At 67.6% G+C, this 49,689-nt stretch carries 85 protein-coding genes (2 of these 85 running past the window's edge); 17 read left to right on the top strand and 68 right to left on the bottom strand.

What is annotated here, in order from left to right:
* From DEJ19_RS19360 to DEJ19_RS19380, 5 genes are all read left to right on the top strand, one after another.
* Positions 1–571: the 3' portion of a MazG-like family protein gene (locus tag DEJ19_RS19360; protein ID WP_111232141.1), read on the top strand. 92 nt of this gene lie to the left of the window's left edge; 571 of the gene's 663 nt are visible here — the last part of the coding sequence; the start codon falls outside the window, past its left edge; the stop codon is at positions 569–571.
* 91 nt (positions 572–662) lie between these two features.
* Positions 663–1,154 (top strand): hypothetical protein, encoded by a 492-nt coding sequence (locus DEJ19_RS19365; protein ID WP_146250527.1) that lies wholly within the window; start codon positions 663–665, stop codon positions 1,152–1,154.
* Positions 1,155–1,226: 72 nt separating this feature from the next.
* Positions 1,227–1,934 (top strand): hypothetical protein, encoded by a 708-nt coding sequence (locus DEJ19_RS19370; RefSeq protein WP_146250525.1) that lies wholly within the window; start codon positions 1,227–1,229, stop codon positions 1,932–1,934.
* A 27-nt stretch (positions 1,935–1,961) separates the two neighbouring features.
* Entirely contained in the window at positions 1,962–2,537 is a 576-nt protein-coding gene (locus DEJ19_RS19375; RefSeq protein WP_111232138.1) for a hypothetical protein, read from the top strand.
* 8 nt (positions 2,538–2,545) lie between these two features.
* Positions 2,546–3,109 carry a hypothetical protein gene (locus DEJ19_RS19380; RefSeq protein WP_111232137.1) on the top strand — a complete coding sequence of 188 codons (564 nt, stop codon included), beginning with the start codon at positions 2,546–2,548 and terminating at the stop codon, positions 3,107–3,109.
* Between the two features lie 15 nt (positions 3,110–3,124).
* Here DEJ19_RS19380 and DEJ19_RS19385 read toward each other — a convergent pair whose 3' ends face one another.
* On the bottom strand, positions 3,125–4,066 hold the full coding sequence (locus tag DEJ19_RS19385) for a DUF723 domain-containing protein (protein WP_111232136.1): 942 nt from the start codon (positions 4,064–4,066) through the stop codon (positions 3,125–3,127).
* A gap of 126 nt (positions 4,067–4,192) precedes the next feature.
* Here DEJ19_RS19385 and DEJ19_RS19390 point away from each other — a divergent pair, with 126 nt between their 5' ends.
* On the top strand, positions 4,193–4,384 hold the full coding sequence (locus tag DEJ19_RS19390) for a hypothetical protein (protein ID WP_111232135.1): 192 nt from the start codon (positions 4,193–4,195) through the stop codon (positions 4,382–4,384).
* 24 nt (positions 4,385–4,408) lie between these two features.
* Here the strand turns inward: DEJ19_RS19390 and DEJ19_RS19395 are convergent, their stop codons facing one another.
* The 50 genes from DEJ19_RS19395 to DEJ19_RS19640 all read right to left on the bottom strand — a co-directional run bounded on the left by DEJ19_RS19395 (position 4,409) and on the right by DEJ19_RS19640 (position 30,631).
* Positions 4,409–5,686: a HipA domain-containing protein gene (locus DEJ19_RS19395; protein ID WP_111232134.1), complete on the bottom strand. Its 1,278-nt coding sequence runs from the start codon at positions 5,684–5,686 to the stop codon at positions 4,409–4,411.
* A 100-nt stretch (positions 5,687–5,786) separates the two neighbouring features.
* A complete protein-coding gene (locus DEJ19_RS19400; RefSeq protein ID WP_146250523.1) occupies positions 5,787–6,251 on the bottom strand; it encodes a hypothetical protein in 465 nt (154 codons plus the stop codon).
* Between the two features lie 55 nt (positions 6,252–6,306).
* Complete coding sequence (locus DEJ19_RS19405; protein WP_111232132.1) at positions 6,307–6,678, bottom strand: hypothetical protein; 372 nt, start codon at positions 6,676–6,678, stop codon at positions 6,307–6,309.
* Positions 6,679–6,730: 52 nt separating this feature from the next.
* Positions 6,731–6,994, bottom strand: coding sequence for a hypothetical protein (locus DEJ19_RS19410; protein ID WP_146250521.1), 264 nt, complete (start codon positions 6,992–6,994; stop codon positions 6,731–6,733).
* Entirely contained in the window at positions 6,991–7,512 is a 522-nt protein-coding gene (locus tag DEJ19_RS19415; RefSeq protein ID WP_111232130.1) for a hypothetical protein, read from the bottom strand. Before DEJ19_RS19415 ends, DEJ19_RS19410 begins: the two co-directional genes overlap by 4 nt.
* Positions 7,513–7,600: 88 nt before the next feature.
* Positions 7,601–7,879 carry a hypothetical protein gene (locus DEJ19_RS19420; protein WP_111232129.1) on the bottom strand — a complete coding sequence of 93 codons (279 nt, stop codon included), beginning with the start codon at positions 7,877–7,879 and terminating at the stop codon, positions 7,601–7,603.
* Positions 7,880–7,929: 50 nt separating this feature from the next.
* Entirely contained in the window at positions 7,930–8,226 is a 297-nt protein-coding gene (locus DEJ19_RS19425; RefSeq protein WP_111232128.1) for a hypothetical protein, read from the bottom strand.
* Positions 8,227–8,424: 198 nt separating this feature from the next.
* Positions 8,425–8,871 carry a hypothetical protein gene (locus tag DEJ19_RS19430; RefSeq protein WP_111232127.1) on the bottom strand — a complete coding sequence of 149 codons (447 nt, stop codon included), beginning with the start codon at positions 8,869–8,871 and terminating at the stop codon, positions 8,425–8,427.
* Positions 8,872–8,906: 35 nt separating this feature from the next.
* Positions 8,907–9,317: a hypothetical protein gene (locus tag DEJ19_RS19435; RefSeq protein ID WP_111232126.1), complete on the bottom strand. Its 411-nt coding sequence runs from the start codon at positions 9,315–9,317 to the stop codon at positions 8,907–8,909.
* Positions 9,318–9,518: 201 nt separating this feature from the next.
* Positions 9,519–9,854, bottom strand: a complete 336-nt coding sequence (locus tag DEJ19_RS19440) for a hypothetical protein (protein ID WP_111232125.1) — start codon at positions 9,852–9,854, stop codon at positions 9,519–9,521.
* On the bottom strand, positions 9,851–10,324 hold the full coding sequence (smpB, locus tag DEJ19_RS19445) for an SsrA-binding protein SmpB (protein WP_111232124.1): 474 nt from the start codon (positions 10,322–10,324) through the stop codon (positions 9,851–9,853). The genes DEJ19_RS19440 and smpB overlap by 4 nt, the downstream gene beginning before the upstream one ends.
* 24 nt (positions 10,325–10,348) lie before the next feature.
* The gene (locus tag DEJ19_RS19450; protein WP_111232123.1) at positions 10,349–10,705 is read right to left on the bottom strand and encodes a hypothetical protein; all 357 of its coding nucleotides are present in this window, start codon (positions 10,703–10,705) and stop codon (positions 10,349–10,351) included.
* 24 nt (positions 10,706–10,729) lie between these two features.
* The gene (locus DEJ19_RS19455; protein ID WP_111232122.1) at positions 10,730–11,245 is read right to left on the bottom strand and encodes a DUF6998 domain-containing protein; all 516 of its coding nucleotides are present in this window, start codon (positions 11,243–11,245) and stop codon (positions 10,730–10,732) included.
* 21 nt (positions 11,246–11,266) lie between these two features.
* Positions 11,267–11,662 (bottom strand): hypothetical protein, encoded by a 396-nt coding sequence (locus DEJ19_RS19460; protein ID WP_111232121.1) that lies wholly within the window; start codon positions 11,660–11,662, stop codon positions 11,267–11,269.
* Between the two features lie 97 nt (positions 11,663–11,759).
* A complete protein-coding gene (locus DEJ19_RS19465) occupies positions 11,760–12,269 on the bottom strand; it encodes a hypothetical protein (protein ID WP_111232120.1) in 510 nt (169 codons plus the stop codon).
* A 41-nt stretch (positions 12,270–12,310) separates the two neighbouring features.
* Positions 12,311–12,676 (bottom strand): hypothetical protein, encoded by a 366-nt coding sequence (locus DEJ19_RS19470; RefSeq protein ID WP_146250519.1) that lies wholly within the window; start codon positions 12,674–12,676, stop codon positions 12,311–12,313.
* Complete coding sequence (locus DEJ19_RS19475) at positions 12,673–12,825, bottom strand: hypothetical protein (RefSeq protein ID WP_181441438.1); 153 nt, start codon at positions 12,823–12,825, stop codon at positions 12,673–12,675. The genes DEJ19_RS19470 and DEJ19_RS19475 overlap by 4 nt, the downstream gene beginning before the upstream one ends.
* Complete coding sequence (locus DEJ19_RS19480; RefSeq protein ID WP_111232118.1) at positions 12,825–13,166, bottom strand: hypothetical protein; 342 nt, start codon at positions 13,164–13,166, stop codon at positions 12,825–12,827. Before DEJ19_RS19480 ends, DEJ19_RS19475 begins: the two co-directional genes overlap by 1 nt.
* Entirely contained in the window at positions 13,166–13,711 is a 546-nt protein-coding gene (locus DEJ19_RS19485) for a hypothetical protein (protein ID WP_111232117.1), read from the bottom strand. Before DEJ19_RS19485 ends, DEJ19_RS19480 begins: the two co-directional genes overlap by 1 nt.
* Before the next feature lie 228 nt (positions 13,712–13,939).
* Positions 13,940–14,134, bottom strand: coding sequence for a hypothetical protein (locus tag DEJ19_RS19490; RefSeq protein ID WP_111232116.1), 195 nt, complete (start codon positions 14,132–14,134; stop codon positions 13,940–13,942).
* Positions 14,131–14,982, bottom strand: a complete 852-nt coding sequence (locus tag DEJ19_RS19495; RefSeq protein ID WP_111232115.1) for a hypothetical protein — start codon at positions 14,980–14,982, stop codon at positions 14,131–14,133. Before DEJ19_RS19495 ends, DEJ19_RS19490 begins: the two co-directional genes overlap by 4 nt.
* A gap of 261 nt (positions 14,983–15,243) precedes the next feature.
* Complete coding sequence (locus tag DEJ19_RS19500; protein WP_146250517.1) at positions 15,244–16,644, bottom strand: NHL repeat-containing protein; 1,401 nt, start codon at positions 16,642–16,644, stop codon at positions 15,244–15,246.
* Between the two features lie 77 nt (positions 16,645–16,721).
* Positions 16,722–17,051 carry a hypothetical protein gene (locus tag DEJ19_RS19505; RefSeq protein WP_111232113.1) on the bottom strand — a complete coding sequence of 110 codons (330 nt, stop codon included), beginning with the start codon at positions 17,049–17,051 and terminating at the stop codon, positions 16,722–16,724.
* A gap of 72 nt (positions 17,052–17,123) precedes the next feature.
* Positions 17,124–17,627, bottom strand: coding sequence for a hypothetical protein (locus DEJ19_RS19510; protein WP_111232112.1), 504 nt, complete (start codon positions 17,625–17,627; stop codon positions 17,124–17,126).
* Between the two features lie 121 nt (positions 17,628–17,748).
* Positions 17,749–18,078: a hypothetical protein gene (locus DEJ19_RS19515; protein WP_111232111.1), complete on the bottom strand. Its 330-nt coding sequence runs from the start codon at positions 18,076–18,078 to the stop codon at positions 17,749–17,751.
* Positions 18,079–18,156: 78 nt separating this feature from the next.
* Positions 18,157–18,621: a GNAT family N-acetyltransferase gene (locus tag DEJ19_RS19520; protein WP_181441437.1), complete on the bottom strand. Its 465-nt coding sequence runs from the start codon at positions 18,619–18,621 to the stop codon at positions 18,157–18,159.
* Positions 18,597–19,412 (bottom strand): hypothetical protein, encoded by an 816-nt coding sequence (locus DEJ19_RS19525; protein ID WP_146250515.1) that lies wholly within the window; start codon positions 19,410–19,412, stop codon positions 18,597–18,599. The genes DEJ19_RS19520 and DEJ19_RS19525 overlap by 25 nt, the downstream gene beginning before the upstream one ends.
* Complete coding sequence (locus tag DEJ19_RS19530; RefSeq protein WP_111232108.1) at positions 19,409–20,020, bottom strand: DUF3885 domain-containing protein; 612 nt, start codon at positions 20,018–20,020, stop codon at positions 19,409–19,411. The genes DEJ19_RS19525 and DEJ19_RS19530 overlap by 4 nt, the downstream gene beginning before the upstream one ends.
* A complete protein-coding gene (locus tag DEJ19_RS19535) occupies positions 20,017–20,280 on the bottom strand; it encodes a hypothetical protein (protein ID WP_146250513.1) in 264 nt (87 codons plus the stop codon). The genes DEJ19_RS19530 and DEJ19_RS19535 overlap by 4 nt, the downstream gene beginning before the upstream one ends.
* Positions 20,277–20,927 (bottom strand): RNase H family protein, encoded by a 651-nt coding sequence (locus DEJ19_RS19540; protein WP_181441436.1) that lies wholly within the window; start codon positions 20,925–20,927, stop codon positions 20,277–20,279. The genes DEJ19_RS19535 and DEJ19_RS19540 overlap by 4 nt, the downstream gene beginning before the upstream one ends.
* Entirely contained in the window at positions 20,924–21,244 is a 321-nt protein-coding gene (locus tag DEJ19_RS19545) for a hypothetical protein (protein WP_181441435.1), read from the bottom strand. The genes DEJ19_RS19540 and DEJ19_RS19545 overlap by 4 nt, the downstream gene beginning before the upstream one ends.
* A 537-nt stretch (positions 21,245–21,781) precedes the next feature.
* Positions 21,782–22,240 (bottom strand): hypothetical protein, encoded by a 459-nt coding sequence (locus DEJ19_RS19550; protein WP_111232106.1) that lies wholly within the window; start codon positions 22,238–22,240, stop codon positions 21,782–21,784.
* A 16-nt stretch (positions 22,241–22,256) separates the two neighbouring features.
* Entirely contained in the window at positions 22,257–22,415 is a 159-nt protein-coding gene (locus tag DEJ19_RS19555; protein ID WP_181441434.1) for a hypothetical protein, read from the bottom strand.
* Positions 22,412–23,521 carry a phospholipase D-like domain-containing protein gene (locus DEJ19_RS19560; RefSeq protein ID WP_111232105.1) on the bottom strand — a complete coding sequence of 370 codons (1,110 nt, stop codon included), beginning with the start codon at positions 23,519–23,521 and terminating at the stop codon, positions 22,412–22,414. Before DEJ19_RS19560 ends, DEJ19_RS19555 begins: the two co-directional genes overlap by 4 nt.
* A gap of 210 nt (positions 23,522–23,731) precedes the next feature.
* Complete coding sequence (locus DEJ19_RS19565) at positions 23,732–24,157, bottom strand: hypothetical protein (protein ID WP_146250511.1); 426 nt, start codon at positions 24,155–24,157, stop codon at positions 23,732–23,734.
* Positions 24,158–24,238: 81 nt separating this feature from the next.
* A complete protein-coding gene (locus tag DEJ19_RS19570; protein WP_111232103.1) occupies positions 24,239–24,448 on the bottom strand; it encodes a hypothetical protein in 210 nt (69 codons plus the stop codon).
* A 52-nt stretch (positions 24,449–24,500) separates the two neighbouring features.
* A complete protein-coding gene (locus DEJ19_RS19575; RefSeq protein ID WP_111232102.1) occupies positions 24,501–24,887 on the bottom strand; it encodes a hypothetical protein in 387 nt (128 codons plus the stop codon).
* A gap of 64 nt (positions 24,888–24,951) precedes the next feature.
* Positions 24,952–25,455, bottom strand: a complete 504-nt coding sequence (locus DEJ19_RS19580; protein ID WP_111232101.1) for a hypothetical protein — start codon at positions 25,453–25,455, stop codon at positions 24,952–24,954.
* A 52-nt stretch (positions 25,456–25,507) separates the two neighbouring features.
* On the bottom strand, positions 25,508–25,825 hold the full coding sequence (locus DEJ19_RS19585; protein WP_111232100.1) for a hypothetical protein: 318 nt from the start codon (positions 25,823–25,825) through the stop codon (positions 25,508–25,510).
* A complete protein-coding gene (locus tag DEJ19_RS19590; RefSeq protein ID WP_146250509.1) occupies positions 25,791–26,015 on the bottom strand; it encodes a hypothetical protein in 225 nt (74 codons plus the stop codon). The genes DEJ19_RS19585 and DEJ19_RS19590 overlap by 35 nt, the downstream gene beginning before the upstream one ends.
* Positions 26,015–26,473 carry a hypothetical protein gene (locus DEJ19_RS19595; RefSeq protein ID WP_111232099.1) on the bottom strand — a complete coding sequence of 153 codons (459 nt, stop codon included), beginning with the start codon at positions 26,471–26,473 and terminating at the stop codon, positions 26,015–26,017. The genes DEJ19_RS19590 and DEJ19_RS19595 overlap by 1 nt, the downstream gene beginning before the upstream one ends.
* A gap of 42 nt (positions 26,474–26,515) precedes the next feature.
* Entirely contained in the window at positions 26,516–26,980 is a 465-nt protein-coding gene (locus tag DEJ19_RS19600) for a hypothetical protein (protein ID WP_111232098.1), read from the bottom strand.
* 131 nt (positions 26,981–27,111) lie between these two features.
* Positions 27,112–27,546: a hypothetical protein gene (locus DEJ19_RS19605; RefSeq protein ID WP_111232097.1), complete on the bottom strand. Its 435-nt coding sequence runs from the start codon at positions 27,544–27,546 to the stop codon at positions 27,112–27,114.
* Positions 27,547–27,669: 123 nt separating this feature from the next.
* Entirely contained in the window at positions 27,670–27,957 is a 288-nt protein-coding gene (locus tag DEJ19_RS19610; RefSeq protein WP_111232096.1) for a DUF4258 domain-containing protein, read from the bottom strand.
* Positions 27,958–27,994: 37 nt separating this feature from the next.
* On the bottom strand, positions 27,995–28,207 hold the full coding sequence (locus DEJ19_RS19615; RefSeq protein WP_284176619.1) for a hypothetical protein: 213 nt from the start codon (positions 28,205–28,207) through the stop codon (positions 27,995–27,997).
* Positions 28,208–28,334: 127 nt separating this feature from the next.
* Positions 28,335–28,745 (bottom strand): hypothetical protein, encoded by a 411-nt coding sequence (locus DEJ19_RS19620; protein ID WP_111232094.1) that lies wholly within the window; start codon positions 28,743–28,745, stop codon positions 28,335–28,337.
* Positions 28,746–28,765: 20 nt separating this feature from the next.
* Positions 28,766–29,242 (bottom strand): hypothetical protein, encoded by a 477-nt coding sequence (locus DEJ19_RS19625; protein WP_111232093.1) that lies wholly within the window; start codon positions 29,240–29,242, stop codon positions 28,766–28,768.
* A gap of 121 nt (positions 29,243–29,363) precedes the next feature.
* Entirely contained in the window at positions 29,364–29,846 is a 483-nt protein-coding gene (locus DEJ19_RS19630; RefSeq protein WP_111232092.1) for a hypothetical protein, read from the bottom strand.
* Between the two features lie 117 nt (positions 29,847–29,963).
* Positions 29,964–30,395 (bottom strand): hypothetical protein, encoded by a 432-nt coding sequence (locus DEJ19_RS19635; protein ID WP_111232091.1) that lies wholly within the window; start codon positions 30,393–30,395, stop codon positions 29,964–29,966.
* Entirely contained in the window at positions 30,392–30,631 is a 240-nt protein-coding gene (locus tag DEJ19_RS19640; protein WP_111232090.1) for a hypothetical protein, read from the bottom strand. The genes DEJ19_RS19635 and DEJ19_RS19640 overlap by 4 nt, the downstream gene beginning before the upstream one ends.
* 42 nt (positions 30,632–30,673) lie before the next feature.
* Between DEJ19_RS19640 and DEJ19_RS19645 the strand changes: the two genes are divergently transcribed.
* From DEJ19_RS19645 to DEJ19_RS19655, 3 genes are all read left to right on the top strand, one after another.
* Positions 30,674–31,198, top strand: a complete 525-nt coding sequence (locus DEJ19_RS19645) for a hypothetical protein (protein ID WP_111232089.1) — start codon at positions 30,674–30,676, stop codon at positions 31,196–31,198.
* 364 nt (positions 31,199–31,562) lie between these two features.
* Positions 31,563–32,309 carry a hypothetical protein gene (locus DEJ19_RS19650; RefSeq protein WP_111232088.1) on the top strand — a complete coding sequence of 249 codons (747 nt, stop codon included), beginning with the start codon at positions 31,563–31,565 and terminating at the stop codon, positions 32,307–32,309.
* 3 nt (positions 32,310–32,312) lie between these two features.
* On the top strand, positions 32,313–32,573 hold the full coding sequence (locus DEJ19_RS19655) for a hypothetical protein (RefSeq protein WP_111232087.1): 261 nt from the start codon (positions 32,313–32,315) through the stop codon (positions 32,571–32,573).
* A 200-nt stretch (positions 32,574–32,773) separates the two neighbouring features.
* On the opposite strand, the gene DEJ19_RS19660 is transcribed toward DEJ19_RS19655, so the two are convergent.
* A complete protein-coding gene (locus DEJ19_RS19660) occupies positions 32,774–33,316 on the bottom strand; it encodes a hypothetical protein (RefSeq protein WP_181441433.1) in 543 nt (180 codons plus the stop codon).
* Between the two features lie 335 nt (positions 33,317–33,651).
* Here DEJ19_RS19660 and DEJ19_RS19665 point away from each other — a divergent pair, with 335 nt between their 5' ends.
* Positions 33,652–33,813, top strand: a complete 162-nt coding sequence (locus DEJ19_RS19665) for a hypothetical protein (RefSeq protein ID WP_181441432.1) — start codon at positions 33,652–33,654, stop codon at positions 33,811–33,813.
* A 4-nt stretch (positions 33,814–33,817) separates the two neighbouring features.
* On the opposite strand, the gene DEJ19_RS19670 is transcribed toward DEJ19_RS19665, so the two are convergent.
* The gene (locus DEJ19_RS19670; protein ID WP_146250507.1) at positions 33,818–34,045 is read right to left on the bottom strand and encodes a hypothetical protein; all 228 of its coding nucleotides are present in this window, start codon (positions 34,043–34,045) and stop codon (positions 33,818–33,820) included.
* Positions 34,046–34,163: 118 nt separating this feature from the next.
* Here DEJ19_RS19670 and DEJ19_RS19675 point away from each other — a divergent pair, with 118 nt between their 5' ends.
* Positions 34,164–34,979 carry a thioredoxin domain-containing protein gene (locus DEJ19_RS19675; protein WP_181441431.1) on the top strand — a complete coding sequence of 272 codons (816 nt, stop codon included), beginning with the start codon at positions 34,164–34,166 and terminating at the stop codon, positions 34,977–34,979.
* On the opposite strand, the gene DEJ19_RS19680 is transcribed toward DEJ19_RS19675, so the two are convergent.
* The 11 genes from DEJ19_RS19680 to DEJ19_RS19730 all read right to left on the bottom strand — a co-directional run bounded on the left by DEJ19_RS19680 (position 34,976) and on the right by DEJ19_RS19730 (position 41,330).
* The gene (locus DEJ19_RS19680; protein ID WP_111232084.1) at positions 34,976–35,194 is read right to left on the bottom strand and encodes a DUF4190 domain-containing protein; all 219 of its coding nucleotides are present in this window, start codon (positions 35,192–35,194) and stop codon (positions 34,976–34,978) included. The genes DEJ19_RS19675 and DEJ19_RS19680 overlap by 4 nt on opposite strands.
* A complete protein-coding gene (locus DEJ19_RS19685; protein ID WP_146250504.1) occupies positions 35,191–35,424 on the bottom strand; it encodes a hypothetical protein in 234 nt (77 codons plus the stop codon). The genes DEJ19_RS19680 and DEJ19_RS19685 overlap by 4 nt, the downstream gene beginning before the upstream one ends.
* Positions 35,425–35,530: 106 nt before the next feature.
* The gene (locus DEJ19_RS19690) at positions 35,531–36,109 is read right to left on the bottom strand and encodes a hypothetical protein (RefSeq protein WP_111232083.1); all 579 of its coding nucleotides are present in this window, start codon (positions 36,107–36,109) and stop codon (positions 35,531–35,533) included.
* 76 nt (positions 36,110–36,185) lie between these two features.
* The gene (locus DEJ19_RS19695) at positions 36,186–36,566 is read right to left on the bottom strand and encodes a hypothetical protein (RefSeq protein WP_111232082.1); all 381 of its coding nucleotides are present in this window, start codon (positions 36,564–36,566) and stop codon (positions 36,186–36,188) included.
* 49 nt (positions 36,567–36,615) lie between these two features.
* Positions 36,616–36,948 carry a hypothetical protein gene (locus DEJ19_RS19700; protein WP_146250502.1) on the bottom strand — a complete coding sequence of 111 codons (333 nt, stop codon included), beginning with the start codon at positions 36,946–36,948 and terminating at the stop codon, positions 36,616–36,618.
* Positions 36,949–37,009: 61 nt separating this feature from the next.
* Positions 37,010–37,708, bottom strand: coding sequence for a hypothetical protein (locus DEJ19_RS19705; RefSeq protein WP_111232080.1), 699 nt, complete (start codon positions 37,706–37,708; stop codon positions 37,010–37,012).
* 64 nt (positions 37,709–37,772) lie between these two features.
* A complete protein-coding gene (locus DEJ19_RS19710; RefSeq protein ID WP_111232079.1) occupies positions 37,773–38,459 on the bottom strand; it encodes a hypothetical protein in 687 nt (228 codons plus the stop codon).
* Between the two features lie 23 nt (positions 38,460–38,482).
* Positions 38,483–39,187, bottom strand: coding sequence for an alpha/beta fold hydrolase (locus DEJ19_RS19715; RefSeq protein WP_111232078.1), 705 nt, complete (start codon positions 39,185–39,187; stop codon positions 38,483–38,485).
* 2 nt (positions 39,188–39,189) lie between these two features.
* Positions 39,190–39,672, bottom strand: a complete 483-nt coding sequence (locus DEJ19_RS19720; RefSeq protein WP_111232077.1) for a hypothetical protein — start codon at positions 39,670–39,672, stop codon at positions 39,190–39,192.
* Between the two features lie 607 nt (positions 39,673–40,279).
* The gene (locus DEJ19_RS19725) at positions 40,280–40,855 is read right to left on the bottom strand and encodes a hypothetical protein (RefSeq protein ID WP_146250500.1); all 576 of its coding nucleotides are present in this window, start codon (positions 40,853–40,855) and stop codon (positions 40,280–40,282) included.
* Between the two features lie 247 nt (positions 40,856–41,102).
* Positions 41,103–41,330, bottom strand: a complete 228-nt coding sequence (locus tag DEJ19_RS19730) for a hypothetical protein (RefSeq protein WP_111232075.1) — start codon at positions 41,328–41,330, stop codon at positions 41,103–41,105.
* A gap of 47 nt (positions 41,331–41,377) precedes the next feature.
* On the opposite strand from DEJ19_RS19730, the gene DEJ19_RS19735 reads away from it, so the two are divergent.
* Positions 41,378–42,145, top strand: a complete 768-nt coding sequence (locus DEJ19_RS19735; protein WP_111232074.1) for a hypothetical protein — start codon at positions 41,378–41,380, stop codon at positions 42,143–42,145.
* A 267-nt stretch (positions 42,146–42,412) separates the two neighbouring features.
* Here the strand turns inward: DEJ19_RS19735 and DEJ19_RS19740 are convergent, their stop codons facing one another.
* Positions 42,413–42,730, bottom strand: a complete 318-nt coding sequence (locus tag DEJ19_RS19740) for a hypothetical protein (RefSeq protein WP_146250498.1) — start codon at positions 42,728–42,730, stop codon at positions 42,413–42,415.
* Positions 42,731–42,815: 85 nt separating this feature from the next.
* Between DEJ19_RS19740 and DEJ19_RS19745 the strand changes: the two genes are divergently transcribed.
* Positions 42,816–44,234, top strand: coding sequence for a hypothetical protein (locus DEJ19_RS19745; RefSeq protein WP_111232072.1), 1,419 nt, complete (start codon positions 42,816–42,818; stop codon positions 44,232–44,234).
* Positions 44,235–44,252: 18 nt separating this feature from the next.
* Here DEJ19_RS19745 and DEJ19_RS19750 read toward each other — a convergent pair whose 3' ends face one another.
* Both DEJ19_RS19750 and DEJ19_RS19755 read right to left on the bottom strand, forming a co-directional pair.
* The gene (locus tag DEJ19_RS19750; RefSeq protein WP_111232071.1) at positions 44,253–45,080 is read right to left on the bottom strand and encodes a hypothetical protein; all 828 of its coding nucleotides are present in this window, start codon (positions 45,078–45,080) and stop codon (positions 44,253–44,255) included.
* Between the two features lie 315 nt (positions 45,081–45,395).
* Complete coding sequence (locus DEJ19_RS19755) at positions 45,396–46,781, bottom strand: hypothetical protein (RefSeq protein ID WP_146250496.1); 1,386 nt, start codon at positions 46,779–46,781, stop codon at positions 45,396–45,398.
* Between the two features lie 66 nt (positions 46,782–46,847).
* Here DEJ19_RS19755 and DEJ19_RS19760 point away from each other — a divergent pair, with 66 nt between their 5' ends.
* The 4 genes from DEJ19_RS19760 (at position 46,848) to DEJ19_RS19775 (ending at position 48,889) form a co-directional block, all read left to right on the top strand.
* On the top strand, positions 46,848–46,988 hold the full coding sequence (locus DEJ19_RS19760) for a hypothetical protein (protein ID WP_181433567.1): 141 nt from the start codon (positions 46,848–46,850) through the stop codon (positions 46,986–46,988).
* Entirely contained in the window at positions 46,979–47,398 is a 420-nt protein-coding gene (locus DEJ19_RS19765; RefSeq protein ID WP_146250494.1) for a hypothetical protein, read from the top strand. Before DEJ19_RS19760 ends, DEJ19_RS19765 begins: the two co-directional genes overlap by 10 nt.
* Positions 47,399–47,665: 267 nt before the next feature.
* Positions 47,666–48,379 carry a hypothetical protein gene (locus tag DEJ19_RS19770; RefSeq protein WP_146250492.1) on the top strand — a complete coding sequence of 238 codons (714 nt, stop codon included), beginning with the start codon at positions 47,666–47,668 and terminating at the stop codon, positions 48,377–48,379.
* Between the two features lie 30 nt (positions 48,380–48,409).
* A complete protein-coding gene (locus tag DEJ19_RS19775) occupies positions 48,410–48,889 on the top strand; it encodes an HD domain-containing protein (RefSeq protein WP_111232067.1) in 480 nt (159 codons plus the stop codon).
* Between the two features lie 2 nt (positions 48,890–48,891).
* Here the strand turns inward: DEJ19_RS19775 and DEJ19_RS19780 are convergent, their stop codons facing one another.
* Positions 48,892–49,689 carry the 3' portion of a hypothetical protein gene (locus DEJ19_RS19780; RefSeq protein WP_111232066.1) on the bottom strand. 66 nt of this gene lie beyond the right edge of the window, so the window shows 798 of its 864 coding nt (coding positions 67–864); its start codon lies beyond the right edge, outside the window; its stop codon occupies positions 48,892–48,894.

Consider the following 49,689-nt stretch of genomic DNA (forward strand, 5'->3'; position numbering starts at 1 on the left):
CCTCGTCACCCACCGCCGCGTCGGGAAGCTCGTCGAGGAGGTCGGTGAAGTCACCGCTGCTATCGGCGGGTACTTCGGGGAGAACCCGCGGAAGGGCACCACGCACACCCTTGACGACCTGCAAGGGGAACTCCTCGACGTGGCCTTCGCAGCGCTCGGCGCGTGGGAGCACCTCGACGGGAACACCGGACGTGCCGGTACGGCGCTGCTCGCACACACGCACCGCGACGACCAGACGTACCCACTCACCGCCGGCGTCTCCGACCTGCAGCACCTCAACGCCTGCATCGTCCTCTACAACCTCACCAGGTACCCCAGCAGCGGCGCCGAACCCGTCGAGCTGACGCTCCGCCGCCGAGCCGCCTCCCTCAGCGTGAGCGCCGGCGCAGTCGCGGCAGCGCTCACGTTCACCGATGGGCGCATCGGCTCCCTCCAACGACGGCTTTTGGACGTCGCAGTGCTCGCGCTCGCCATCCACGACAAGACCGCAGCGGAAGGCACCGTCGGCGAAGCGCTCGCTGAGAAGGTCGCCGGGGTCCTGACCCGCGTCGGCCTCCCCACGACGGAGTAGACCGAGCGGTCTCGCGTACCCTTGATGGGCTAGCAGGAAGGCCCAACGCAGGATGCACACCCTGGACGAGACGAAAGCGGTTCTCGCTGACATGACCGAGACGCAGACCCTCATCGACAGCATCGCGTCCCGCATCCACACCGCCGGCCAAGGGTGGCCACTGCGCACCCGCGGTGCCACCTTCCACCAGACGTGGCCGAACAAGGTCACCGAACCGTTCCCCGGGGACCTGAACCGGCAGGTCATCGCGCTCCTGCCGAAGGTGCAACGCTCCCGCCGGGAAGCAGCGACCACCATGCGGTCCGCAGCGCCGGAGTTCGCCGAAGAGGTCGCCCGGAACCTCATCCGTTCCGCTGAAGAAGCAGCCGATGCTGCCGACGCCGTCCCAGGCCTCCTCGCCACCATCAACGCGCCTCAGCCGACACAGCGGCGCCTGTTCGGACTGCTGCCGCCAGCGAAGCCGAAGTGGCACATGCTGACCGCTGGGGAACGCGAAGCGGTCGTCCAAGCGCTGACCATCATCCGAAGCCAGCACGAAACGGACCTCCTCGACAAGCTCGAGGACGCAACCGACGCCGCCTGACCTCGCGGGAGCCGCCTCACGGCAGCGCTTCCGTTGTGTGCAGGACCGGTGTCCGTCCGTAAGCTGCGAAGCATGGGGGTACGAACACGGGTAGGGGCCGGCGTCATCGTTGTGCTCGTCGCTGCACTGCTGACCGGCTGCGTCGGACCGATCACGTACGGCAAGAACACCGTCCCACGTGACAAGTACGGCGTGAGCCACCACGGGCCGCAGCCGACGGCACGTACCCAGGACGGCGACGTCGAGGTGTGGGACCTGACGGGCGTACCGTCGGCGAAGAAGTACGGCATCGACGCCGGCACCACGAAGCACACGCACGTTGGGGCGTACAGCTCAGGTGAGCCCCGGAAGGTGCGGCTCATGCTCGCCGACGGCAAGGCTGTCACGATGCACGCCCGGGACCTCATCTTCGACTACTGGGATGCGGACACAACGTCAACGGACTCGAAGACCGGCGAGGTCCTCATCCCCGCAGGCCGGCACTTCCAGCTGCAGGTCAGCGGCTGGGTCACCGAAGATCCCGACGAAGCGGTTCGCCGGCATCGGTCCGTCATCACCCAACTCGGCCTCAGCCAGGACAGTGTGACGAAGCTGCAGCACAGCATCGCCAGCACGTTCGACCCGCTCGACGCGAAGTCCGCCGGCGGGTCGGACGCGTTCACCACATCCGACGACACTGTCGTCAGCGTCTCCACCAACTTCCGCACCGCCATCGAGCAGAAGTACCGCACGTTCCACACGGACGCGCATGTCTACTGGCACGAGCAGCCGCTTCCCTAACCGGCGCTGTGCCGCATAGAACAAGGCGTGAGCCTCGACACCATCCGCGCAGCCCTGACCGTCATCGCCGAGCACCAGACGTTCATCGAGAAGGCGAGGACCGCGTTCCCGCCGGATGGCGATGATGACGCCGAGCCGGTCGGGTACATCAACCTCCGACACTTCGGGGTGCAGTTCAGCAAGCACACCGGCCCGAAGGCCCGACCCGTTGACACGCAACGCACATGGTTCACCGCATGGGAGTCCGCCCGCATCGCCGACGCGCTCCGCACGGTGCAGGACAACCAGGGCCGCGCTGCCGCGGCCGCCGATGAGGCAACAACCGCGGCCCGGGACGTCGAAGGGGCACAGGCCGCCACCGCGGATGCTACGTCAGCCCGGAACATCGCAGCCGGCGCCCGTCGTCTCCGCCATCAGCGTCGCTTCGCGTGGCTGCGGTCCATCGACTCGCAGCTCTCGGGTCTGAGCCCGCAGCGGGTGCTGAACCGGGCTGAGAGTGACGCACTCCGTCTCGCCGTCCAACTCGCCGGCGACGCGGCCGCCACCGCCAAGACCCAGCTCGAAGCAGACTTCAACGCCTCCGTCACAGGCGACGCCGCATAGGCACCAACATGGACCACACCATCGACACCATCCGTGCCGCCTTCGCCGACATCGACATCCAGCAGGAGAACGCTTTCGAGTTCGGCCGCGTCGCCGCTGAACTCCGTCGCGGCACCGCGGTCATCATCGGCAGGCAAGTCGGCGCCGGTGTTCGCGGTCGCAGCGGTGCGCGCCTCAACGCAGGGCCGCCGCTGTCGAAGGAACTCACCGCGGTCGCCGCAGCAGAGCTCGCCAGCTACGCCGAGACGAACCAGAACGTCGCGGTGACGACGAACGCCGCCATCGCCTACGGAGCGTCGGTCAGCGCGACCCGGTCCCTCATCGCCGCAGCTGACCACGCCACCGGGCAGGCCAACCTCGCCGCGGTGCTACTCCGACACCTCCGCCCGACGTTCACCGACCGGGTCCTCGCCGTCGTACTGCCCGGCCGTCGCCGGTACCGGGCCACCGACGCGGAGACGAAGGTCATGCAACACGTGCTCGAGACGCTGGCGCACCGGCACCGGGACGCAGCGGCAGCCGCCGCCGAAGCGCTCGGCCCGGCCGAGGAGCTCCGACCGGCCCGCAGCTGACGGACGGAGCGCCGGTTAATCCTCGTCGTCGTAGGTCGGGTACTGCTCAGGGGCGTCGCCAACCGAGTCGATGACGACCCCGGTGGCGAGGTCGTCGTAGCCGAGCTTGCTCGCTGAGACTCCTGCGGCGACCACCGTGCAGGTGTGGGTCCAGTCGTCGCCGAAGTCGTACCGGTAGGTGAACTGCTCGTGCTGGTCGAGGATGCTGACGGGCGCTTCCGCTTCGTCAATGTAGCGGCCGCGGCCGTCGATGTTGTTCGGTGCGATGGTGACGCCGTCGTCCGCCATCGTGAACTCGTGCAGGTGCTCGTCGTCGCGGTCGAATGCTGCTTCGATGAGGTCGGACAGGGTTTTGAACGTCGCTCGCCCGCTGATGAGGATGTCGCGTCGCGGACGGTACCGTGCCGGCCACTGCACTCCGCGACCCGAGACGAGTGCGACGCGGACGACGATGTCGCCGCCGCCAGCAGCCGCCTCGAACCGCTTCGGGAGGACGGCGGAGCGTCCTCGTGCCGCCTGCGCGGTCGCGGAGACGCTGTTCGCGCGGGCCGCGTCAGCGCACTTGCGGCAGCCGGACTCGGAGGCCAGGTGATTCGTGGGGCGCATCGTGAACTCGCCGTGCGTCTTGCAGATGAGGGTCACGTTCGTCCGCTGGTCGATGAACACCACCTTCGAGTAGTCGAACCGGTCGCCGAACTTGGCCTTCGACTGGCTGATGAACAGGTCGGCCCGGGAGGCGTTCGTCGCACCGCGGCGACCGGAGCACTGCGGGCAGCGCTGCCCCTTCTTGTGGTCCGCCGGCGCCTGGTTGAACTTCCCGTGCTTCGGGCAGCCGATGGTGACCTTCGTCCCGGCGTTGACGTACTCGACGTGCGAGTAATCGTAGAAGCCGTTGTGCTTCTCCGTCGCCGCGGCGATGAAGTTCGCCTCGTGCTTGTCGCTGTTGTGGTCTGCCATGGCACCCTCCCTTGTTCCAGTGTCGGTGAACGACGGCCCCTATGCCGGCAACGAAACGGTCGACGGGAGTGCGGCGTTCGGGAGGGGTATGCGCGGGCGAAGACCGCGCCGGATACGCTGCCCACCATGGCGACAGACGACCCGTCCCTCGACGACGTTGAGCAGACGTTCCGTGACAACCTCGAAGTCCCGGAGGGTGAGTACGACGAGGACGGGCAGCAGGGCTTACTCGACATCATCCGCGTCCAGGACCCGGAGCGGTTCGAGCGTATCTCTGACGAGTTCTCCGTCGACAAGCTGTTCCCACCCGAGCAGTAGGTGGAACTGTCGGCGCGAGGCCCGCTAGCTCGACCGCGGTGACGAGTACCCGCCTGCGGCCGCGTCGTCGATGCGGCCGACGAGGGCTGCGCATCGGCGGGTGAGTGCTGCGGTGAACGTGTCGAGGACCGTTCCGTCGACGGGGAGGTTCCGGTGTCGGTCGGTTTCCGCGGTGACGATGCCGGGAAGGCTGGCGGCGATGTGCCGTGCCCGGCTGAGGACGACGTCCGGGTCGGCGCCGGCGGCGGCCGCAGCGCGGTGCAGGTGTCGTGGTTCGATTCGGTCGGCGGTGTACGTCTTGCCGACCTTCATCGCGAGCTTCGCCTTACGCGGGTGGAACCCTCCGACGTGTGGGTAGGCGAGCATCGACGCCGCGTCGTACAGCGGGGCGAGGGTCGTGCCGGTGGCGGTGTGGATGAGGCTGGTGTTCTTCGCGTGCGCGTCGGTGCTCATCAGTACCCAGTGGAACGCGACGTGGATGAGGTAGTCGGTGACGGCGTCCGTGGGCCCGGTCGCGTGGAGGATGACCGAGGCTGCCTGGTCGATGCCTGGGCCGCCTTCCGCCTGGTACTTCCCTTCAGGGTCAAGGCCGAGGGCCTGCATCAGGTCTTCCTGATGAACCCGGTCGCCGGCGGTGCGGTCGTATCGGGTGACGACGAGTGCCGGCATGTCCTCGAACATGGCCAGCGTCGTTTCCGCCGCGGGGATGCCGACCTGTGCGGCGGCGTGCTGCGTCAGGTGCTCGAAGACCGCCTGCGACGGCAGCCGGTGCATGCCCGGCTTCACGATGTGCGTGGACGCAGCGCCGGCGGACGGTACCGCCCATCCCGTGTCGGTGCGGGTGAGGGTGAACTTTGACTGGAAGCCGCCGAGGGTGAACTCCGACGACGGCAGATCCCATGCCTCCGGCTGCTCCCGGAGGGCCCGAAGGTGCGCAGCGATGTCTGCGTCAGACACCGGGGTGAGGGTGCCGGGCGGCGTCCAGGTGCGGCCGTGGTTGTCGGCGGTGAACTGGACAGCGCCAGCGACGTCGCCGCCGACGTGTGCGAGGAGGTCCGTCGGCGCGGTCGTGGTGCCGTACCGTGCCGCCCACCGGGTCGTCGTCAGCTCGTCATCGGGAAGCAGCCCCTGCAGGAACGCGGTGACGTGCGGACCCGTGTGCTCGAGCTGCGTCGTCGGCAACGTCAGGGCGAAGGCCTGCCCGCCGGCTCCCGCAACCCACGCCCGGTCGTAGGTGAACGTCGTGTCGGTGAACCAGCCGACGCGGGCACCGTGCAGGTACGCGGTCAACGTGGTCGGCACTTGGTTCTCCTTCGACTGGCGGGCGTCGACCGTACTATGCGCGGTCGCCGGGGCGACCCCGAGGCGCAGGCGGTTCAGTGCTCCCCTGCTGACGATTTGGTCAGAGGTTGTAGGTCCGTTGGGTCGTGGTGACGTTCCACAGGATGAACGGGTGCTCTATCCCGTGGTGCGTCGCCCATTGCACCCAGAAGACCTGAGCTGGCAGGAGGAGGGCGACAAGCAACGTGATGGCGATGATGGCCTTCACGGTGACGTTGAGCGTCTGGTGCTCGTCGCCGCGGCGACGGTTCTTCCGGTGCACGGCGGTCAGCCATCCTGCGGCGGCGATGGCCACGGTGAGGCCGGTCCATCCCCAGGACGGGTGCGATGCGAAGTCCACCTCGTGGATGGCGGCGGTGCCCCCAGTGGAAGGGAGGTTCGCGCCGACCTGCCAGGAGGAGAACACGGCTTGCCCGGCCACGGCGAGAAGGACCACCCAGATGAGGCGCCGGCTGCCGGACGTGAACGCTGTGTCAGCCAGCCTCTCGCTGGTGCCGCTCGTCACTACCTGCTCCCCCGCTGTCATGGTCGAACAGTACCGGCGGCGGCCGGGGACGGCAGCGGTTCAAATCCGGCCGCGGTCACGCTGCGAAGCGGCCCGGGGAGAGGATGACGCCGACGGTCGCGTCCGGGCTCAGCGCCGGCTCGGCGCGTTCGGCGATGTGGATGACGGTGCCGTGCCGGTCAGTGGGCGTCTCACTGAGGTCGAGGTCTTCGTTCTCCCCGTCCGGCAGCGGCAGGGCGACGTAAGCCTGCTTCCAGTGCATTCGGACGAGCTCCGCGTTGGTGAACCCGGTGTTGTACTCGTCGGTGCCCGGCGTGTACGAGTCGGCGATGTACGCGTTCCAGATGGTGGCGACCTCGGCCGGAGTGCCGGCACCGAGGACGACAGCGTGGCCGTTCTCGGTCTCCCACGCGTCGATGGTCGGCGGGGTCGTGATGGTGTCGGTCATGATGCTCCTTCAAGCAGAGTCGGGGTGGGTGAGGCGTCGACGGCTATGCCGGTCAAGCGGGAACGGTCGCCACTTCCGCGCGGACGGCCGCTGCGGCGACCTCCGAGTCGGTGTCGGAGAGACCGGCGGTACGGAACGTTCGGCGGAGCGTCTGCTCGTCGAGGGCGCGGTTGAGCCGCTCGAGCTCACCGGCCGCACCGTGGAGGGCGAGGCGGACGTGACGCAGCCACTCCCACCAAGACCGGTCCGCGGTCACCAGGTAGGAGAGCATCCCGCGACGTGCGAGGGCGCGGAGGGTGTCTGGGACTGGCTTCAACGCTGGTACTCCTTCGGGGCGACGAGGATGCGAACGTCCGTCGGGTCGCCGTAGCGGGTGGTGTTCTCTGTGACGAGCCAGCCCCCGTTGACGCGGAGCGCTGCGGCCACCGCGACGCTCCGGCCAAACGGCAGTGCGGCGAGGACTGCGCCGGGAACGTCTCCGGCGATGGCGATGGTGCGGCGGATGATGTTCTCGCGGAGGTTCGTCGCCCACGCGACGGCGGCTTCCGCTTCCTCCGGGGTGTCGTAGACGCCGTCGGTGTTCGGGATGCCGATGAGGTGGCTGTCGAACTCGAACGCGTCGGTGATGACGACCAGACGTCCCGGGGTGTCGGCGGCGACGGCGACAAACGTGGCGACGAGGTCCTCGGCGCTTATCACCTCATCGCCTCCCCACCCGTCGCCAGAAGACAGCCACGTCGGCCTGCTGGTGGCGGCGGTGCGGAGGAGCAGTTCGACGCCGCTCCCGGCGGTACGAACCGCGACGGTTCCCGGAGCGAACGTCACCGCGACCACCAAGCAACCGTGCAGGCGACGCTGACCTGGTGGGCGGTGGTGAAGACGGCGCCCCGGCGCTTCGCGCCTTCCAGCGCGACGTGACCCGTCACCAGTCGCACCGGTCATCCGAGAGGGGCTGGCCGTAGTCGTCGACGCACTGGTAGTGGCCGACAGGTGCTCCAACGCCTGCTCCGTGGCTGCCGCCGATGACGAGCGACACTCCGAGGAAGAGGCCGACGGCTACGGCTATGAGCACCGCGACGCCGACGATGATGTCGGGGATGGACGGTGCCCGTTTCGGCAGGGCCAGCTTGCGTCGCTTGACCGACTGGTTCGACGTCGGGCCAGACTGCGCCGGCCCCTTGTTGAGGTGAAGGTTGACCATGCCGGTCCTATGCCATCGGGAGCAACCCGGGGCGTGCGCTACCCACCCCCCTATGGGAAGATCGGTACGTCCCACCCGGTGCTGATGCCCGGCTGGTCGCAGCTGTCGGAGTTCGTCTGCTCGCAGGCGTGTTTCGCGGTGCTGATGATGCCGCCGACGGCGTAGGTGCCTCCCACCAGGAGAAGGACCATGACGGCGATGGCCGAGATGACCAGCGTCAGGTCGGGCGGGCCACCGCGCTCCTTCGCCTTCCGCTGTCGCTTCGGCTTCGATGGGCGGGCGGGACGACCGGACTGGACGGGGCTGACGTTTACCGGCTCGGGCTTGTCGAGGTTGACGGGTTCCATGCCGGGTCTATGCCACGGGCACGCAAGGAGCCCCGGCATTGCAGTGCCGGGGCTCCTGGGATGTTGGCGGCGGTCCGAGCCCGCGCCGGGTGGTGAACGACGGCCGGCTGCCGTGGCTACACCGGTCGTCCGCAGCGCCAACCGGACCTGAGCCAAGCGGGCCTGCGTTCGTTCACGAGCAGCAGATGCGGCGAACCACTACGCGGTCTCGTCGTACTCCGCTTCGCCTTCGATGCGGAGCATCGGGTCGGACCACACCCACTGGTCCCAGGTACCGTCGTCGAGGCGGACGTTGAGCTCCTCCGGGTGGCCATCGTCGAGGATCGTGGCGTGTAGAACTTGCTTCCGGGACCGGTGTCGGTCCCGGCGGGTGACGATGCGGGCACCGTTCACCATGCGTGGCATCTGCCCACGCTTGATGGCGTTCAGCTGCTCACGCGCCATCATCTTGCGGACGACGCGATGCGACGATGCCCGTTGCGTCTCGAGCTTCTTGCGGATGGCTGCGACCTCGGCGGCACGCGTGCCGGTGGAGCGGTCTTCCGTTGCCCGCAAGGCCGCGAGCACCAGGACGGTCTCCGCCTCCGTGAGGTGCAGGTGTGGGAGGACCCGGTCATCGGGGATGGGCAATGTGGTCTCGGCCATGCACCGCCTATGCGCGGACGCGGTGGGGGCTCGGGCTACGCCGGCTCCTCGGTCTCGTAGGTGACATAGCGCCAGCTGCCGTCCGGGTTCCGGTATCGGCCGGCAGGCTCCTGCAGTTGCGACGGGTCCACCGGTTCGACGGTCTCGTAGACGGTGTAGGCGACGGACCCGTCGGGCATCCGCTGCGGAGGAGGCGGCGTTCCCATCGGTCTGTTCGGGTCCGTCGGCGTCTCCGTGATGAGCTCCGTGCGGACACGACGAGGACCGGCGGGGCTGGCCGGACGAAACTGCTGCTGGGGTGCTCGGCGGGGCTGCTGCGGTGGGGTTCGTTCCGGTTCGAACCACAGTGGTTTCAGGTCGGCGACGCGGATTGATGTGATGGCGCCGCCGTACCACTCGACGAACACCTGGTCGGCCGGCAGACGCTTCTCGACGTCGCCGACCACACGGCCCGGTGTTCGCGGTGTTGCGACGACACCGCGGCCCGGCACGGTGACATCCGCTTGAGGTTGAACGATGGAGCCGAACGGCGGTACCTTCACCGGGCTCGGCGCTGAGGGTGGCGGTGGGGTGTGGCGGCGCTTCCGGCCGAACAAGCTCATGACGTCATCCTCTCGGACCGTCGTCGTCGCGTCGGTCTGCTACTCCTATGCGCGGCGGCTGCTGCTGCTCGCCGGCAGAAGGCCGTCATCTTGTAGCCTCGCCGCGACGTCGAGGATGGCCGCGATGTGCACATCGGCTTCGTCGCTCGCGTCGGCCGTGATGCCGCGGCCGCGGATGACATCGAGGGACACTCCGAGCGCCCAGCTGAGGCTGAGGCACTCCCCCGCAGTGGGTCGCGCCCCCGCTTCGATGGCCCGCCACCGTTCGCCGGTCAGGCCACCGTGCTCGGCAGCTTCTTCCACCGTCGGGTACATGCGCTCTCTGAGGACGCGGACTCGGGTCGTGAGCGTCACGGTGCCCGGTGCGACGCCGTCGGTCACCGGTTCCGCTCTCGGATGGCGCGTTCCGCTTCGCGGTTGTCCTGCTGTTCGCGGAGGGTGTGGCGCTTGTCGTATGCCTTCTTGCCCTTCGCGACGGCGAGTTCGACCTTCGCGCGGCCGCCGGAGAAGTACAGGCGGAGTGGGATGAGGGTGTACCCGCCATCAGCGACGGCATGGCTGAGTTTCACGAGCTCCCGCTTGTGCAGCAGCAGCTTCCGCGTGCGACGGGGAGCGTGGTTCGTCCACGTTCCGTCTCGGTACTCGCCGATGTGGACGGCGTCGAGGTACGCCTCCCCGCCGTCGAGGTACGCGTACCCGTCGATGAGGGACGCACCGCCGTCGCGGAGGGACTTCACCTCGGTGCCGGTGAGGACCAGACCCGCCTCGTACGTGTCCTCGACCTGGTATTCGTGGCGGGCGCGACGGTTCGTCGCGACGACCTTCTCGGCGGCGGGCTGCTTCGTGCTCATGCTGCGTCTATGCGCGGCACCTCGCTACTGCTGCGTGGTCGCCTGTGCGACAACGTCGCCTACTCGGTACGCGGCGGCGCGCTCCCGCAACGTGTTGCGGTAGTCCTTGTCGTTGTCGCCCCATGCTGCGGGGTCGGCAGCCCAGTCGGTGGCGGCAGACTCGAGCGCTGTGGCTGCAGCTTCTGCTTTCACGGCGTCGAGCGCACGGTGCGGCTCGTAGCTGACGAGGGCACGGCCGATGCCCAGAAGCTCCTCCAACTCGTTGAGCGTCGCGTTGTCCTTCCAACGCCATTCCCGGATGGCCTGCAGAGTCGCGTGGGCGGCGGCGAGTTCGTCCGGGCTGCCGTCGGCTTCCTCCGTGGAGGGGTGGTTCGCGCTCATGCGGCTTCTATGCGCGGCAGTGAGTTACTGCTGAACCGGTTCGTCGATCCGGTCGTACGCGGCGGAGACCCGGTCGGTGACGTCGATGCCGATGGTTGCGACGCGGCGGATGGGGATGGCGGTGCTGTTCGTGTGTTCGACGCGACGGCCGAGCGACGCCGCTTCGTCGGCGGTGAGTTCCCGAGCCCAGACAAGGTCGTAGTTCGCGGCGTCGAAGAGGAGGAACACGGCGACGTCGAAGGTGAATGACCGGAACGCGGAGAACGTCTGCGACGACTTGTCCGCTCGGTCGAGGAGACGGGCCTTCACCTGCACGGTGATGCCATCGTCGGTGAGCAGGTCGTAGGAAGCGAACGAGTTCTTCGGCAGTGCTCCCCCGTACGTCCGCAGCACCAGCGTCTCCGCCAGGTCGCCGAGCGGTGGGTTGCGGGTGCGGACGATGCCGCGAGCGTTCAACTCGTCCAGCGTCGCCGCGTAGCCGGCGAGGAGCTCCCGGACCGAAGCTGTGGCGGGGTTGAACGGCGGCTGCGGTGCGGGCATGCCGTCAGAGTACGGGGCAGCTCAGTCGTGGATGTACTTGTACGTCGGGTCGGGGCGCTCACGGTCGCCAACCCAAAATCCGAGGGTCTTCCCGCTGCGGACGCCGCTCATCACCCATCTGTCGTCGGTCTCGAAGACGACCACGATGATGTTCCCCTCCTCGAGATCCCATGAGCCGGAGAAGTCCACCGGCAGACTGCCGGTGCTGCACCCGTCCAGGATGTCCACGGTGAGATCCCGCGCGCAAGCGACGCCCTGCGGGACGCCCTCAGCAGTGAAGGTGTGGTCATCCCGCAAAACGATGGTGCTGCCGCCGTCCGGTGCAAGTGTCCACGTTCCGACCGGATCCGCCATCGGCTCGAAAAACGATGATGAGCAGCCCGTCGCCGTCAGCAGTGTCGCCGCGGCGAGCGCCACGGCCGCTGGCCATACCTTCCGCATCGCGTCCCCCTCGCCTGCCTCTTGATCGTACGTGCAGCCGCTGGTGTCCGCCGCCCGCCGAAGGTCTTGCGCGCTATGCCTTCGCGCCGCGGGTGACGATGGACGCTTCGAACAGGGTGCGTTCGGACGTGTCTGTCGTGGAGGCGTCGAGGGTGATGCCGTCGCGGCCCCGAGGTACGTCGATGGGGATGCGCATGGTGGCGCCGCAGTCGATGTCTGCTTCGCCGAGTCGTTCCTTCGTGTCGAGGGACTGTCCGCTGCCGTCTTTCGTGGCGGTGAACGCGTGGATGGTGAGGTGCACCGTTTCTGTTGACCGGCAGACGGCGAGGATGTCGTACGGGCCCTCGAGGTTGTTCTGCAGGGCGATACTGGCGGTTGCCTTCTTCGGGTTGTCGTCGCCGAGGACGAGTCGGCCGCCACCGCCGCCGTACTCGCTGGAGAGCTGGGACGACATCTGCGACATCCACTGGTGTCCGTAGTTCTTCGGTACCGCGTCCTCGTGGCTGCTGCAGCCGGTGAGAGCGATGGTTCCGGCGATGACCGGGATGAGCGCGGCGACCAGGCGGCGGCGGAGAGGATGCACATGCCGATCATGGCGTGGGCGCACGGTGTCCGGCGACCCCGTCATCGTGGGGCGTCCCGGCTTGCGCGTACCGCTGTGACGTGATCGGTGAGCGCGGTGATGCGTGCTCGGACGCGATCGAGGTCGGGAAGGCCGTCGCCGGCTTCGTTGATGGTGATGCTGCCGTCGTCGGCGGTTTCGAACAGGGCCCATTCACCGTCGGAGTACACCTCGACGTAGAGGTACCGTCTGCCGGCCATCCACTGGACGATGAAGCCTTCACCGTCGGAGGTGACCTTCGGTGTGTAGTCAGCGTCCGTGATGATGTCGCGGAGCAGTGTCTCGAACCGGGTGCGGGTGTCGGCACCGAGGTCCACGTGGACGGCGACCTCGGCGGTCTGCGCGAGGGCATGCTCGAGGTTGGTCACCACCGGACGACCTCTCCTGTGCTGGCGAACACGCTGTGGCAGTCGCCGCAGATGTGGACGCTGATGTGGTTCGCTTCCCGTTCACAGGTGCAGGGGTCGTCCTCGAGCCCGTCCTCGTGGACGAACCACCGTTCGGTGCAGTCCGCCATCAGCTGACCGTCTCTGCCGGGCGGATCGGTGGCGGGCCGGCGACGTCGCGGATGCTCGACACGTCGATGTCGGTGAGGCGGAGTCGGGTGCCGTACTGGTCGATGAACGGGTCGGGGTTCGACGAGTCGATGACGGGTACGACGATGAGCCGCACCTCCCCCATCTCCCGCCGGGTCTCCTCGTCCTCACCGGCGACGGCGATGAACGTGGTCCCCCATGGCAGGTCCTCAAGCTCACGCTGCGTGAACCGTGCTGGCATCTCCGGGATGGGCCAGTCCGGGTGCACGATGAGCGGTCGCTGTCGCATGATGCTCTGCACGGTGTTGTGGTTCGCGACCATCAGGCGATGTTCTCGTCGTACTCAGCGGGGACGGCGAGGACGGCCGAGTTCACCGGGTCGTCGAAGGTGAACTCGTAGCTGTTCGTCGTCGACACCCACCCGTCGTCGGTTCGAAGTGCTGCACCGGTGGCCGCTCCGGCCTCAGCGTCGACGATGACGAGGACTGTGCCGACAGGCTGGTCCGCAACGGCGTCTCGGAACAGGTCCCGACGGGCGTCGACCAGCGCATCAGCGGCGTCGTACCCTTCATCCTCATCGTCGTACGACTCACGGATGGCGCGGACGTCCGGGAACGCGCCGACCGTCGTCCTGGTCGTCGCTGCGTCACCGATGAAGACGAGGGTTGCGGCCCGGTCCTGCTCGAAGAGGAGATGGACACCAAACTTGTCTTCGGGGATGACCTGACCACCGAACCCCTCGTCGCTGGTGACCCAGCCGATGGCGCCATCCTCGTAGTCCGGGGTGATGATGTTGCAGCGGAGCAACACCTCCACGCCGCGGCCGATGTCACGGGACGCGACAGTGCCGACAGTGAACGCGCTCATCTGGGTCTCCTCGTTGTCGGTTCGACGGACGGCGCCCCGAGGGCCGCAGCATGAACTCGGGACACCCGACCAGCTGGAGGGTCACGCCGGTGAAGGACGCCGTCTCGCCAGTCGTTGCGTGGACGGCCCGCGGCTGCCATAGCGACACCACGGGCCCACCCGCCAGTCAAACTCGTGAGTCGGAGCGGTGGTTGTTCGTCCGCCCGGTGCTATGCGGCGGACGTCGGGTCAGGGGCTGACCGCATGCCGCTGGCGAGCCCTGCGGAGGACGCTGGTCTCGTACTCGTGGATGCTTCGTGGCGGGCGGCCGCCCTCAGCAATGAACGGGGTCTCGTCCTCCCGGAACACAGGAGAGGCGTCGAGTAGGTACGACTCATTGCCGCGGAGCTCCGACGCGACGCGGATGAGGGTCCGGTCGGTCATACGCCGGCCGTGGCGAGTTCGTCACGGATTGCCACTTCCGCCAGGCGCCACTGTCGGCGGGCGCTCCGGGTGAAGATCCGGTCGAGCACGCCCGCTGCGCAGACCGCACTGGCGAACACTGCGATGCTCACCCGAACGTTCGCGCCGGCCAGCAATGCAAGGACGAGGAGCACCCCGCCGAACAGCACCGTCGCTTCGGTCATCATCCGAGTGCGGCCTGTGCGAGCGAGTTCGTCCAGCTCTTGTGCCACGGCGCGCTTCCGTGGGGCTTGCACCACCGCGGGGGTCACGTCCGTGAAGCCGCGCTCTTCGAGGCGCTGTTGAGCCCAGCCTGACGCGTACGGGTCGGTGATGAACGTCGTGTCGTCGTCAGCGCTCGCTGCAAGGTCAGCGAGTTCATCCGCCAAGGCGTCGACCGCAATCCGGGCGACCTCAACGTTGTCGAACGGCGTACCTACCGAGACTCCCTTGAACCGGTACGCGACCTCACCGATTGCCCGGATGAGTAGCCCCATGGGTGACCGCCACGCTCGACGGAACGACTCCTCGTCCACCTCGAGCTGCACTGCCCCCATCAGGCGGGCAGCCTCAGAACGGCGCACGAGGCCGCGCCCCTCGGCGACCGTCCGCCAGTGCGCGAAGTGCGCGGCGCCACCTCGCTCATCGTCGCCCTTGTACGCGTCAGCTGTGACGAGAACGCTGCCTCGTTCGGGGAGGCGGGACTGCACCGCCGTCCAGGTGCGTTCAGAGGCGAACGCTGGCGCGGAGATGAACCGCACGCGGCGCCCGTCCGGAGCTTCGAGGATGTGCTCGTCGATGAGGGCTTCGGAGTGCTGCGATGTGTTCACAGTGCCCGAGCATGCGGCGAACCGCTTGCACGTTTTCCTGCAGCAACCCCTGTTGCACGAAACATGCGAGCGGCGTGGCTACTCGCTGGCCGCCGTTGCCCTCACGTACGCGATGATGCGCGACGAGAGGCATCGGAGCGCATGCGCGGCTGCCACTTGCCTTTCGACCGAGGAACAGATGTGGCACGGCGTTGCGGGTGGTGACTGTTCAGGTGCGGTTGACGACGGTGGGTACGTCATCTCCACCCCCGCTGGCAGTGGTCAGTGGGTGGAGATGACGTTGACGGAGTTGGCGTTCGCGTCTTCGTTGGAGGCGATGAGGTCACCGGTTGCTGGGTTGAGGGTGATGGCGGAGGCGCGGACGAGTTTGCCTTGGTTGTCGGTGCCGGAGAACACGGTGGTGACGGTCCCGGTGGTGCTGATGCGTCGGATGGTGCGGTCGGCGATGTCGCTGATGTAGAACGTGCCGTCGGTGGCGATGGCGAGGGAGGCGGGGTTCGCGAACCGTGCTGAGGCGATGGGTCCGTCTGCTGAGCCGGTGACGGTGGTGGAGCCGGCGTAGATGGTTGCGGTGCCGGCGGGGGTGATTTGCCAGATGACGCGGCATCCGGTGTCGGCGGCGTAGATGTTGCCGTTCGGTGCTTGCACTGCGTGGGTGATGGCGGTGAAGCGGGCAGCGCCGCCGGTGCCGGGGGTGCAGCCGGCGGTGTTGTCGGTCGCGCCGGCGATGACGGTGACTCGGCCGGTGGTCGGGTTGATGGTGACGACGGCGTTGTAGACGCCGGCGAGGATGTCACCGTTGGGGAGCAGTTCCATGCGCTGCAGTCCGGTGGTGCTGGTGGGGACGTTCGTCAGCGTGATGGGGCGGATGGTGCCGCCGCTGATGTCGGAGAGGGTCCACGCGGCTTGGGCGGCGTAGACGTGGTCGGTGGATGCTGCGGTGCCGCGGACGCATGCACCGCTGGGGAGGATGGGGACGGGGTCGCCGGCAGGGTTCACTCCGGTGCTGGATGCGATGGTGGTGACGACACCTCCGGTGGTGACCTTCCGGACGGCTTTGTTGCCGCAGTCGGCCGCGTAGATAGTGCCGTTCGGGTCGGCGTTCAACCCGTGGAGGCCGCTGAAACGTGCCTGGTCGCCGAACCCGTCCTGGTAGCCGGCGGTGGCGTTCCCGGCGAGGACAACAGACTGCGCGGTAGCGGGTGCTGGGAGTCCGGGTGCGGCGAGGAACCGTTGCAGGTCGTTGCTGGTGAAGCAGTCCGGGAGTTTCATGCTCGAGGCGGGCGCTTCCGCGGTAGCGGGCGAGGCGGAGGTGCGTACCCACTTGCGTCCGTCGGCGGCGACGGCGACCGCCATCCACCCGGTGGTGCAGGACCGTGCGGTGACGGTGGACCCGTTCGTGACAGTGAAACCGACCGGGGCGACCGCCGCGGGGTTGTCGGAGCTGTAGTCGAAGAACGCGCCTGCAGTGTCAGCGGCGGCGGCGGCTTCGCTGGTGGCGACCCGGTCGAGGTCGTTGACAGCGTTCACACGGTGGGCGTTCGCGATGAGGCCACGGACTGTGAACGTCCCGCCGACGAGGAGGACGAGGGAGACGGCGATCGCGGCGATGACCAGCAGCGGGTCTGTCGCTGCACGGTCGTTGCCCCAGATGCGTCTCACGGTCCCGGTACATGCGGCGGCCGAGAACACCGGAAGCGCCCCACCTGGTTGGTAGGGCGCTTCTGGTGTGGCGGGTTCTACGCCGCGGTGTTGGTACGGGGAACCCGCTTCAGCTGGTGAAGTCGTGCGCCGGTGCCCGGGGTCCGGCTCCACCAGCTGAATCGGATGTTCCGTCGGGTGAAGGACAGGAGCAGCAGGGGCACTTCGATGGCGAGGAACACGATGCTTGCCGTGAACCCGATGACGTTGAGCAGCGTGCCGGAGTCGGGGTGAATGCCGAGGTTGATGACGGCGGCGACCGCCCAGATGAGGAACGCGGTGAGCTCGACGGGGACGAACCTCGTCTTCTCGGACAGCGTCTCGACTCCCTCACTGTCGATTCGCGTGATGCGGGACTTGAACTGCATGGGTGCTGGCCTTCCGAACGGGTGTGGACAAGATGTCCACCGCCCTATGCGAGGGTCCGGACTGCAGCTGGGTCAGTGGCTGTCGGTCATCCCGCCGCCGATGAAGGTGGAGTCAGCGGTGTTGTCGGTGAGGACGCAGCTGTAGATGGCGTACGGGTCGTCGTGGCCGTCGTTGAACGTGAACGGGTAGAGCAGCTGGTAGCGGCCGTTGCTGTCGAACCCGTAGGGGTTGGCGGTGAGTTGCAGTGTGACGCCGGCGTCCGCGGCGCCCTTGTTGCACTCGTCGTAGATGTGCTGCGCGAGCGCCGACACTGCTGGTGCGGCTGCGGGACTGGTCGGGGCTGCGGCCGGCGGTTCTGGCGCCGGTGCCACGGTCGGCGCGGCAGTCGGCTGAACGGCCTTCGGGTCGGCGACTGCTGTTGCCGTCGCCGTCGGTGTTGGCGTGGTCGCAGCCGCAGTGGCGGTCGGCTTCGATGTCGGGGTCGGACTCGCCGTCGGGTCGTCGTTCGCGGTGCAACCGGTGAGCGTCGCGGCGACTGTCAGCGCGGCGGCGATGGTGATGGTGAGACGGCGCATGTTGTTCCCCTGGTGATGTGGTGGCCTTCATTCAGAAGTGTCTGAAGTGGCCGCGAACCTGACAGATGCGGCGGCGCGACGTTTTCGATAGCCAGAGCTCATCGATCGGTTATTGCAAGTGTCAGCGGCGTCCGCGGATGGTCTTGTACGTCCACCCGTTCTTGTCACCGATGACCTTCAGCGGCCCGTACTGACGCATCATCGCGAATTGCGGCAGGCGGGCAGTGTTGCGGATGCGTTCTCCGTCGACGTCGGCGGTGCAGGACCAGCGGGTGCGGCCGTTGCGCCACACGTCGCGGTCCTTGTCGATGGCGAGGGTGCCCATCTTGTAGGTCGTGTGCTCGTCGGTCGGTGGTTGCGCGGCGAGGTGCTCTCGCTCGGCCTTACTGAGGTCGTCCCAGTTGATGTCGCCGGCGTCGTAGCGGGCGTGGAGGTCGTCGAGGTCAACCATGGTGGTCCTCCGTGTTCGGTTCGGTGGCGAACGGGTCGTGCGGTCGGTATGCGCGGACGGCGCTCCTACCCCCTGCTCTCAGTCCTGGAGCTCGGTGAGGTGTTTGGCGAGGAGCACGGTCGGTCCGGTGTTGTCGAGTGGGATGAACCCGTTCGCTTCGTAGAAGGTGCGGACGCCTGCGCACTCCTGGTGGCCGCGTCCTTCGATGAGCACTCGGACGGTGAGCATCTTCGCGCCGGCGGTCCGGGCGCGGGTTGCTGCTTCCCGGAGGAGGAACGAGCCGATACCGGTGCGGTGGACGGTGTCGTCGACGACGAGGAGGTGCACCTCGACGGTTTCCGGGAACCGGCGGCGGGTGAGGATGGCACCGCGGGTGCGGTTGTCGCGGGTGACGATGAGCGAGTCGAAGTCGGGGTTGCTGGCGTCGTCGACGTACGAGGCGATGGTGTCGTCGCCGCCGAACAGGTGCGCCTGCTGGTGCAGCAGTGTCCGGACGACGGCCGGGTGCCGGTCCTCGGTCAGGTAGGAGACCACCGGTTGCACGACTGCTCCTCTACTGGTCGGGCGTACGACTTCCAGCAGTCGCAGGGGCCGGGATCGCCGTCCAAGCCGTTGAACCCCCGCGCTGATTCGCACAGATCGTAGTGCGGTGCCTGCTTGAACACTGTCGCCGGCAGGGACACGCGGGGACCGTCGAGCACGGTGGTGACGTCGATGCCGCCGGGCTTGTCACGGACTCGGAACACGGCCGGTGCGACCGGGGTGGGGCGGACGGCATCGGGGTTCAGTCGTCCCGGGGCGCCGGCCGTCTGACGTTCGGATGCAGGTAGGAGCGTCGCGGCAGCGGGTCGCGGCGGAAGGGCGCCGTCAAGTTCGACGGCGATGCGGTCGCGGATGGATGCCGCGACGAACAGTTCCGAGTCTGCGTGTAGTGGCGCGAGCGCCCAGGAGCAGGTGCGGTCGGTGATGATGACGTCGTCGCAGGCGGCGGTGATGCGGGGCAGGGAGCTCCGGAACACCTCGGTGGTGATCCAGAAGTGGGCGTCGAAGGAGTCGGCGAGGCCGCGGGCGTTCCGCTCCGTGCCGGTGTGCTCCCACCGGTCGAGGGTGTCCAGCGGCGGTGCGGGCTCTTCACCTCGAGCCTGCGGGTGGGTCCAGACGGTGGTGAACGCGATGAGGTCGGGTCCGGCGCCAACGGCTGCGAGCACGTCAGCGAACGGCGCGTTGGTGGTGACCTGCCGTTCCGGGTGGAAGTCGGACAGGTCGTTCACGTCGGGGAACGCGCGTCCCCACATGTGGGACCACTGACGGTCGAGCTCTGCGTAGTCGGTCACAGTCCGCTCTCCAAGGGTGAAAGCCAGTCGGTGTGTTGGCGGCGGAGCAGGTCGCGGTCGCGGCCGCTGGTGAGGAGGATGTCGGCGCCGCCGTCGTACGGTGCGTACACCCAGCGGGCGGTCTCGTCGATGACGGCGAAGTCGGAATCGAGCACTCGCGTCTGCCGCAGCAGTTCCCGGCGAAGGTGGCGCATCGTCAGCTGGTCGGTGGCGTAGAGCTCCCCGAAGGTGCCGGTCGCGTCGTCATACGGATGGTCGAACGTGTTGAACATGTGGCGGAGACCGGGGAGGACATTCGGCACGTGGTGCACGGTCACCGGCTGCCCGTCTGCGGTGACGCCCTGCCACGGTGCGAGACCGACTGCGAGACCGATGAGTCGGCCGCCGCCGAACCTGCCGCGAAGTGTGCGGATGACCCGGTCGTGCCGGCGGAGCAGCTGCTGCCGGTCGGCGGCGTCGCGCGGGTACCGCTGCAAGGCGCGGAACGAATGGAACCGGACCCACTCCTCCGAGCGTTCTCGGATCCGCGGCGACGTCGGCGGAAACGCACCGAAGCGGCGCAGGTACCTGTCGAGGACCTCGTCGAGGTCGATGCGAGGTCGGGTCACGGTGTCAGCTCCTCAGCGAGTCGGCGCGCGCAACGAAGACAGACGAGCTCTCCCCACATCTCGGCATCCGCGCAGAGGTCTCTTGAGGGTGTCGAGCCGAGGAGCAAGGGGTGGGGCGGGAGTCGTTTGCCGCAGACGTTGCGGTGCTGGTTGTTGTTCGAAAGAGCGTGGTAGCGGAGTCCGTTCGCCGGCTTGTACTGCGGCTGCAACGTCCAGTGGTGGCCGGGTGTCGTCAGATCGACTTCGTCTTCGGCAGTCATCGGGCTCCTTTGGGATGCAGGGTCGCAAGGGCCTCTATGCGGCCGGTTCCGTTCAGGTCACGCATCTTCGCCGGCCGGAGGTGCACGGTGAACTGGTCCGGGTCGTCGGAGTCTGGCGCACGCCACTTGCAGGTACAGCTGCTCATCGGCGACGTCTCCCATCGGGAGCGCGCGTTGGCAGCGAATCCGTCAGCGGGCTCCCCGGTAAGCGCGAGGAGGCTTCCGCGGGCGGCGTGTGCGGCGAGACGGTCCGCAGCGTGTTGGAGGGCTGCGGTGCCGTCGCCGCCCGTGTGTGCACGCTGCCAGTGCACCCAGGTCGGTGCTCGGCGGGTGCTGGCGATGTCGAGAATGGTGTTCACGACGTCGAGATGCCGCTTCACACCGTCCTGGTAGCGGCGGCGGGCGGTGCGGCGGAGCGCTGTCACAGTCATCAGGCTGTCCGTGATGATGTGCGCGCCGCGGGTCGGGTCAGCGGCCTGCAGTGCGAGGACGACGGCGGTTGCTTCCGCGGTGTCGGTGTCGTTGGTGGCTGGCCATGGTGACGCGGTCGCGTACTCGTTCCGGCGGGTCACCCAGGCGACGGACGCTTGCCCGTCGCGGACGGAAGCGTCGGTGGCGATGACGACGACGGGTTTCGACTTCGTCACCAGGCGCTCTCGGGGAGCAGGCGAAGCGTCCACGCTGCCGGGGCCGACGGGTACGGGTCGCCGGTGCCGGTGACTGGCGGCACCCATCCACAGGTGCAGGCGACGTCCGGGTAGTTGGTATTGATGAGGTCGGTGACGGTGAGTTGCAGGTGGTGATCGGTAGAGCTGAACAGGCTGGGGTTGGTGGGCCCGCTACTTGCAGCGCGGCGAGCGGCCCGGTCGACCTGGCGGTGCAGTCGGGTGGCGCCGTGCACCTGGGAGTGACCGCGGACCCAGTGGACCACGGTCTCTGCGGTGCGCGCCTGGGCAAGCGCCACGATGCGGGCTGCGGTACGGGCGGGGCGGGTGTCCCGCCGAGAGGCGCCATCGAGAGCCGCGCGGACCTGGTCGAGTGTCGCTTCCGAGTCGCAAACGATGTGTAGTGGCACGTCTCCCGCCGCGACTGCGATGGCGGTGGCGAGCGCTTCTGCTTCGCACACGGTGATGTTGTCCGTGGCTGGCCAGGGTGCGGCGAGCGCCCACCGTCCGTCAGTGTCTGCGTACGCGAAGCCGGGGATACCGGTCTTTCGGATGGAACCGTCGGACGCGGCGAGCAGCGGGCGCGGCTCCGTAGTCAGAGAACGCAGCCGACGATGAGTGCGATGACCGATACGGGGACGATAGCGAGGGCTACCCACGACAGTACGGCGTAGGGTTCCTTCTCCTGCAACGTGTTCATATCTTGCCTATGCGCGGAGGAAGGTCGATCCTGTGCGCGGTTTCTGAGCACCCGTCGCATCCCGCGCGGCACCCTTTCGTGCGGTCGGGGTGCTGTGGCTGGTAGTCATTAGCCGTTTCGTGTCGTTGTTCACGGCTTATCCGACGGTGGTCTCCGGGTGGGCGAGCTTGTAGAGCAGTTCGATGGGGTCGTCGGGGTCGCTGACGCTGCCGGCGGAGCCCATGACGTCGTCGATGAGTTGGACGGGGACGACGATGGCTGGGGCGGTGTCGTACCGGCCGGTGAGTGCGTTGATGGTGGCGGCGAGCTTGCGGACGAGTTCGTAGTTCGGGGTGTCCTTCGGCATGTGCTTCGACGGCTGCGTGTACTCCGCGGCGTCGGCGAGCAGTGCGGTGATGTGCAGCGGGTCGACGTCGCCGGCGTGCACGAGTGGTGCTTCGCGGACGTACCGGTCGGCCCGGTCGCGGAGCTCGTTGCGGGCGTCCTTGTCGCTGTCGCCGAACGCTTCCGGGTTCTTCGCCCAGTCGCCGACGACGCTGCGGAGTGCTCGGGCGGACACGAACGCGTCGTGGCGGTTGAGGAGGGTGTCGGACATGGTGGTGCTCCTTCGTTCAGCGGGTTGGGGTGGTGCCGAGGATGACGAACCCGGCGATGATGCAGACGATGTCGATGACGGTGGGTCGTCCCTGGTGACGGCGCCAGCCGATGAGCAGCAGCGTCGCCCCTGCGAGGAGGGAAACGGTGCCGACGATGAGCTGCAGTAGCGTCACGGCGTCCACAATTCCGCGGTGGTGTAGTCGGAGGTGTACGTCTGCTCGACGGCGTCGATGAGCGGTTTCGCGTCGGTGTCGGTGAGGTGGAGGGAGAGTTCCCGGTTGCGGGTGAGGGAGTAGTAGCCGGCGTTCTGCGAGCCGATGATGAGGTCGTCGGAGTCGGTCACGAGGGTCTTCTCGTGGATGTAGACGGCGGAGACGCCGTCTGGGAGGACGCGGACCTGACAGCCGGCGTCGGTGACCACCTTGTAAGAGGCGTACCAGTCGCTGTTCCGGGTCATCAGCACCCGGCAGGTGACGCCGCGCTGTGCGGCGTGCTCGAGCGCTTCGACGACCTTCGTGTCCTTCAGCTCCTGCCCCTGGAAGTCCACCGACGTGGTGGCCGCGTCGATGGTGGCGGCGAACTCGTCCTCGGCGTCCGGGGACCACAGGAGACCGTCCGTGGTGGTCGCTTCGCCGGGCCGGTCCGGAGAGCCGAGGTCGGCGTTGAACGTCGCGGTGATGGCAGCGACGTGGGCCGGGTTCCGGTCGATGACCCACGCGTCGCGGGTGTCGCCGTAGTACTTCGCGGTCAGGTTGCCGGTGCCGACCGCTGCGACCGCGCTGTCGATGACGATGCTCTTCTGGTGGGTGATGATGCCCGGCGCCGCCCAGTGGACGTCCACGCCGGCGGCAGTCAACCCGTCGTACGCGGGCTGGTTCACCTGCTGGCCGTGCCACGCCTTGTCGAGGATGACCCTGACGGTGACGCCACGGTCGTGCGCGCTGATGAGGTGGTCGACGGCGGTGTCGTCGGCGAGTTGGTAGATGACGACGTCGATCGTGCTCTTCGCGTCGTCGAACAGGTCGTAGACGAACTGGTAGCCGGCCTCCGGCTGCTGCACCAGCGTGTACGTGCCCTCGTCGGTGGCGACCGGTGCGACTGTCGGAGCAGACGACGAATGCATCTCCCCCGCTGCCGACGGAAGCGAGACGTGCGGCAGAGGTAGGTCCACCCCGAAGACGTCGAAGTGCCGACCGGTGAACGTCGCGAGCGTCGCGCCGAGGACGAGGGCGACAACGATGGAGGCCGGCTTCACGCGTTTGCGACGGTTCTGCTTCACACCGACCCTATGCGCGGACACGTCAGCGTGCGAACGCGTCCAGCAGGATGGCCGCCGCGCCGAGCAGGACCGCGCCGACGAGCAACGAGTTCAGCAGGAGCCATTCAGCCTCAGCGGACAAGCGACGTCTTTTCATGGATGCCCTATGCCGCGGACAGCGGAACGCCCCGACCACTGTGTGTGGTCGGGGCGTTCCGGGAGAAGAAAGCGTCAGCTGCCCATGCGGATACGGTCGGTGTCGGCGACGTCGTAGATGAGGTCGAGAACGTACGCCATGTCCTTCTCGTTGTCGTCGTCGACTTCCTCGAGCTCACGGATGAGGCCGTGGAGTTCCGACCGGGCGTCCTGTCCCTGGTACCAGTTCGTCTTCTGCACCTCGGCGATGAACAGGTCGCGCTGCTGCGCTGAGGTGATGTCGGTTCGGGCCCAGATGGCTCGTGCCGGGATCTGCTCGTCCCAGGGGCTGCGGCCTTCGACGAGCCGTGCGTGTGCACCCTCGTGGGCCTTGACGAGGACGTTCGCGTCGATGGTCGGTGCGAGACGGAGTTCGGCGGCGCTCTCTGGCTTCACGGGTGCAGCGTAGCGGCCTCCGTTGCCGGGCAGGCCACGGTCCTGGTTGCGGGTCTGGTTGCTCATGCTGGTGGTGTGCGCGGCGGACAGCGGAACGCCCCGACCACACACACACAGTGGTCGGGGCGTTCGTCGTTGCTCCGCGGTCTACGCGGCTTCGGTGTCAGCGCCGTGTTCGGTGAGCTCGAACTTGGCGCGAAGGCCGGCTTCGCTAATCCAGGAGGTCCGGCGGTCGTGGAGGTTCCGCAGCTTGATGTTGCTGCCGGCTCCGGCGGCGACCTCCTCCACCTTGTAGAGGAATCCGGCGGGCTTGCGTCGCCAGACCTGGCCGACCTCGATGCTCTGCTGACTTGCCACGGTGGGTCCTTCCCGGCTGCGTCTTCGGTCCAAAGTTGAGGCGCGGAGTCGGCTAGCTCGTTGCGAGCTTGGTGTAGATCTCGTCGTTCCAGCCGGAGTCCTCCGACTGGAACAGCAGCGACGTGGACTGCGGGTCGACCTTCGCCTTGATGTCGTAGTCGAGCACGTCGTTCTCCTTCACCGTGATGACGCCGTCCTTCTCCTCCCACGTCGTCGTCGCGACGTCATCGGAACGCTGCGTGCCGGGGTGGCTCTGCGTGTACGCGGCGGTCCCGTCGGAGGACAGCAGCAGGGTCGTGTCGCCGGAGGAACCCTTGTAGGTGCCGGCGTACTTGTCGGCGCTGCTCGAGCAGCCGGTGAGGGTCAGCAGAAGCGCGACGACGGCGGTGGCTGCGGCGGCGATGAGCGGGAGGCGGGACGAGCGGATGGTGGCGAGCATGGGGTCCTTCCAGCCGCAAGCGGCGGCGTGATGTGAGCTGTCAGGAGTGGGGATGCGGCGACGGTCAGGCGGGCATGAAGAGACCCAGGTGCTGCGCGATGGTGCGGCGCTGCATGCCGCGCATGAACTCGGCCTCGACGATCGACTGGAGCTCATCGCAGGTCTCGACCGTGGCGGTCGTGTACTCGCTCGTGGCGCTGGGTCCCCACCACAGGTGCGGTCGCTCAGCGTCCTGGTTGAGGACGACGAAGAACTCAACGGCATCGCCGTCGAAGTCCAGGAGCGCACTCGCGGTGAACGGGTCCGAGCCAACCAGGGGAATGATCTCGGCCGGCAGCATCTCCGGGTCGTCCCGGTACTGCGTGTCAGAGACGGCGTTGAACGCGTCGAGGAGGGCCGCGACCATCATGATGGTGTTGCTCGGTTCGTAGTCGGCGAGGTGGTCGAAGTCGCCGTGCAGTCGGCGTCGCTCGAGCTGCTGCGCGAGCACCCGCTCGCTGGCCTTCCGGTCGTCTCTGGTCGTGTTGAAACCGCCTGCGGAAGCGCGGTCGGCGAATGTGGTGGTCATGGTTGTTCCTTAGGTGGTTGGTGGGGATGATGTCGGTTCGGACGTCCGCCCGTTAGGTGGCAGCGACTCCGTCGAGCGCGACGACCGCCGCCGGGTGCTGGATGCGGAAGTCGAACTCGGCGGCGATGACGTCGCGGAGCTCCTCCGCTGTCTGCTGGTCGGCGTCCGTGTAGCCGCTGTTGTCGGTGAGCCCCCACCAGAGGTGCGGTAGGTCGGCGAGGGGGTTGACGACGAAGAAGAACTCGACGGCGTCACCGCGGTACTCGATGAGGGCGCTGGCGGTGAACGGTGCGGTGCCGACCAGGTCGCGAGCCGTCACCGGGGGCAGGTCCACTTCACCCTTGAACCGGGCGAACCCGGCGGTGTCCATCGCGTCGAACAGGGGCGGCGACCTTCACCGGCATCCGCTGCTCCGGCCGGTACGGCTCATGGGCGGTGAAGTGGCCGCGGCGGGCCCGCTGGTTCAGCAGCAGCGCCAGCGAGCGTTCCCCGCGGGCGAGGTCCGTGCGGGCGGCGGTGAACCCGCCGGCAGCGGCACGGGCGGCGAACGTGGCCGCCATCAGACGAACACCACCAGGTCGGTGAACCCGCCGCGCTCGGCGGCGGCCCGGACCGCGGCGAGGGCGGACTTCGATGCTGCGTGCCCGCTCATGTCGTTGTCGTCGAACGTGTTCTCGTCCTCGCCGTACGTGAGGCCGACGCGGACCTTCGGCTCGTCACTGTCCGCGACCACCATCAGATCGACGTTGACGCAGTACCCGTAGGGGAGGTTGTACCGGGCGGTCGAGAGGTGCAAGGGAGCGCGGAGGTCCAGACGGTCGGCGGCGCCGATGTACGCGTCGGCGTCGTCTTCCAGTAGCGCGTTGATGACCGCTTCGAGCCCGCTGATGACCCGCTGCGGGTCGAACGTGTCGGCGTACCGTCCGGCTGCAGCGAACCGGCGGAGCTGCTCGTGGAGGCGGAGGGAGTCAGCGGCGACGGCGGGGGCGATGTCGTCGCCGACGTACGAGATGGTCAACGGTGGGGTCCTGTCGGTCGAAGCGGATGAGTGGCCAGCGGGTCAGCGGGTGTGCCAGTTGCGGAGGCGGGTGATGATGGCCGTGAGCCCGTCGACGGTTAGTAGTGCCGCGGCGACCCAGTGAGCGATGACGCCAGCCTGACCGTGCGTGTGGTTGGCGGCGATGATGGCAAGGAACACGGAGACGAAGAACGCGAACTTCACCGGTGACTTCATCCTTTTCATCGCCTTCTCGTCCCGAGCCTTGTTTTCGTCCGAGTCGAACGACCCGTCTGCAATCTGTCGGCGAACGGTCACGACCGCGCTGACGACGTTGAGCCCGACAGCGAGGATCATGAGCGCGGGACCGAAGTACGACAACGCGACGACTGACGCCGACGAGAAGACCGGCACGAACGACGCGGCGAAGATGAGGATCCCGGCGCCGAGGAGGAAGTCCCATAGCGGAGACTCCCACTGAGAGCGGGTGGCTGCCGGCTGTGCCTTGGGAACGGTCTGGTCGGTCATGGTGCTCCTATGCGCGGATCTGGCGCGGTGTCTGTGACGCACCCGTGGGTGCGGTGTCGGTGAGCTCCAACTGGAGCGGTGTCTGTTGCCTTGCGGCGGTGTCTGGCGGCGGATGTTCGCCGGCGGTGCGGTTACGCGTTGAGGGCGGTGCGCTGGTCGAGGAGCGCGGCGGTGCGGACGGCGTCGTAGATGCAGGTGCGGACGCGGCGGATGGTGGCTTCGTCGGCGGTGGTGTCGTCGAGGTCGATGTCCCAGGACAGGCGGGGCTGGTCGGCGTCGGGGTTGACGAAGACGGTGATGGCGATGATGTCGTCGTCGATGTGGCCGAGGGCGCGGACGGCGAACGGTTCCCCGAACGCTTCGCCGAGGCGGTGGATGGGGACGGCGTGGAGGCCGGAGGTGTACGTGGCGTCGAGGAACGTGTCGGTGAAGTCGATGAGTTCCGTCGTCATCCGGAGCACGTCGGCGTCGCTGGCGGTGAGGTTGCGGCGGAGGGTGTCGAGGAGGAGTTCGAGGTCGAAGCGGGAGAGGTTGTAGGTGGCGGTCGCGCCGGTGTTCGTCGTCATGCCGGCCCTATGCCGCGGCCTCTGGACTGGGTGAGAGTTGGCGGGTGCGTGGAGGGCCACTTCCGCATGTTTCCGCGGAAGTAGACGCCTCAGCATGTGCGCATCTCGGGCGTGTCGCGCTGGTCAGGCTGCCGTCAGGTGCTGCACGCGGTCCGGTGCGAGGAAGGCCGCAGCGTCGAGGTCAGACCAGAAGATGGTCTTCACGAACTGCTCGTCGGCGCCGGGCTCGTTAGCGATGCAGACAGCGATGCGACGGCCGTTGTAGATGTGGGACCGGTGGAACGACGAGTACCCCTCCCCCATCGGGAAAGCGACGGCTGAGCGCACCTCCGCTTCGCAGACCCCCATCTCCTTCATACGTTCGCGGGCGTGAGTGCTGATGAGAAGCTGCGGCTCCGAAGTCGTGGTCATGCTCCCGCTATGCGGTGCCGGCGTGACGAGCTGGGTGTCAGTCGTCTCGGATGACGCCGCCGTACGGCAGCTGCACCCAGCTTGGGTCGCCGCTGGCGTGCAGTCGGTCCGCGGTCTCGTGCATCTCCTGGTAGTCGCGGCCACCGATGCCGAGCGTCTCGCGGAGGTCGGCAGCCGGAACGGTGACCGTGCCACCGGCGTCCCGCACCTCGTACAGGGCGGCCGGACCGACGAGGAATAGGCCGAGCACGACCTTCCGACTGCGGACCTTCCTGAACTCCATCACGTGCTCCCCCGTTAGATGCCGTTTGACGGTCTTGTGCACCAGCGGTGCCACCGGTGCAAGACCATCAAACCGGGTGTGACTGCTGCGACCGTTACGCCGGCTGCGGGTGCTGGACGGGGTCGGTTGCCATGGCGCCCTGGATGACGCCTGCGATGTACGGGGCGACCTGGTCGAACTGCTGACGGGCGGTCTGCGTGCGCTCGGTCGTGTTCACGTTGATGCGGAACTCCCCCGGTGCCTCGATGACCGCTGAGACGAGGATGTGCGAGTTGCCGTGCAGGCGCAGGCGGACCCCTCCGGTGAACAGCCGCCCGAGGGGCCGGTCGGGGCGTTCCTCCGACACGACAGCGGCATCGACGTAGTCGGCCTTGTACTCCGTCGTGTGTAGCAGCGACGCGAAGATGGCACGCAGGACCGCGAGGTGCTGCTGGTAGTCAGCGCTGTCGTCGAGGGTGCGTGCGGCGTCGATCGCCTGGTCGAGGTCGGGGTGTGCGAGGGTCATGCCGGCCCTATGCCGGGCGACTACAGCGGGGTGGCGCGGCTGCTGGCGAGCGCGGGTTGCATCGCTGCGGTGAAGACGACGTTGAACTGGTCGAGGGCAGTACCGAGCTTTCCGATGCGCTGCACTTCGGTGGCTTTATGGTGGAGGTTTGGCACGACCTCAGCCGGGTCAACCATGACGCTGAGGTCCACGATTCCGGACGGCAGGGTTGCGCGGACCACTGCCGCCCACCCGTCTTCGGGAAGGGCTGCGGCTTCGGGGATGTGGTTCGCTGTCCGGTCGGTGATGAGCTGGCCGTCGAACTCGATGAGAGCGGCGGCGGTGACGGACAGGGTCAGCTGCGCGAGGCCCTTGACGTCGATGCGTCCGCCGTACTCGTCGGCGCGGGCCCGCCGACCGAGGGCGTATGCGAGCTGCTGCACGTCAGCGTGAAGGCGGTCGAGCGCGGGCTGCCCGGTCAGGTGCTGCTGTCCGAACGCTGCGCCGTTCCCGTTCACTCTGATGCTCCCTGCTCGCCTGGACGGTTGACGTTCGAGGGTACGCCCGCCCGCGGACGCCGGTGGAATCGCGGATGCGCGAACGCCCCGCAACGGTGGCGGGGCGTTCGCAGGTCGTCGGTCAGGCGGCGAGCTTGTTGAGCCGCTTCTGCAGGGCGAGGCGGAGGCTGCGGTCGGCGATGTCGACGCTGCCGCCGTCGACCTCCTGCTCGGTGTGGAGGACGTGGACCTGGACGATGGGGTTCCCTGGGTCGACGGTGACGGTGACGGTCATGTAGGTGCCGTGGAACTCGCCGAAGAAGCAGACGTCGAACAGGTCGGAGGGTGACTCGTTCGTCTCGGCGTACTGGCTGCGGACCGCACGGCTCGAGGCGCTGTCGGTGACGTGGGCGTGCTCGAGCGCGAGGAGCGCGTCGGTGACGGCGGTGACCTTCGCGATGGTCGCGTCGAGGTCGAAGTCCGCCGGGATGCTGCCTGCGATCTGGCGGACGGCGATGGAGTCGGACAGGGCGACGATGTCGGCGTCGCGGTAGGTGTCGATGTCGTTCCCGCCGCGGACGGTGTCGAAACGGAGGGCGGGGCTGTGAGTGGCGATGTCGGTCATGCTGGGCCCTATGCCGGGTCCTTCCGGCTCGACGTGAAAACACGTGCTCCGTCAACGGCGAAGCCCCGTCTTGCTTGATGAGCGGTCAAGCCCGACGGGGGCTTCGGGGGCCGCTGGTCAGCGGCCGTAGGACAGGTTGATGCGGTCCATGGATGCCTGGTCGTAGATGCCGTCGAGGATGTACTTCATCTCAACCTCGTCGGGTGCGTCCTCGAGCTCCTCGATGGCGTCCCGGAGGTCGGAGAACTCCTCCTGCCCGGCGTACCACTTCGACGCCTTCACCGCGGTGACGAACTTGTCCCGCTTCTGGTCCCACGTCGTCGTCTCGTCCTGCCAGATGGCCTTCGCGGGGATCCGTTCACCCCAGGACGGCTTCCCGGCGGCGACCCGGGCGCGGGCTGCCTGCGACGCGGCGACGAGCACGTCGACGTTCTTCGACGGGACGTACTCGCGGAGCGGCTCTGCGGCAGCTTCGGTGTGCTGGCCGCCGGCGAACTGTCCGCCGTTGCCGGGGATACCGGCGTCCTTGTTCCGTGTGGGACTCGTCATGCTGAGGTTGTGCGCGGCCGGCGGCGGGTCACGAGGTGAAGGATGCCGGCGACGGCGAGGACCGCCCCGCCAACGACTGCGCCCAGCATGCTCAGCAGGAGCAGGAGGCCGGCGCCGATGTTCGCGCCGCCGTCGAACCCACCGGCGAACATCAGGATGATGCCGGCGACAGCGATGAGGCCAGACACAGCGGCGATGACGCCGCCGGTGATGGTGAGCGTGCGAAGACCGGCCATGCGCTCAGGGTATGCGGCGGAGGGGCTGTACCGTCGGCGTTGATGCTGCCTGAGCCTGGACGTCCTCGTGCGCTGTCGTCGGACCTCGACGACGCGGAGCATCTGCTGACCGTGACCGTGGGCCTGGCGCGGATGACGAATCGGCCGGCGGCTCGAGCGCGGGTGTTGCGGGAGGCGCTGTGGTTCCTGTGGGAGCAGCCTCGATTGCCGCGGCCGCTGCTGCGGTCGAAGTACCCGAACGCGTACCCGTGGTCGCCTGCGGCGATTGCGCGGGTCCGTTCCGGGCAGCCCGGAGGGTTGGTCCTCGAGCATCTGGAACCGCGGGTGCTGCTGGTGTCGGACCTGCTTGCCCGTGCGGATGAGTGGACGCCGGCGACGTTCGCAGCGGAGCTGCACCGGCGCGCGGGCGCTGCGGTGGTGACGCAGGAGGATGACCGGAAGCTGACGTCGGCCGGTTTCGCTCGGGCCATGCCGGACGTACAGGACGGCCCGTGGGCTAGGTACACCGCCTCGGGCATAGATGTGGCAGCGTTTCGGCCGCTCTCCTCCGCTTCACCGGCGGAATGACCCCGGAAGTCACGCCTGAACTGGGGTTTCCTGTTCCTGCTCCCCTGACTTCATCTGCTGCGGGGAGTACGCGCTATAGAGCTACGGGTAATACATAGTTGGGGTGTGAGGACCCGGGTATCCTCTCTTCTTCTTCACTTGTATCTACTCAAGATGTAAGTAAGTAAGTAAAGAGGCCCCTGGGGCCCCTACTGCCCTTGTAAACACTGGGATGTGGACGACTTACCCGAGCCGGAGACGTGGCGAGCGGACCGGAAGCGAACCCCGGAGTTCTGCTTGACTGGACAGCGTCGAACGGGATTTCGGACATCGTGCCGCATCTGCCTATGCGACAAGCACGCCGCGCACCACAGGGGGACCACCGATGACCACACTCACCACCCGAGAACGAGACCGCCGCGCCAACCGGTACCTCCTCGGGACCATCGCCGTCGTCGCAGTCATCACCTCGGCCGTCCTCCACCGGCCGGTGCTGAGCAGCAACCCGGTGGCGTTCTGGTTGCCGACGGTCGCCGGGCTCGCATACGGATCCGGGTTGTGGTTCCTCGGCACACGGCACGATTCGAAGTGGCTGTCGAACCTGACCTGGGCCGGATGGCTCGTCGTCTTCTGGGTCCTGCTCTGGACGAAGGTCGTCTCCGGTCCGGCGTGGTTCATGGCCGTCATGGCCGGCGGTCTCGCGGTGACGGCTGCGTTCCCCCGGAAGACCAAGCCGTCGAAGGTCGAGAAGGTGCCGCTGGCGGAAGCGCAGCCATGGTCAGGGTCCGATGTCACCGCGGAGGCCACCACCCACACGTTCGGACGCCGCACGGTCCCCGCAGTCACCATCACCACCCGGGACGGCGCCACCCGCTTCCGTGTCTCCGAACTCGCCGGCTTCTTCGACAAGGAGACGGGCACGGTGACGTCCATCCCGGAACAGCCGCTGACGTTCCTCACCCGGGTCGGCGTCGCAGCCCCCGACTCCGTCATCGGCGAGGCGACAGATGGTCTGCCGGATGACACCCTCGTGCTCATCGATGCAGCGCACGATTCACGCCCGGCCGCGGTGGTCTCAGACGAAGACGCCGTGACGTTCGAACACTGGGTTCGCACCCTTCCGGAGGACTGACCCATGGCACTCGGCTTCACCGTCACCGTCCGCAGCGTCGACGCGTCCACCCCAGCGGCGTCCTGGCGCCTCGCCGACATTGCACCGCTGCTCGCCCTCGCCGCTGAAGTGAACGCGACCGAGCACCGTGGGGACGGCTACCCGTTCCGATGGACGTTCCCCGCAGACACGTTCGCGTCCACCCCGGCTGCAGCAACGCTCGGTGCGGAGGAACCGCTGGTACTACGTGGCGACGTCGTCGTCGAAGCGTGGGACGAGTCGTAGACACGCCGCCGATGCTTGGCTGCCTCGGGACCGTCAGGTACCGTCCTCGACATCACGACTGGCGTCTGCTTCCGGATGGAAGGGGCGCCAGTTTTCTTGTGCGCCCAGCCCGACAGCGCACTCGAAGTAGAGCGACACCAGTAGCGCCTCCGAGCACCCGAGGCTGGGCCGTTCGTCGGCAGGCATCGGCCGGCCGCTGGTCAATCGCTGGCGGCTCGCTTCCAGTCGATGTTCGCGTCCGCGAGGTGCGGGTACACGACGAGCATCCGTTCCGGGTCCACCTGCCACATGTCGTGGTCCCAGTCGCGGGTGCCGTCGTCGCGGGTGTAGCCGGCGTACGTGTCTCGTCGGTCGGCGACGTTCGACGCAGCGATGTCGTCCCGCGTTCGTTCCGACAACGGTGTGAGAGCGCCGGCGTCGGCGAGCCAGCGCACGACTGAGTCCATGACGGCAGGCATCGGGCCCGACCCTTTCGTGTCGTCCATGAGCGCCGAGTACACCCGGCCGGGCATGATGAGCCATCCGTTCGTCGGGAACGGGACACCGCGGGCGTCCACCTGCCGGCCCCAAGAACGAGCGTCGACGATCTCGCGGAGGAGGTACTCCTCACAGAGGTGGAACTCGGCGAGGTCCCTCCGGTTGAGCTCCGGATACGGGATTGTTGCCTGGCCGGAGTCCCAGATGGTCGGTGTGGGTCGCGGCTGCTCGTTCAAGCGCCGCCACCACTCGCTGATACGGCTCACGTTCGGGGCGCCCAGCAGGTGACGTCGGCACCAAACAGATCCCGCCCCGTCTCCGCCCAGCGCCACAGCTCCTGCCGTTCGTGCCCGGCCAGGACGTACCTGCTCACCATCGTTCCCCCTCGGTTCACGTCAACGCTAGAGGATGCGGCGGCTGCGCTGAGTGGACTCCTCAGCGGGAAGTTCATTTGGGCTCAACGAGGACCCGTCGTACCGTCGAATGGTCGGACTGGTACTGACTCCCGTCGTCACGATGAACGCTGCGACATGCGGTGCGCTGGCATAGCGGGAGCGGTTCGGCACTATCGAAGCGTGGCGCTTCTCGAAGGGCAGGTCTCATGGCCGCCGACATCACCGACCCGATGAACCCCCGCCTGTGGCACCGCCACGGGATGCACTCCCCCGCCGAGATCCGGGCGATGGTCGCCGCTCGTCTCGAGATGACCCCGGTCAACGCAGACATCCGCTACGAGGACTTCCTCAGCGAACCAACCTGCTGACGGGTCAGCGGAGCCGTTCGATGAGCCGGTCGATGTCCTCGTCAGCGTGACCGTCTCGGGCGTTCAGGGCGTCACCCATGATGCTGTTGAGGTCTGAACGGCCGAGTGCCGCAACCTCGCTGGCAAGGAGCCGGAGACTGGCACGCGTTTCCGCCTGGATGTCCGGCAGGTCGATGGCGACGGTGCGCAGCGGCCCACGGAGCGCCTGAGCGTGCTCGATGATGTGCTTCATGCCGGGCACCGTACCGGCCACCGCAGACACCGTCCTTCCCTGTGCCAGGGGCGGATGCATAGGGCTGATGACCGCGACGCGTAGCCACGCGTCTCATCAGCAGAGGAAGCACAACAGCATGCAGGAGTCGAAGAAGCAGCGGCGCGAACAGGCGCGGGAGCACGCTCGGGCGAACCGGGAGCAGGCGAAGCGACGGCAGCGACGGAACCGGTGGTTCCTGCAGGGTGGAATCGGCGCCGGCATCCTCACCGCTGCCGCCGTCACGCTCCTCATCGTGTCGTCGGTGAACGCACCGACGCCCGCCGGCACGGCGCCGGCGAACACCACTGCTGGAGCGGTCGAGTTTCACGGCGAGAACGGTGCGGTTGCTCCGACGGTGGAGAACCCGACGGTGACGGTTGCGCCGGCGGCGGAGAAGCCGGCGAAGGTGGACCTGTACATCGACTGGTCCTGCCCGGTGTGCAAGCAGTTCGAGACGGCGACGTCCGCTGACCTGCAGACCCTCGTCGCGACGGAACAGGCGACACTCGCGGTGCACCCGGTCGCCATCCTCGACCGGTCCTACCTCGGTTCCCGGTTCTCGTCCCGCGCAGCGAACGCTGCAGCGTGCGTCGCCGACCACTCCCCGTCGTCGTTCCTCGACGTGCAGCAGCAGATGTACGACAACCAGCCGGAGGAAGGCACTCACGGGCTCACCACCAGCCGCATCCTCGAACTCGTCCACGCCGGCGGCGCCACCGGCAGCGCGCTCGACTCGTGCATCCGAGATGAGACGTTCCGCGGCTGGGTGGAGAAGTACACCGCGAAGGCCCTCACCGACAAAGCACTGGTGAACCCCGCCACCGGAGGGTTCGGCACCCCGACGGCGCTCATCAACGGAAAGCGGTGGAACGGCGGCCGCGACTTCATCCGCTCCGTCGAAGACGCCGACTAGAAGTAGGGGTGGCGTACGACCAGGAGGCCGATCGTGCCGATGATTCCGATGGCCAGTCCCGCAAGCGCGAGTTTGTAACCCCTGAGGTTGTTCTTGCGGGTGTCGTGGATCCCGATGGTGCTGACGATGACACCGGCGATGGGGAGCAGGAACGCCAGCACAAATCCGACGATGCTGTACGTGCTGAAGTACCGCTTCGGTGGAGTGGAGGTCATGGGCGTCCTTCGTCCGATGGTTTGGAGTCTGACAGAGCTACGGCTGCAGCCAGGAACATCGAGCCGTACGGGCTGTCAGCGACCACTTGATGCGGCGGAGCCAGGTGACTGGTGGCACCTGCCTCGTCAGTGATGTTGAGCGCGAGGGCGGACATTGCCACGGTCAACCCGATCAGCACCGCAACGATGCAGCCGACGAGGATGAGGGTGCGGCGCTGTTCTGGGGTCATCCGACCGGCGCAGCGGACCTGCTGCTGTCCTGCTGGACGGTGGGGGTGGCGTTCAGCTGGCCGTCGATGGAGATGAGCGCGCGGACAGCACGGTCGGCGGTGGTGGTCATGCGTCTTCTCCGCCGAAGTACGTCCACACGTCGGTGTTGCCCCACTGCTCGAGGCCGGCTTCGACGGCTGCCGCGAGGGCGACGTCGGTCGAGCCGATACCCCATCGGTTGGGGCGGGTGAGCAGCAGCGTCGGTGTGCCGGCGGCGAGGTCGTTGAGGATGGTGCGGAGAGCGGCTGCGGCGGTGATGTCGCCGATGACGGTGGCGGTGAGGTCGTCGAGGTGGAGGATGTCGCCGCCGTCGATGCCGGCGAACAGCAGCATGGTGCGGTCGGCGCCGTCGCTGTCGAGCTCGTGGACGGTGGCCGCGAATGACGCGGCGTCGCCGTCGTCGGTGATGGTGGCGAGGAGGTTCCGCTGCGACGTCGGCGCGTGGACGAGGTGCCCGGACGCGGCCACGGCGGTGAGGGTCCGCTGCTGGTCGTCGTAGTCGATGCCGAACGTCGCCGACCACCGGTGGACGGCGTTCAGCGTGGCGGAGGCGGGGAGGGTGAACGTGGTGCGGCCGTCGAAGGAGCCGGACCAGGTGGCGGCTGCGTGGCGGAGGTCAGCGGCGGCGTCAGCGGAGTCGTACATGGGGCTGTGGTTCCTTCCGTGGTGGTTGGCGGCGGAGCTCGGGTGGCCGGTGTTACTTCGTCGCCAGGTAGACCGCTTAGACGACCGCCGCGTAGAGAGCGAAAGCGGCGAGCCCGCCGGGGAGCATGGCGATGATGGCGGCGGGAACCGCCCACAGCTGATGCAGCCAGGGCTGGTCGCCCGGCTTCGTGTGCGCCATCGTTTGGAACGAGGTTGCGGACACGAGCACCGCCCACGCTGCGGTCATGCAGATGATGGCTGGGAAGTAGTAACGGCCGGAGAGCAGTGGGATGAGCAGCGGGAGGAGGAACATCACCGGCGCGACGATGAACCCCGTCCGTGCCGTCACCCGGAAGGCCTTCCGGCGCGTGTTCATCGCGGCGATGGTGCGCTGGTCGGGTCCCTCTTCCGGCCAAGAGCCGGACGGGAACGTGCCGCCGTCAGCGGTGTCGGTCACGGATGGTTCCTTCCGGGGATGTACGGGGCCCCTACGGGACGCTGCTGCATCAGGCTGATGCTGCGTATGCCCGGCTCAGCAGGGAGACGATCATCACGGCCAGACCGAACGAGAACACAGCGCCGGGGAACAAGACGACGATGGCGGCCGGGACCGCCCACAGCTGATGCGTGCCGGGGCTCTTGTCGGGCGGGGTGTTCGCCATCGCAGCGAATGACGACGCGGAGACGAGCACGGCGAACGCCGCGGTCATACAGATGACCGCCCACGGTTGATAGTCAGCGGTGACCATCAGGTAGATGAGCGGCAGGAAGAACATCGCCGGAGCGGCGACGAAACCAATGCGTGAGACGAGCCGGTACGTCTGTCGGTCTCGGTCCATCACAGCGATGGTGCGCTGGTCTTCTGCCATCGTGTTCCCCCTGCTGACCAGGGTAGCGAGGTCAGTAGGGGTAGCGGCTCCCCGGGTGCTGCGGGTTCTTCGCAGAGCGATGTCCGTCCATCCGCTTCGGGTTCCGCTTCGGCCGGCCGAGGGAGTCCATCAGGTCCTGCACACCGTAGGTCAGCTCCGTCTTCTGGCGAAGCGGGGCCACAAGGGTCGCGACGGCGGCAACCTGCCGGAACACGCCGGCGCTCCGGCCTTCGAGCGGACGACGGTACTCGACGGCGAACGACACCCAGCAGGCCAGTGCGGGCATCAGCCGATTGAGCGGCCCGGCCCCGTCACCGGTTGCGCCGACGCCCTTCCGGGCTTCCGTCGCGTACTCATCGGAGTCCTGCACGATGAGCCTGACAGCCTCGATGGTGTCGATGCTTCGTTGGGCGGCTGCACGACGGAGCGGCTGTGCGAGGTGCTCGGGGAGGCCCGCGCTGATGTCCTTGAACGCACGCGCCAGCCAGTCGTCGGCGATGTCCCACCGGTCGGCGTCGAGGCCGTCGGCGGTGTGTTCGATGAGGTGGTTGACCTGCGCCTGCCACGACGGCTGGTCCTGCACGTCGCGGGGCGTGTCCATGAGCAGCAGCGACAGGAGCCAGTAGACGGTGTGGGACATCGTCGGCGCGGGGCCGCTCTCGAATCCGGGAGGCATCTCTGCGCGGTAGAGCACCTTCGGCTCAGCGGGGTTCGTCTGCTGGTCGGTCATCGTCGCTCCTTGTCGTTCAGGCGGTTGTGATGGCTATGCGCGGATGGGTGATGTTGCTGTGCGCTCAGTACAGGCCGTCGGTGAGCGGTGACGGGTCGCGGCGGGCGGAACGGCGACCGTCTGCGCGCTTGGGGTTGCTACGCGGGAACGCGAGGGAGGTCAGCAGCCCATCGACGTTGTGGGTGAGGGGCGCGGTGCGGCGCAGCGGCGTAAGTTCCGCTGCGGCGTTCGCGGCGGACCGGAGCACCTCCGGGTGCCGGTCGGCGGCTGGCCGGGCGTACTGGCTGGCGAACAGCGCCCATCCGTCGAGTGCCCAGTACAGCGACGTGAACGGTCCCCGCTCGTCGTCGGATGCGGACTCGGCCGCGACCTCGTCGGAGTGCAGGACGGCATGACGGGCCGCTTCGATGGCGTCCAACGTCCGCAGGCGGGCGGCGGCGCGGATGGGCTCCGCCATCGTGCTGGGCAGTCCGACGCTGATGTCCTTGAACGCCCGGGCGAGCCAGTCTTCGAGGATGTCCCAGCGATCCTCGTCGAAACCGTCGGCGGTTTCGTTGCTGAGGATGCGGACGCTCATCTGCCACAGCCGCTGCGCCTGCACCTGTTGAGGGGTGACGAGCAGCGCCATCGACAGCCACCAGTAGACGACGTTGGACATGCCTTCGGTGGGGCCGTCCGCGAACCCGGGCGGCATCTCGAAGTGGTGCTCGTTCAGGTGCTCGCGGGCGTGCTCGTCGCGGTAGCTAGTCACGGTACCTCCGGTTCGTCGTGCTCTCACGTCGGGGTATGCGCGGACGCCGCACCGGTTTCGGTGACCCGTTCGATGAAGTCCCGTGCAACGGCGACGAGGTCTGGGTGGTCCTGCGGTCGGTGTCCGTGACCGGTAAGGATGATGTGTTCGACGTCAGTCATCGTGTCGGCGATGGCTTCGTACTCGGCGTTCCAGCCGCCGGTGACGACGAGGGTGGGCACGCCGGTCCGGCGTGGAGTGTCGAGCGTCCAAGGCCCGGGAAGCCGCTGCTGCCGACTGGCGGCGAGGACGTCTATCTCGCTCGCGGTGGTTGCTGGAGTGCCGGTGACCGCTTCCTGGAACGCTGCGATGAACTGTGCCGGCGACATGGTCGCTGCCCGGGCGAGGACCGGCTGCACACGGGCGATGTGGTCGGCGACTGCTGGTTGGTCGACTGCGAGCGCGTACGCGGCGGGTTCCAGCAGGATGAGTCCGAGTACCCGTTCCGGTGCCCGGGCCGCGGCTCGCATCGCGACCGGGCCGCCGAAGGAGTGCGCGACGACGATGGCACCGTCCCCGCACGCATCGAGGAGTTGTTCCTCCCAGCGGTCCTGACTGAACGGTTGCGCCTCCTCGTCCGGGGCGTACCCAGGCATCACTGCCGCGGTGCTCTCCGACAGGCCGGCGGCGACCGGCCATGCCCGCTCGAAGGGCCGATTCGACGCGTGTAGGAAGACGACGGGCAGCATGCTCAACTCGATGCGGCGCTTACAGCAGGGAACAGCAGCGGCGCCTGCCGTTCGAGGAGGTACTGGTCAACGTCCGTTTCGATGAGCGGGGAGCCGTCGGGGCGTTTCCGGACGGTGGGGTCGGTGTACCAGTAGAGCTCTCGGGTGCCTTTGTTGTTCTGCTGCGCGGTCGCTCGTGCTTGGTCGCGGGTGAACAGCCAGACAAGGTCGCGCTCGAGGAGGACGAACGCCAGCAGTTCCGCCGGCGTCTCGTGCGGGAACGACCACCCGATCGCCAGCTTCCCGTTGCCACCGGACGAGCGGGCTCGGTCCTTGGTCTTCACCTGCACTGTCGTGGCCTGACGAGCGCCAGGTGCGTAGACGACGAGGTCGATGCCGGCGTCGGTGGTCAGCCGAGCGGAGTCGATGCCGAGTTTCAGCAGCTGGTACTGGACGAGAAGTTCCCCGCCAGCGCCGATGTGCAACGAGTTCCGGGGCAGCGCCATGCCCGGATCGTAGCGGCCGCGTTCGTGCGGTGAGCGGTACCGTGGCGAGATGGTTGATGGCGCACGGTCAACTCGGCTGCAAGTGAGTTCTGCGCTGGTCGCAGCAGCGGCATTGTCGTGGGTGCCGTCACTCGTCGTCGCGGCCGTGCGCGCGCTGTGGAGGGACGCACCGGCGCGGGTACCCGTTCATTGGTCTGGGGACGGCGCGGACTACTGGGGTACAACGTCGTCTCTGTTTTGGTCGTTGCTAGTCCCAGGGCTGGCCGGAGCCTTGCTGTGCTCGATGCTGGTGGTGCCGCTCTCCACTGACATTGGCCGATTCGCAGCCGCCGGCGTGCTTGGCGGTATCACCGCCGGAACCGGCGCAATCGCTTCGGTCTGGGTTGCTGCGTCGTTGACCGCAGTGGGTGCGCCGGCACCGTTTCTTGTCACGTTCACCGCAGTCGCATGGGGAGCACTGGTGTTCGGAGTCTGCCTGTTACGTCGCGCAGACGAGTGAGGCGTATACCAGGGACGCCGCTTCAGCCAGCAGCTGTGGGTGGTGATGTCAGCGTGCGGTGTTCCCAACGCAGGGTTGCTGCCCCGGGTCTAAGGCTGAGACGTGAGTTCATTGGGGCTGCGGCAGATTGATGTGGTCCCCGTCCCACGACAAGTCGCTGTCTTCGTGGACGTCGTAAGCCTCGAACCGGTCGTCAGCGAGGACCCTGTCGATGAGGTCGCGTGTGCCGGCGACGATGGTAGAGTCCCAGTCTTCCTCGGACGCGACGACCCATGCATGGTCGGACGGCCAGATGAACGTCGTGTGCGGCGCTTCCTGGTCGTATCGGCTCGTCGTCGTCCAGCCCGGGACGGCTCGCTGCGCCCATTCGGGGTTGGCGAGCTCCTCAATGGATGACTGGAATAGCGCGATGTCGCGGCCAGGCCACTCCAGGACGTCCGACGTCCGGCGGTCCCCGTGGACCGTGCCGGCCGTCTCGCTGTCGGTGAACTCGCCGGTGCCGACCCATGCTCCGACGACCACGTCCTCGGGTGTCGTCGTAGCGACGCGCAGGTGTTCGGTGAGGACGGCGAGGTCCTGCGGGTCGAACCACCCGTCATCCGACTGGTCGACTCGCCATCCGTCCGGCCACCACCTCGTATGTTCCTCGTCGCTGATACGCCGCCACTGGACGAGCGGATGCATGACCCGGTCGTTGCGCCGAGCGACCTCCGCCCACGGCCAACGGGTGTGTTCATCGTCAGGGTGCACGCCCCACTGGTCCTGAGTCGTCTGGTCCTCGTGATGGGCGGCCAGCGGATTCAGCAGACGGGCGTACGCGTCGAAGCCGTTGCCGGCGACGCCTCCGACTGTCGCCCACGCTCCAACGCGCTCGAGCAGCCAAGCGCCGACGGAGGCATCCCGCAGGAGGTGCATCAGCGGTTGGGGTGCGTCAGCGGGAGCCGTCGCCGGCTGCAGGGGGCCGCGCGTCGAAGTCCCGGCGGACGCGGCGGAAGTTCCGGATCGCGAATACGAGTCCGATGACGGCGAACATCGGGCCGACCACCCAGAAGATGACGCGGAGTGCGCCGAGGGAGTCGAGCGTTCCGAGGGTGCTGAACATCATCGAGATGGCGACGAACATCATCACGACGGGGATGCCGACCTGGTTGCGCTTCACAGGTTCACCGTACCGGTGACCGTCTCGTGGTCGCGTACCGTTGTCGGGTGGTTTCTGAGGTGGTGGACGTCGACGTCGCTCTTGAGTCGTTGCGACGGGATGCGCTCGCGGTGAGTCAAGCGCGGACGGACCTCGCCGTCGCGCCGCTGCTTCCGGCGTACCCGCACGAGCTTGAGTCATTGACCGTGGCGCGGGACCGGTCGATGTTGGCGGCTGCCTCGGCCGGAGCGTCCATTGGGCAGATGGCTCAAGCGTTGCAGGCGCGGTCTGGTGTCCACGCGCGGCAGATGTTGGACCGGGCGCCGCTGCCCCAGTCGGCTCGGGAGGAGACGTTGCAGGGTTGGGGTGCGGCGCTTCGCCGGCGTCGGTCGGACGCGAGCCTCAACCGTGGGCAGCTTGCGGTGCTGGCGGTGATGTCCCGTCCGGAGGTCGTCCTCCTGGAGGATGGGCAACTGATGCCGACGCCGGAGCAGGTGGAGCTGCTGCGTGCGGCATTGTCGATGTCGGCGCAGAACCGGGCCGCGCGGCTCCGTGTCATCCGGGAGCAGCAGGTTGCGCCGCGGCCGCTGACGCGCGTCGGCGGGCCACGGCGGGGACCGTTGAGCGATGAGCAGCAGCAGCGTCTCGAGAAGATTCGGCAGGTGTTGGCGACGCTGCAGCCGCTGCTGAATGAACGGGATGACCTACTGGTGGCGGCACAGGAGTCCGGCATCCCGATGAGCCGCATCGCAGCGGAGACCGGCATGTCGGCAGCTGACGTGCGGCGAAGCATCGACGTTGTCCAGCGCCGTGCAGCATCAACCCAGATGGGTTGATTGCACGCCGGTCAACCCTGAGGGGTTGATGCCGGTGGGATGGTCAGCGGCGCCGGCGCTGGCGTCGCGGTCCTCGAAGCAGCCGCAGGAGCCCCCACACGCTGAGCGCGAGACCGACAGTGCTGGCGGCCAACGCCGCGACGACCACAACCGAGGCCGCTGCCGCCCCGACGAGCGGGGCGATTGCGGACAGGAACGACCCGACACCGAGTGCAGCAGCGGACCATAGCCCCGCCTTCCGAGTTCGTTCGTCGAACGCTTCCCGGCTCATCGGGTGCCCGCCCTGCGGGTGAAGCGTCGCAGGGTCAGGATGTCCGCGACGATGTGCAGCAGCATCCCGCCGCCGATGAGTAGGACCGGTGCGGCACCGACACCTGCGACGGCGAGCACTCCCCCGCCGGCGGCGATGAAAGCGTAGGAGGCGTACCGGACGAGGACCGAGGGAACACCGGCCTTCGACGGGCGGAACACGTCCGGGTGCGAGAACAGCACCGGACCATGCAGCCGGTAGGTGTCCACGCGAGTCGCCGGGTGCTCCGGCGTCGGCGAGCGGTTCACACGGACCGCGGGAAGGAACATACGCATGCCATGGCTATGCGCGGACCAGATTCTGAGGCGTTGAGCTATGAGGGTATTCCACGGCCGAACGCGCGCACCGTAGGCTTCGAGCATGAGTCGTGACGGCTACGGCCTCAACTTGCGCTCCGACGTTGAGCACCACCACCGGGTGGTGCCTTTCCCGCTCGACAACTGGCAGCACCACCTGTCGCTTCGCATCGACGAGCTCGATTCTTACTTCGACGGCACGGTCCGACTCAGTGAACAGCAGCAAGACGCACTCCTGCGTCTCGAGCAGTTCGAGTCGAGGTGGGACACGGTCGAGTGGGATTGGGACCGCGATTACCACTTGTATGTCAGTGACGACTACAAGGAAGCAGCTCGAGCGAAGGTGGCGCCGGGCCGGCATCTCGGCTGGACTGACGACAAGGTGGACGCCGCACGCAAAGCCAGCGTCGTGTGCGCCGACCTTCGCCAGCTCGCACGTCAACACGTCGAATGGTGGCAGCTCGAGAGGGCTACTAACACCGTTTTCCCTTTACTCGAGGCCGTGGCGACAGGTGCCGTCACTGAGACGGAAGCCACCGCGCTCGACACCGTCGTTCCTCGGGACCTGTGGTCGTCGAGGTCCCCGAAGAAACTCGCGGCAGCGCTGAGCAAGAGCGGTGTCGTCGAACCAGCGGCATCGACCCGCATTCGTCCCGGCAGCCCGGACCGCTACTACCCGAGGCCGGCAGTGCAGTCACGAACCGTCCCGAAGAACACGCCGCTGATGGAGATCCAGGTGACGTTCTCCGCACCTCGGTACGCCATCGAGCCGGCCATGAGCACCGTGCTGCACAACCCGCGAATCTGGCTGAAGGAGACAGGATTCGGCGCGTGGAGCGCCAAGCTCCTTCCGGACAGCAGGGCGAAGCACCGCTTCACCTGGAACATCAACGGCGGCTACGGGCGTGCAGTCCCGTATTCAACCTGGGGCTACGAGTCCCGGGAACGGGAAGCCGAGTTGGAGCGTTGGCGAAGACGAGCAGACATCATTCTGATGACGCACTTCTCTGACATCGAATGGTCGGTCTTCCTCCAGATGGACGGTGCGATTCGCCGCGGCGAGAACGCTATCGACATCTCCTTCGGCGGACCCACTCAAACCCTCACGATGCAGGTCCCTGCCGTTCCGGATGCATTACCGCGTCCCAAGGAGTACTTCGCCGCGAAGTTGGACGACATGCGGCTCTGGTGGTTGTGGCGTCGCGACGACGGGAAAACAGGCTCGCTCATGCTGCACACCTACGACGCCGACAGCATCACCGACGAAGTCGCGCCCCACGAGCGCTGGTACTCCTGCACCGAAGAAAGGCGAGGCCGCGACGATCGTCACATCGACGCTGCTGATTTCGCACGCTGGGCCGCACGCGACGCGCTGCGAAGCGAACTCGTCGACGACATCGTCAGCCGCTTCTCCTACGAGTACGTCCTTGCGTTGCTCAGCATCCCCAGCAAGAGGTCCAGCGTTACAGCCCGGACACGATAGACCAGCGCCGTACAGCGACTACTTCTTCGGCGCGGACTTCGCGTCCATCTCCTTCACCCACGTGTCCGTCGGCGCCCACCCGCCGGTGCGGCTCATCGCGAAGCGGCGGAGCACATCACGGCGGTCGGACGCGTTCCACTTCGCGCGCTGCCACTCAGGGTCGTCGCGGAGGTCGGCGATAAACGGTCCGCTGGTCTGCTCCAGCAATGCGTACGCGGACCGCCACTCCTCCGTCACCCTGCCGGGCGCCCACCGGAGTGCGTACCCGGCGCCGACATCGTCGTCGGATTCCATGCGATTGCGGATGAACGCTTCGACGACTGGTTTGCGGGACATCGGCTTCGCCGCCCGGATCCCCACATCGTCGATGGCTTCGCGGATGAGTTGCTGCGCCCTGGTCATCCACGAACGGTGTTCCCGAGCACGTGCCTCGTCGGCGTCCTCCCGCCACTCCTCGAGCTCCGCGGTCAGGTCTCGCCACCATGCGGCTTTCGCCCAGTACACGTACGACGTGCCGCCAGCAATCCACCGCACATCGATGCCGGTCCGGTCCGCGTCGTGACCGGCGGCAGCGTTCCGCACTCTGCTCGGCACCTCATCGAGGTCTTCGAGGAACTCCGCCGCGTCGAAGAACTCCTCCCCGATGCTCACGAACGCCGCCCCGACGGCGACAGCCACGTCGAGCGCATCGTCGAGGGACACCTCCGGCGCCATGAAGAACACGTCCGGCTCCCGCAACGTCGCCGGCAACACCCGAAGTCCGCGGGCGGACGCTTCCAGCGGTGCGCGGCTGAACAGCTCCTGCAACTCTTCAGAAGTGACAGCCGGGTCTGTCTCGTCGGTCATGGGACGACGGTATCCGGGGTCTGCGCGGCGGACCGATCACCACGCGCCGGGTACAAGTCGGCATCTAGTGCCCGTTCGAGTCGCGCGACGGTGCGGATGTCTGGCCAGGTCGCGCCGTTGAGGATGCGCAGGATGGTCCCGTCCGGGACATCGGAGTCACGCGACAGCGACCGCACGCTCCGGCTGCCGAGCGCCGCCTCCAGCCGCAACGAGAGGACCCGAGCAACCTCGACTGTGTCGTCTTCGGAGGCGACGTTTGGCCAGGGTGCGGCCGCCAGTTGTGCAGGCGTCTGACGCGATGTGCCTGGCATCAGGTCAGTGCCCTCGGACGTCGCCGGTGAGGAGGTTGTGTTCGACGCCGGCGCTGAGTTCTTCGTGGATGGCGTTGCCGAAGTACTGCTTCGCGCCGAGGGAGGCGAGGTGTTGCACGGCTGCGTCGGGGTCGGGGTGCCCGGGGGTCCATTCGTCGTGGAGGAACGCTCGGAGGTATCCGCTGTCGTGGAGGATGACGGCGCCGACGTGTTCGTGGGTGGCGCCGTGTTCGAGGATGGCGTGAAAGACGGCAGGTTCAGTGGGTTCGTCGCTGACTGGTTGCAGGTGCACGTCACCTGCCCCGGGCCAGGGTGATTCGGGGTTGGGGACGTCGGGTGCGTGGAGGTGCGGAACCGTTTCGTCGTCGGTGGCGTCGATCCAGCCGGTGTTCATGTATCCGCCGATGACGTCGTGGATGCGGCTGTGGAGGTCCGGTTCGTACTGCCACCAGCGTTCGTGGACGGCGCGAAGCCAGTCTCGAACCTGCGGTTCCGCGTCCGCTGCGACTCCGACGAGTTGCGGGGCGGTTCCGGGAGCGCCGACAACTTCGTATTCGACGGTGTGCGTTTCGATGGTGATGGACCCGGTCTGCGCGTCAGCGCGGACCTCGTGGATGTCTTCCGGTGCTCCGGCCCAGACGTTCGCGGGGAGCCTGGGCGGGAGTGTGAAGGGGACGGCGATGGGTCCGCGGGACCAGACGTCCTCGAGCGCTGCGCCGAGGTTGACGTCCATGTTGCGGGCACCGACCGGGGGTGCGCCGGCGCCGCCGTTCATCGCGAGTTCGTACGCCTCGTCCGGGTCGGCGTTCATCGTCGCGAGGACGGTGGTGTCCGCCCACTGGGCGAAGGACAGTTCCTCTTGCTGGTCGTCGGTGAACGGGACGTTCCAGGTGGACGAGTCACAGACGACCATCGCTGCTGTCCGGCCGATGGGTCCGTTGCTGATGGCGGACAGCACCACGGGGACAAGGTCGTGCAGGTCCCGGTACGGCTCGTCGATGACGACCCGGTCGATGGTGAGCAGGTCCTGCTTGTTGAGCAGTTCGACGGAGCCGGTGAACAGCTCCCAGAACGACCCGCCGGCAGGGTGGTGGATGGACAACGCCGACTTGTAGTCGCCGTTGAGTTCCCACACGTCGTAGTTGCTCATGACGGTGTCGAACGAGTCCGGTGCGCGGAGCACGAACGCGGTCACCTGACCGATGGTGACCCCTTCCGACGTATACCCGTCAGTGGGGACGCGGAGCACCGCTCGCCACTGCTGCATCCGCACGCCGGGGAACGCTTCACCGTCCTCGTCGGTCGTGGCCGACAGGTCGAGACGCAACGACCCATCCCACGCGTCGTATACGGACTGGGCGGTGGCGGCATCGGTGGTGTCGTCGGTCACGGTCGACACGGTACCGGGCTGCACCGACCGGAAGTGGTGCGACTGCCGGTGGGTAGGGTCTTCGGCATGACGATGCCTGCAGGTGGTGGCGGATGGGTGCCGAAGTCCGCGAAGGGGAAGAAGGCGCTCGCTATCGGGGTGTGGACAGCAGCACCCATCATCGCGGCGTTCATCATCTACTCGTTCATCGTGGGCGGATGGCGGTAGACGCCGCAGACCCGTCACCAGCAGACGGCGCACCGACCGGCAAGCGGTGGCTTCGCGCGGTGATGTTCTGGGTGTTCGCAGTGGTCGGCGTACCGGTGATGGTCGTCATGTGGACATGGCTGTCGCTGGCGTCGTTGGAAGGTGCGGACGAAGCGTCGAAGGATCCGTCGAGTGGGACGTCAGCCGCGGGGACCACGTTCTGGTTCGGCTGGGCACCCCTTGCTGTGGCGCACGCCGTTGGCTTCGTCGCGATGTTCCTGACGTTGCGGAACGGTCGCCGCGAGCGACGGGCCGCTCTGTTGGAAGCGGCGGTAGCGCTCGTCATCGTGTCCGTCATCGGCTGCATCGTGGCGGTCACCTTCAACGGCGGCCATCTGCTCACCCCGTACCCGAAGCCGTTCCAGCCGTAGCGGCCTGCCGGCCATCCCGGCGACTTGGGTAGCGCCCGCGTCTCACTCTTCCGATGGATGTGCGGCCGTTGACTCTTCCCGCACAGTGGTGCTGTGTGGGGAATCCGGTGGGCTGCGACCGTGGTCGTGGGGGCCGCGGTCGCAGCCACTGTGACCGGCTGCGCGGGCAGCGGTGGTTGGTGCGAACCGTTGACGCCGTCGCCGTCGGTGACCGCGTCGTTCCGGGAACGGACGCACGCGGTGCAGCGCTCCCCAGGCGTAACCGACGTGTCGGTTCGGTACTTCCAGCCGGACGACTCGCACTGTCCGTCTCGGGAGTACCTCGAGACAGCACCGTGGTCCGCCGTCTACACGGTGCACGTCACCCCGGGCTTCGACGCCGATGACCTGGTGGCGCTGCGTCCGGCACTGCACGGGTCGTCCGGCACCGTCATCGGATCCGCCGGCGCTTCGACAGCCGCATGGTCGACTGACGTCTCTTCTGGCGCCGTCCCATCCTCGACCGATGAAACACCAGCCGCAGAGGCACGCCGCCTCGACCTTGCTCGTGCAGGTGCGGCGCTGCCTGGCGTCTCATGGTCCTCGGTCAGTTCCGCCACGACCACGGTCCTCGCGCGGGACAGCGCAGCGGTTCCCGGCGTGGTGTCCTGGCTTCGTGAGCAGCCGAACGCCGGCTCGAAGTCTGCGGGTGTCGGGACAAAGAAGAAGACACGGCTGAGCATCGGCGTCTCGGACGGCTACGGGGTGTCCGACCGGACAGTGCACGCCGCGGTGCAGTTCTTCGATGACCACCGCGGCATCAGCAGCATGATTGTGTCCCGTTCCACTGTGCTCGCCGTCCTCCCCACTGAGCGTGCCGCGCGGGCGTTCGTGTCCACGTTCGAACGGACACCCGCCGACTTGGACGAGCAGGACGTGCGAGCGTGGTGGCCCGACGATGACGGCCACGAGGTTCACGGCATGGTCGGCGCGAACCTGTGAACCGTCGGCTGCCCGTGCCACGCTGAACTCATGACGACTGACCTGGTGCGACTAGCTCATGAGGTGGCGACCCGGGCGCATGCCGGGCAGGTGGACAAGGTCGGCCGTCCGTACATCGAGCATCCCACCGCGGTCGCGGAGCGTCTCGCCACGGACGATGAACAGGTCGTTGGGTTCCTCCACGACGTCGTCGAGGACACGGGCGTCACCCTCGCCGAGCTCCGGGCGAAGGGCTTCACGCCCCGGCAGGTCTCGGCGGTGGACGCGATGACGAAGCGTCGCGGGGAGACACTCGCTGAGTCGATGGCTCGGGTCATGGCTGACCCGGTCGCGCCGCGGGTGAAGCGCGCCGATGTCAGCCACAACGCCGACCCGGCCCGGCTCGCGCTGGTGTCCGATGAAGCCACCCGGGTCCGGCTGCAGGCGAAGTACGAACGCACCGCGGCGCTCCTCGGGACGACGCTCGACGACATCCTCGACGAGTTCCGGGTCCCGCGGCTTCGACCCTGAGGTCAGCGGCGGACGGCCGCCGGGGCGACATCGGTCGCGAGGGTGCTGCGAAGCCGCTGCTCGGTGAGGTGGCAGTCGGTGAGCCACGGGATGCTGCTGACCAGGAGGTCGGCGAGTTCGGCGACGCTTCCGGCGCGGAGGACGCGGCGGCCGAGCGTCGGGGTCATGAACACTGTCTGCGCGTGCCGGTTGTGCCACATGTCGAACGCGCGGTAGCCGGACTCACCTCCGGCTTCCGCCTCTTGCTGGAGTCGGACGATGTGGTCGTTCCGCTGCTGTTCGAGAGCAGCGGTGACCTGCACGATGCGGACCCGGCTCGCCCATCGGAGCGGCACCTCGGGAGCGAGTGCGAACGCAGCGTTGACGCCGTACTCGCGGCGGACGTTTCCCACCGACTCGGACACCCACTTCGGGGACTGCCCGGGCAGCAGGTATAGGTCACCGAAGATGAGGTCGTCGAGGGACGTCGGCGCCGGTGACCAGACGACGGTCCCGATCGGTGACCGGCCCGGGGTGCGGTCGAGGTACTCGTCGAGGCCGAGGCCGGTGTGACGCCACCACGGCGTCGGCTTCTGCACCTCGACGCCGAGCTGCAGCACGAGCGCACGGGACGCGTCCCGGTACGACTCGAGCTTCTCGTTCAGCGACCGTTCGACGTCGTCCCACGTCAGCGGCTTCTCCCGCCGCGACCCGGAGATGTAGCCGCCGGCGTCGCGGCGGATGGTGAAGTCCGCAAGCGCCTGTGCACGGAGCCGCTCGAGCGCGTCATCGAACGGCAGCACCGGCGGAGCGTCGACGGG

The organism is Curtobacterium sp. MCSS17_016 (assembly GCF_003234255.2).
GTDB lineage: Bacteria > Actinomycetota > Actinomycetes > Actinomycetales > Microbacteriaceae > Curtobacterium > Curtobacterium flaccumfaciens.

What these genes read in the sequence shown, in the direction of transcription:
- DEJ19_RS19365 (WP_146250527.1), top strand. Translation starts at nt 663, where the DNA reads ATGACCGAGACGCAGACCCTCATCGACAGCATCGCGTCCCGCATCCAC.
- DEJ19_RS19370 (WP_146250525.1), top strand. Translation starts at nt 1,227, where the DNA reads ATGGGGGTACGAACACGGGTAGGGGCCGGCGTCATCGTTGTGCTCGTC.
- DEJ19_RS19380 (WP_111232137.1), top strand. Translation starts at nt 2,546, where the DNA reads ATGGACCACACCATCGACACCATCCGTGCCGCCTTCGCCGACATCGAC.
- DEJ19_RS19385 (WP_111232136.1), bottom strand. Translation starts at nt 4,066, where the DNA reads ATGGCAGACCACAACAGCGACAAGCACGAGGCGAACTTCATCGCCGCG.
- DEJ19_RS19390 (WP_111232135.1), top strand. Translation starts at nt 4,193, where the DNA reads ATGGCGACAGACGACCCGTCCCTCGACGACGTTGAGCAGACGTTCCGT.
- DEJ19_RS19400 (WP_146250523.1), bottom strand. Translation starts at nt 6,251, where the DNA reads ATGACAGCGGGGGAGCAGGTAGTGACGAGCGGCACCAGCGAGAGGCTG.
- DEJ19_RS19405 (WP_111232132.1), bottom strand. Translation starts at nt 6,678, where the DNA reads ATGACCGACACCATCACGACCCCGCCGACCATCGACGCGTGGGAGACC.
- DEJ19_RS19420 (WP_111232129.1), bottom strand. Translation starts at nt 7,879, where the DNA reads ATGGTCAACCTTCACCTCAACAAGGGGCCGGCGCAGTCTGGCCCGACG.
- DEJ19_RS19425 (WP_111232128.1), bottom strand. Translation starts at nt 8,226, where the DNA reads ATGGAACCCGTCAACCTCGACAAGCCCGAGCCGGTAAACGTCAGCCCC.
- DEJ19_RS19430 (WP_111232127.1), bottom strand. Translation starts at nt 8,871, where the DNA reads ATGGCCGAGACCACATTGCCCATCCCCGATGACCGGGTCCTCCCACAC.
- smpB (WP_111232124.1), bottom strand. Translation starts at nt 10,324, where the DNA reads ATGAGCACGAAGCAGCCCGCCGCCGAGAAGGTCGTCGCGACGAACCGT.
- DEJ19_RS19450 (WP_111232123.1), bottom strand. Translation starts at nt 10,705, where the DNA reads ATGAGCGCGAACCACCCCTCCACGGAGGAAGCCGACGGCAGCCCGGAC.
- DEJ19_RS19455 (WP_111232122.1), bottom strand. Translation starts at nt 11,245, where the DNA reads ATGCCCGCACCGCAGCCGCCGTTCAACCCCGCCACAGCTTCGGTCCGG.
- DEJ19_RS19475 (WP_181441438.1), bottom strand. Translation starts at nt 12,825, where the DNA reads ATGGCGGACTGCACCGAACGGTGGTTCGTCCACGAGGACGGGCTCGAG.
- DEJ19_RS19480 (WP_111232118.1), bottom strand. Translation starts at nt 13,166, where the DNA reads ATGGTCGCGAACCACAACACCGTGCAGAGCATCATGCGACAGCGACCG.
- DEJ19_RS19485 (WP_111232117.1), bottom strand. Translation starts at nt 13,711, where the DNA reads ATGAGCGCGTTCACTGTCGGCACTGTCGCGTCCCGTGACATCGGCCGC.
- DEJ19_RS19490 (WP_111232116.1), bottom strand. Translation starts at nt 14,134, where the DNA reads ATGACCGACCGGACCCTCATCCGCGTCGCGTCGGAGCTCCGCGGCAAT.
- DEJ19_RS19505 (WP_111232113.1), bottom strand. Translation starts at nt 17,051, where the DNA reads ATGCAGTTCAAGTCCCGCATCACGCGAATCGACAGTGAGGGAGTCGAG.
- DEJ19_RS19510 (WP_111232112.1), bottom strand. Translation starts at nt 17,627, where the DNA reads ATGCGCCGTCTCACCATCACCATCGCCGCCGCGCTGACAGTCGCCGCG.
- DEJ19_RS19515 (WP_111232111.1), bottom strand. Translation starts at nt 18,078, where the DNA reads ATGGTTGACCTCGACGACCTCCACGCCCGCTACGACGCCGGCGACATC.
- DEJ19_RS19535 (WP_146250513.1), bottom strand. Translation starts at nt 20,280, where the DNA reads ATGACTGCCGAAGACGAAGTCGATCTGACGACACCCGGCCACCACTGG.
- DEJ19_RS19550 (WP_111232106.1), bottom strand. Translation starts at nt 22,240, where the DNA reads ATGTCCGACACCCTCCTCAACCGCCACGACGCGTTCGTGTCCGCCCGA.
- DEJ19_RS19565 (WP_146250511.1), bottom strand. Translation starts at nt 24,157, where the DNA reads ATGAGCAACCAGACCCGCAACCAGGACCGTGGCCTGCCCGGCAACGGA.
- DEJ19_RS19575 (WP_111232102.1), bottom strand. Translation starts at nt 24,887, where the DNA reads ATGCTCGCCACCATCCGCTCGTCCCGCCTCCCGCTCATCGCCGCCGCA.
- DEJ19_RS19580 (WP_111232101.1), bottom strand. Translation starts at nt 25,455, where the DNA reads ATGACCACCACATTCGCCGACCGCGCTTCCGCAGGCGGTTTCAACACG.
- DEJ19_RS19585 (WP_111232100.1), bottom strand. Translation starts at nt 25,825, where the DNA reads ATGGACACCGCCGGGTTCGCCCGGTTCAAGGGTGAAGTGGACCTGCCC.
- DEJ19_RS19590 (WP_146250509.1), bottom strand. Translation starts at nt 26,015, where the DNA reads ATGGCGGCCACGTTCGCCGCCCGTGCCGCTGCCGGCGGGTTCACCGCC.
- DEJ19_RS19600 (WP_111232098.1), bottom strand. Translation starts at nt 26,980, where the DNA reads ATGACCGACCAGACCGTTCCCAAGGCACAGCCGGCAGCCACCCGCTCT.
- DEJ19_RS19605 (WP_111232097.1), bottom strand. Translation starts at nt 27,546, where the DNA reads ATGACGACGAACACCGGCGCGACCGCCACCTACAACCTCTCCCGCTTC.
- DEJ19_RS19610 (WP_111232096.1), bottom strand. Translation starts at nt 27,957, where the DNA reads ATGACCACGACTTCGGAGCCGCAGCTTCTCATCAGCACTCACGCCCGC.
- DEJ19_RS19620 (WP_111232094.1), bottom strand. Translation starts at nt 28,745, where the DNA reads ATGACCCTCGCACACCCCGACCTCGACCAGGCGATCGACGCCGCACGC.
- DEJ19_RS19630 (WP_111232092.1), bottom strand. Translation starts at nt 29,846, where the DNA reads ATGACCGACATCGCCACTCACAGCCCCGCCCTCCGTTTCGACACCGTC.
- DEJ19_RS19635 (WP_111232091.1), bottom strand. Translation starts at nt 30,395, where the DNA reads ATGACGAGTCCCACACGGAACAAGGACGCCGGTATCCCCGGCAACGGC.
- DEJ19_RS19640 (WP_111232090.1), bottom strand. Translation starts at nt 30,631, where the DNA reads ATGGCCGGTCTTCGCACGCTCACCATCACCGGCGGCGTCATCGCCGCT.
- DEJ19_RS19645 (WP_111232089.1), top strand. Translation starts at nt 30,674, where the DNA reads ATGCTGCCTGAGCCTGGACGTCCTCGTGCGCTGTCGTCGGACCTCGAC.
- DEJ19_RS19650 (WP_111232088.1), top strand. Translation starts at nt 31,563, where the DNA reads ATGACCACACTCACCACCCGAGAACGAGACCGCCGCGCCAACCGGTAC.
- DEJ19_RS19655 (WP_111232087.1), top strand. Translation starts at nt 32,313, where the DNA reads ATGGCACTCGGCTTCACCGTCACCGTCCGCAGCGTCGACGCGTCCACC.
- DEJ19_RS19665 (WP_181441432.1), top strand. Translation starts at nt 33,652, where the DNA reads ATGGCCGCCGACATCACCGACCCGATGAACCCCCGCCTGTGGCACCGC.
- DEJ19_RS19670 (WP_146250507.1), bottom strand. Translation starts at nt 34,045, where the DNA reads ATGAAGCACATCATCGAGCACGCTCAGGCGCTCCGTGGGCCGCTGCGC.
- DEJ19_RS19675 (WP_181441431.1), top strand. Translation starts at nt 34,164, where the DNA reads ATGCAGGAGTCGAAGAAGCAGCGGCGCGAACAGGCGCGGGAGCACGCT.
- DEJ19_RS19680 (WP_111232084.1), bottom strand. Translation starts at nt 35,194, where the DNA reads ATGACCTCCACTCCACCGAAGCGGTACTTCAGCACGTACAGCATCGTC.
- DEJ19_RS19685 (WP_146250504.1), bottom strand. Translation starts at nt 35,424, where the DNA reads ATGACCCCAGAACAGCGCCGCACCCTCATCCTCGTCGGCTGCATCGTT.
- DEJ19_RS19690 (WP_111232083.1), bottom strand. Translation starts at nt 36,109, where the DNA reads ATGTACGACTCCGCTGACGCCGCCGCTGACCTCCGCCACGCAGCCGCC.
- DEJ19_RS19700 (WP_146250502.1), bottom strand. Translation starts at nt 36,948, where the DNA reads ATGGACCGAGACCGACAGACGTACCGGCTCGTCTCACGCATTGGTTTC.
- DEJ19_RS19705 (WP_111232080.1), bottom strand. Translation starts at nt 37,708, where the DNA reads ATGACCGACCAGCAGACGAACCCCGCTGAGCCGAAGGTGCTCTACCGC.
- DEJ19_RS19715 (WP_111232078.1), bottom strand. Translation starts at nt 39,187, where the DNA reads ATGCTGCCCGTCGTCTTCCTACACGCGTCGAATCGGCCCTTCGAGCGG.
- DEJ19_RS19720 (WP_111232077.1), bottom strand. Translation starts at nt 39,672, where the DNA reads ATGGCGCTGCCCCGGAACTCGTTGCACATCGGCGCTGGCGGGGAACTT.
- DEJ19_RS19725 (WP_146250500.1), bottom strand. Translation starts at nt 40,855, where the DNA reads ATGCATCCGCTCGTCCAGTGGCGGCGTATCAGCGACGAGGAACATACG.
- DEJ19_RS19740 (WP_146250498.1), bottom strand. Translation starts at nt 42,730, where the DNA reads ATGCGTATGTTCCTTCCCGCGGTCCGTGTGAACCGCTCGCCGACGCCG.
- DEJ19_RS19745 (WP_111232072.1), top strand. Translation starts at nt 42,816, where the DNA reads ATGAGTCGTGACGGCTACGGCCTCAACTTGCGCTCCGACGTTGAGCAC.
- DEJ19_RS19750 (WP_111232071.1), bottom strand. Translation starts at nt 45,080, where the DNA reads ATGACCGACGAGACAGACCCGGCTGTCACTTCTGAAGAGTTGCAGGAG.
- DEJ19_RS19760 (WP_181433567.1), top strand. Translation starts at nt 46,848, where the DNA reads ATGACGATGCCTGCAGGTGGTGGCGGATGGGTGCCGAAGTCCGCGAAG.
- DEJ19_RS19765 (WP_146250494.1), top strand. Translation starts at nt 46,979, where the DNA reads ATGGCGGTAGACGCCGCAGACCCGTCACCAGCAGACGGCGCACCGACC.
- DEJ19_RS19775 (WP_111232067.1), top strand. Translation starts at nt 48,410, where the DNA reads ATGACGACTGACCTGGTGCGACTAGCTCATGAGGTGGCGACCCGGGCG.